At 62.8% G+C, this 57,124-nt stretch carries 55 protein-coding genes and 2 tRNA genes (1 of these 57 cut by a window edge); 43 read left to right on the top strand and 14 right to left on the bottom strand.

The genetic code is table 11. The annotated features are described in order from the left end of the window. Window positions 1–777, top strand: the 3' portion of a protein-coding gene (locus Y703_RS0114780) for a glycine--tRNA ligase (RefSeq protein WP_026553324.1). Its footprint begins 612 nt before the window's first position; the window shows 777 of its 1,389 coding nt (coding positions 613–1,389); the start codon falls outside the window, past its left edge; it ends in the stop codon at window positions 775–777. After that, the gene (locus Y703_RS0114775) at window positions 777–1,700 is read left to right on the top strand and encodes a GNAT family protein (protein WP_026553323.1); all 924 of its coding nucleotides are present in this window, start codon (window positions 777–779) and stop codon (window positions 1,698–1,700) included. The genes Y703_RS0114780 and Y703_RS0114775 overlap by 1 nt, the downstream gene beginning before the upstream one ends. Window positions 1,701–1,740: 40 nt before the next feature. Here the strand turns inward: Y703_RS0114775 and Y703_RS0114770 are convergent, their stop codons facing one another. From Y703_RS0114770 to Y703_RS20190, 3 genes are read right to left on the bottom strand one after another with little or no spacing between them, the layout of a single operon-like run. Then, window positions 1,741–2,580 (bottom strand): lysophospholipid acyltransferase family protein, encoded by an 840-nt coding sequence (locus Y703_RS0114770; RefSeq protein WP_026553322.1) that lies wholly within the window; start codon window positions 2,578–2,580, stop codon window positions 1,741–1,743. After that, window positions 2,577–3,404: a DUF1295 domain-containing protein gene (locus Y703_RS0114765; RefSeq protein WP_026553321.1), complete on the bottom strand. Its 828-nt coding sequence runs from the start codon at window positions 3,402–3,404 to the stop codon at window positions 2,577–2,579. The genes Y703_RS0114770 and Y703_RS0114765 overlap by 4 nt, the downstream gene beginning before the upstream one ends. A 34-nt stretch (window positions 3,405–3,438) precedes the next feature. Further along, on the bottom strand, window positions 3,439–4,191 hold the full coding sequence (locus Y703_RS20190) for an alpha/beta hydrolase (protein WP_035765388.1): 753 nt from the start codon (window positions 4,189–4,191) through the stop codon (window positions 3,439–3,441). A 144-nt stretch (window positions 4,192–4,335) separates the two neighbouring features. Between Y703_RS20190 and Y703_RS20185 the strand changes: the two genes are divergently transcribed. From Y703_RS20185 to Y703_RS0114730, 6 genes are all read left to right on the top strand, one after another. Beyond that, a complete protein-coding gene (locus Y703_RS20185; RefSeq protein WP_081743566.1) occupies window positions 4,336–5,793 on the top strand; it encodes a YibE/F family protein in 1,458 nt (485 codons plus the stop codon). 32 nt (window positions 5,794–5,825) lie between these two features. After that, window positions 5,826–7,001 (top strand): tRNA dihydrouridine synthase DusB, encoded by a 1,176-nt coding sequence (gene dusB / locus Y703_RS0114750; RefSeq protein WP_026553320.1) that lies wholly within the window; start codon window positions 5,826–5,828, stop codon window positions 6,999–7,001. A 7-nt stretch (window positions 7,002–7,008) separates the two neighbouring features. Beyond that, a complete protein-coding gene (locus Y703_RS0114745; RefSeq protein WP_026553319.1) occupies window positions 7,009–8,292 on the top strand; it encodes a deoxyguanosinetriphosphate triphosphohydrolase in 1,284 nt (427 codons plus the stop codon). A gap of 90 nt (window positions 8,293–8,382) precedes the next feature. Continuing rightward, on the top strand, window positions 8,383–10,314 hold the full coding sequence (gene dnaG / locus Y703_RS0114740; RefSeq protein WP_026553318.1) for a DNA primase: 1,932 nt from the start codon (window positions 8,383–8,385) through the stop codon (window positions 10,312–10,314). A gap of 55 nt (window positions 10,315–10,369) precedes the next feature. Then, window positions 10,370–10,445 (top strand) — tRNA-Asn (locus Y703_RS0114735). Window positions 10,446–10,532: 87 nt separating this feature from the next. Then, on the top strand, window positions 10,533–12,002 hold the full coding sequence (locus Y703_RS0114730) for an SDR family oxidoreductase (protein WP_026553317.1): 1,470 nt from the start codon (window positions 10,533–10,535) through the stop codon (window positions 12,000–12,002). 10 nt (window positions 12,003–12,012) lie between these two features. Here Y703_RS0114730 and Y703_RS0114725 read toward each other — a convergent pair whose 3' ends face one another. Next, window positions 12,013–13,233, bottom strand: a complete 1,221-nt coding sequence (locus tag Y703_RS0114725; RefSeq protein ID WP_026553316.1) for a multidrug effflux MFS transporter — start codon at window positions 13,231–13,233, stop codon at window positions 12,013–12,015. A gap of 299 nt (window positions 13,234–13,532) precedes the next feature. Between Y703_RS0114725 and Y703_RS0114720 the strand changes: the two genes are divergently transcribed. From Y703_RS0114720 to Y703_RS0114695, 6 genes are all read left to right on the top strand, one after another. After that, window positions 13,533–14,339 (top strand): phage holin family protein, encoded by an 807-nt coding sequence (locus tag Y703_RS0114720; RefSeq protein ID WP_026553315.1) that lies wholly within the window; start codon window positions 13,533–13,535, stop codon window positions 14,337–14,339. A 75-nt stretch (window positions 14,340–14,414) separates the two neighbouring features. Next, window positions 14,415–15,059: a CDP-alcohol phosphatidyltransferase family protein gene (locus Y703_RS0114715; protein ID WP_026553314.1), complete on the top strand. Its 645-nt coding sequence runs from the start codon at window positions 14,415–14,417 to the stop codon at window positions 15,057–15,059. Between the two features lie 33 nt (window positions 15,060–15,092). After that, a complete protein-coding gene (locus Y703_RS0114710; RefSeq protein WP_026553313.1) occupies window positions 15,093–15,986 on the top strand; it encodes a DMT family transporter in 894 nt (297 codons plus the stop codon). 57 nt (window positions 15,987–16,043) lie between these two features. Further along, on the top strand, window positions 16,044–17,240 hold the full coding sequence (locus Y703_RS0114705; RefSeq protein ID WP_026553312.1) for a glycosyltransferase: 1,197 nt from the start codon (window positions 16,044–16,046) through the stop codon (window positions 17,238–17,240). A 109-nt stretch (window positions 17,241–17,349) separates the two neighbouring features. After that, a tRNA-Ile gene (locus Y703_RS0114700) sits at window positions 17,350–17,423 on the top strand. A 137-nt stretch (window positions 17,424–17,560) separates the two neighbouring features. Then, on the top strand, window positions 17,561–18,751 hold the full coding sequence (locus Y703_RS0114695; RefSeq protein WP_026553311.1) for an acyl-CoA dehydrogenase family protein: 1,191 nt from the start codon (window positions 17,561–17,563) through the stop codon (window positions 18,749–18,751). Window positions 18,752–18,766: 15 nt separating this feature from the next. Here Y703_RS0114695 and Y703_RS0114690 read toward each other — a convergent pair whose 3' ends face one another. Next, a complete protein-coding gene (locus Y703_RS0114690) occupies window positions 18,767–19,336 on the bottom strand; it encodes a murein hydrolase activator EnvC family protein (RefSeq protein WP_081743565.1) in 570 nt (189 codons plus the stop codon). Between the two features lie 444 nt (window positions 19,337–19,780). On the opposite strand from Y703_RS0114690, the gene rpsB reads away from it, so the two are divergent. From rpsB to Y703_RS0114660, 6 genes are all read left to right on the top strand, one after another. Then, the gene (gene rpsB / locus Y703_RS0114685) at window positions 19,781–20,725 is read left to right on the top strand and encodes a 30S ribosomal protein S2 (RefSeq protein ID WP_026553309.1); all 945 of its coding nucleotides are present in this window, start codon (window positions 19,781–19,783) and stop codon (window positions 20,723–20,725) included. Between the two features lie 107 nt (window positions 20,726–20,832). Beyond that, window positions 20,833–21,669 (top strand): translation elongation factor Ts, encoded by an 837-nt coding sequence (gene tsf, locus Y703_RS0114680; protein WP_026553308.1) that lies wholly within the window; start codon window positions 20,833–20,835, stop codon window positions 21,667–21,669. 140 nt (window positions 21,670–21,809) lie between these two features. Next, window positions 21,810–22,550 carry a UMP kinase gene (pyrH, locus tag Y703_RS0114675; protein WP_026553307.1) on the top strand — a complete coding sequence of 247 codons (741 nt, stop codon included), beginning with the start codon at window positions 21,810–21,812 and terminating at the stop codon, window positions 22,548–22,550. Window positions 22,551–22,654: 104 nt separating this feature from the next. Continuing rightward, window positions 22,655–23,212 (top strand): ribosome recycling factor, encoded by a 558-nt coding sequence (frr, locus tag Y703_RS0114670; protein WP_026553306.1) that lies wholly within the window; start codon window positions 22,655–22,657, stop codon window positions 23,210–23,212. After that, window positions 23,212–24,279: a phosphatidate cytidylyltransferase gene (locus Y703_RS0114665; RefSeq protein WP_081743564.1), complete on the top strand. Its 1,068-nt coding sequence runs from the start codon at window positions 23,212–23,214 to the stop codon at window positions 24,277–24,279. Before frr ends, Y703_RS0114665 begins: the two co-directional genes overlap by 1 nt. Window positions 24,280–24,316: 37 nt before the next feature. Next, entirely contained in the window at window positions 24,317–24,895 is a 579-nt protein-coding gene (locus Y703_RS0114660; protein WP_026553304.1) for a DivIVA domain-containing protein, read from the top strand. Window positions 24,896–24,920: 25 nt separating this feature from the next. On the opposite strand, the gene Y703_RS0114655 is transcribed toward Y703_RS0114660, so the two are convergent. From Y703_RS0114655 to Y703_RS0114640, 4 genes are read right to left on the bottom strand one after another with little or no spacing between them, the layout of a single operon-like run. Further along, complete coding sequence (locus Y703_RS0114655) at window positions 24,921–26,396, bottom strand: sodium/solute symporter (protein ID WP_026553303.1); 1,476 nt, start codon at window positions 26,394–26,396, stop codon at window positions 24,921–24,923. An 8-nt stretch (window positions 26,397–26,404) separates the two neighbouring features. Continuing rightward, window positions 26,405–26,797 (bottom strand): DUF485 domain-containing protein, encoded by a 393-nt coding sequence (locus tag Y703_RS0114650; protein ID WP_026553302.1) that lies wholly within the window; start codon window positions 26,795–26,797, stop codon window positions 26,405–26,407. 10 nt (window positions 26,798–26,807) lie between these two features. Beyond that, window positions 26,808–27,542, bottom strand: coding sequence for a LytR/AlgR family response regulator transcription factor (locus Y703_RS0114645; RefSeq protein WP_026553301.1), 735 nt, complete (start codon window positions 27,540–27,542; stop codon window positions 26,808–26,810). A gap of 58 nt (window positions 27,543–27,600) precedes the next feature. Continuing rightward, on the bottom strand, window positions 27,601–28,788 hold the full coding sequence (locus Y703_RS0114640; protein WP_026553300.1) for a sensor histidine kinase: 1,188 nt from the start codon (window positions 28,786–28,788) through the stop codon (window positions 27,601–27,603). 237 nt (window positions 28,789–29,025) lie between these two features. Here Y703_RS0114640 and Y703_RS0114635 point away from each other — a divergent pair, with 237 nt between their 5' ends. Both Y703_RS0114635 and Y703_RS0114630 read left to right on the top strand, forming a co-directional pair. Beyond that, window positions 29,026–29,409 (top strand): DUF485 domain-containing protein, encoded by a 384-nt coding sequence (locus Y703_RS0114635; protein ID WP_026553299.1) that lies wholly within the window; start codon window positions 29,026–29,028, stop codon window positions 29,407–29,409. Continuing rightward, window positions 29,406–31,028, top strand: a complete 1,623-nt coding sequence (locus Y703_RS0114630; protein WP_026553298.1) for a solute symporter family protein — start codon at window positions 29,406–29,408, stop codon at window positions 31,026–31,028. The genes Y703_RS0114635 and Y703_RS0114630 overlap by 4 nt, the downstream gene beginning before the upstream one ends. 83 nt (window positions 31,029–31,111) lie before the next feature. Here Y703_RS0114630 and Y703_RS0114625 read toward each other — a convergent pair whose 3' ends face one another. Next, window positions 31,112–31,588, bottom strand: a complete 477-nt coding sequence (locus Y703_RS0114625; RefSeq protein ID WP_026553297.1) for an Lrp/AsnC family transcriptional regulator — start codon at window positions 31,586–31,588, stop codon at window positions 31,112–31,114. Between the two features lie 203 nt (window positions 31,589–31,791). Here Y703_RS0114625 and pdhA point away from each other — a divergent pair, with 203 nt between their 5' ends. Genes pdhA through Y703_RS0114610 form a run of 3 tightly spaced genes read left to right on the top strand, consistent with a single transcriptional unit; the run spans window position 31,792 to window position 35,368 of the window. After that, window positions 31,792–32,931, top strand: a complete 1,140-nt coding sequence (gene pdhA / locus Y703_RS0114620) for a pyruvate dehydrogenase (acetyl-transferring) E1 component subunit alpha (RefSeq protein ID WP_026553296.1) — start codon at window positions 31,792–31,794, stop codon at window positions 32,929–32,931. Beyond that, window positions 32,931–33,938 carry an alpha-ketoacid dehydrogenase subunit beta gene (locus tag Y703_RS0114615; RefSeq protein WP_026553295.1) on the top strand — a complete coding sequence of 336 codons (1,008 nt, stop codon included), beginning with the start codon at window positions 32,931–32,933 and terminating at the stop codon, window positions 33,936–33,938. The genes pdhA and Y703_RS0114615 overlap by 1 nt, the downstream gene beginning before the upstream one ends. An 8-nt stretch (window positions 33,939–33,946) precedes the next feature. After that, complete coding sequence (locus Y703_RS0114610; protein ID WP_026553294.1) at window positions 33,947–35,368, top strand: dihydrolipoamide acetyltransferase family protein; 1,422 nt, start codon at window positions 33,947–33,949, stop codon at window positions 35,366–35,368. Between the two features lie 48 nt (window positions 35,369–35,416). On the opposite strand, the gene Y703_RS0114605 is transcribed toward Y703_RS0114610, so the two are convergent. Together Y703_RS0114605 and Y703_RS0114600 are read right to left on the bottom strand one after the other, a co-directional pair. After that, window positions 35,417–35,884: a GNAT family N-acetyltransferase gene (locus Y703_RS0114605; RefSeq protein WP_026553293.1), complete on the bottom strand. Its 468-nt coding sequence runs from the start codon at window positions 35,882–35,884 to the stop codon at window positions 35,417–35,419. A 50-nt stretch (window positions 35,885–35,934) separates the two neighbouring features. After that, entirely contained in the window at window positions 35,935–36,543 is a 609-nt protein-coding gene (locus Y703_RS0114600) for a TetR/AcrR family transcriptional regulator (protein ID WP_026553292.1), read from the bottom strand. 160 nt (window positions 36,544–36,703) lie between these two features. Between Y703_RS0114600 and Y703_RS0114595 the strand changes: the two genes are divergently transcribed. Genes Y703_RS0114595 through Y703_RS0114565 form a run of 7 tightly spaced genes read left to right on the top strand, consistent with a single transcriptional unit; the run spans window position 36,704 to window position 44,357 of the window. Next, window positions 36,704–38,308: a carboxyl transferase domain-containing protein gene (locus Y703_RS0114595; protein WP_026553291.1), complete on the top strand. Its 1,605-nt coding sequence runs from the start codon at window positions 36,704–36,706 to the stop codon at window positions 38,306–38,308. A gap of 6 nt (window positions 38,309–38,314) precedes the next feature. Next, window positions 38,315–40,381, top strand: a complete 2,067-nt coding sequence (locus Y703_RS20180) for an acetyl/propionyl/methylcrotonyl-CoA carboxylase subunit alpha (protein WP_035765382.1) — start codon at window positions 38,315–38,317, stop codon at window positions 40,379–40,381. Between the two features lie 3 nt (window positions 40,382–40,384). Continuing rightward, window positions 40,385–41,545: an acyl-CoA dehydrogenase family protein gene (locus Y703_RS0114585; RefSeq protein ID WP_026553290.1), complete on the top strand. Its 1,161-nt coding sequence runs from the start codon at window positions 40,385–40,387 to the stop codon at window positions 41,543–41,545. A 34-nt stretch (window positions 41,546–41,579) separates the two neighbouring features. After that, complete coding sequence (locus Y703_RS0114580) at window positions 41,580–42,389, top strand: CoA transferase subunit A (protein ID WP_026553289.1); 810 nt, start codon at window positions 41,580–41,582, stop codon at window positions 42,387–42,389. Window positions 42,390–42,392: 3 nt separating this feature from the next. Further along, window positions 42,393–43,046, top strand: coding sequence for a CoA transferase subunit B (locus Y703_RS0114575; protein WP_026553288.1), 654 nt, complete (start codon window positions 42,393–42,395; stop codon window positions 43,044–43,046). Further along, the gene (locus Y703_RS0114570) at window positions 43,039–43,548 is read left to right on the top strand and encodes a MaoC family dehydratase (protein ID WP_026553287.1); all 510 of its coding nucleotides are present in this window, start codon (window positions 43,039–43,041) and stop codon (window positions 43,546–43,548) included. The genes Y703_RS0114575 and Y703_RS0114570 overlap by 8 nt, the downstream gene beginning before the upstream one ends. Next, window positions 43,545–44,357, top strand: coding sequence for an HpcH/HpaI aldolase/citrate lyase family protein (locus Y703_RS0114565; protein WP_026553286.1), 813 nt, complete (start codon window positions 43,545–43,547; stop codon window positions 44,355–44,357). The genes Y703_RS0114570 and Y703_RS0114565 overlap by 4 nt, the downstream gene beginning before the upstream one ends. 47 nt (window positions 44,358–44,404) lie before the next feature. On the opposite strand, the gene Y703_RS20175 is transcribed toward Y703_RS0114565, so the two are convergent. Beyond that, the gene (locus tag Y703_RS20175; protein WP_051427628.1) at window positions 44,405–45,835 is read right to left on the bottom strand and encodes an HNH endonuclease signature motif containing protein; all 1,431 of its coding nucleotides are present in this window, start codon (window positions 45,833–45,835) and stop codon (window positions 44,405–44,407) included. Between the two features lie 93 nt (window positions 45,836–45,928). On the opposite strand from Y703_RS20175, the gene Y703_RS0114555 reads away from it, so the two are divergent. The 11 genes from Y703_RS0114555 to Y703_RS0114505 all read left to right on the top strand — a co-directional run bounded on the left by Y703_RS0114555 (window position 45,929) and on the right by Y703_RS0114505 (window position 56,544). After that, complete coding sequence (locus Y703_RS0114555) at window positions 45,929–46,597, top strand: SDR family oxidoreductase (RefSeq protein ID WP_026553285.1); 669 nt, start codon at window positions 45,929–45,931, stop codon at window positions 46,595–46,597. A 137-nt stretch (window positions 46,598–46,734) separates the two neighbouring features. After that, a complete protein-coding gene (gene dxr / locus Y703_RS0114550; RefSeq protein ID WP_026553284.1) occupies window positions 46,735–47,952 on the top strand; it encodes a 1-deoxy-D-xylulose-5-phosphate reductoisomerase in 1,218 nt (405 codons plus the stop codon). A gap of 12 nt (window positions 47,953–47,964) precedes the next feature. Then, a complete protein-coding gene (locus Y703_RS0114545) occupies window positions 47,965–49,326 on the top strand; it encodes a M50 family metallopeptidase (RefSeq protein ID WP_035765378.1) in 1,362 nt (453 codons plus the stop codon). Window positions 49,327–49,402: 76 nt separating this feature from the next. Further along, window positions 49,403–50,029, top strand: coding sequence for a hypothetical protein (locus Y703_RS20170; protein ID WP_051427627.1), 627 nt, complete (start codon window positions 49,403–49,405; stop codon window positions 50,027–50,029). A gap of 56 nt (window positions 50,030–50,085) precedes the next feature. Next, entirely contained in the window at window positions 50,086–50,592 is a 507-nt protein-coding gene (locus Y703_RS0114535; protein ID WP_026553282.1) for a hypothetical protein, read from the top strand. A gap of 19 nt (window positions 50,593–50,611) precedes the next feature. Further along, window positions 50,612–50,902, top strand: a complete 291-nt coding sequence (locus Y703_RS0114530; RefSeq protein ID WP_026553281.1) for a YciI family protein — start codon at window positions 50,612–50,614, stop codon at window positions 50,900–50,902. 45 nt (window positions 50,903–50,947) lie between these two features. After that, complete coding sequence (ispG, locus tag Y703_RS0114525; protein WP_026553280.1) at window positions 50,948–52,114, top strand: flavodoxin-dependent (E)-4-hydroxy-3-methylbut-2-enyl-diphosphate synthase; 1,167 nt, start codon at window positions 50,948–50,950, stop codon at window positions 52,112–52,114. Between the two features lie 40 nt (window positions 52,115–52,154). After that, complete coding sequence (locus Y703_RS0114520; protein ID WP_051427626.1) at window positions 52,155–53,006, top strand: GNAT family N-acetyltransferase; 852 nt, start codon at window positions 52,155–52,157, stop codon at window positions 53,004–53,006. Between the two features lie 13 nt (window positions 53,007–53,019). Further along, window positions 53,020–53,829 (top strand): hypothetical protein, encoded by an 810-nt coding sequence (locus Y703_RS0114515; protein WP_026553278.1) that lies wholly within the window; start codon window positions 53,020–53,022, stop codon window positions 53,827–53,829. 102 nt (window positions 53,830–53,931) lie between these two features. Further along, entirely contained in the window at window positions 53,932–55,731 is a 1,800-nt protein-coding gene (locus Y703_RS0114510; RefSeq protein WP_026553277.1) for a proline--tRNA ligase, read from the top strand. A gap of 9 nt (window positions 55,732–55,740) precedes the next feature. Continuing rightward, window positions 55,741–56,544: a sulfite exporter TauE/SafE family protein gene (locus Y703_RS0114505; protein WP_026553276.1), complete on the top strand. Its 804-nt coding sequence runs from the start codon at window positions 55,741–55,743 to the stop codon at window positions 56,542–56,544. A 25-nt stretch (window positions 56,545–56,569) separates the two neighbouring features. Here Y703_RS0114505 and Y703_RS21725 read toward each other — a convergent pair. After that, window positions 56,570–57,124, bottom strand: a 555-nt coding sequence (locus Y703_RS21725) for an aminoglycoside phosphotransferase family protein (protein ID WP_035765374.1), incomplete at its 5' end; no start/stop codon positions are given.

Genomic DNA, 57,124 nt, shown 5'->3' with positions numbered 1-57,124 from the left:
ATTTTCCGCACCCGCGAGTTCGAGCAGATGGAGATGGAATTCTTCGTCGAGCCCGGCACCGATGATGAATGGCACGAGTACTGGATCAAGAACCGGCTCGACTGGTACACGGGCCTGGGCATCAGGGAAGAGAACCTGCGCCTGTTTGTCCACCCGCTGGAAAAGCTAAGCCACTACTCAAAGGGCACCACCGACATCGAATACCGTTTCGGTTTTCAGGGGTCGGAGTGGGGCGAGCTGGAAGGCATCGCCAACCGCACCGACTTCGACCTGGCCACCCACTCGAAGCACTCGGGAACCGACCTGAGCTACTTCAACCAGGGCACCAACGAGCGGTACACGCCGTACGTCATTGAGCCAGCGGCCGGTCTGACCAGGTCCTTTATGGCATTCCTGGTCGATTCCTACACCGAAGACGAGGCACCGAATTCCAAGGGCGGCGTCGACAAGCGCACTGTCCTGAAACTTGACCCCCGTCTGGCCCCCGTGAAGGCAGCGGTCCTGCCGCTGAGCCGCAACGAGGACCTGTCGCCCAAGGCCAAAGATCTTGCAGCGGCGCTGCGCCGGAACTGGAACATCGACTTCGACGACGCCGGAGCTATTGGACGCCGGTACCGCCGACAGGATGAGATCGGCACCCCGTTCTGCATCACAGTTGACTTCGACACCCTCGATGACCAGGCAGTGACCATCAGGGAACGGGACACGATGGCGCAGGAGCGCGTGTCCCTGGACAAGGTCGAGGGCTACCTGGCCGCGCGGTTGATCGGTTCCTGATGGCGTTGAACTATCGCGAGTGGCGCGACGGCGACGACCTCGAACTCATCCAGTTGTGGGGCGGACCCGAGAACGCCCAGGTGGAACAGGCCAGGGCACTATTCCGGCAGTCCTCAAATCATCCGTGGCTGCGCTGCATTGTGGCCGAAGATGTAGTGGGTACTGAGGCGGGAGTCCCCGTCGCGGCAGCGTATGTCTTCGAACCGAAGCTGCACAACCAACGGCTATGGGCCTACGTTGAGGTGGCCGCCGACCACCGGCGCACCGGCGTCGGGTCCACGCTGCTGGCGATGCTGCGGCATGAGGCGGGAGGTTCGCTGTCCGGTGCAACCCGGCTGCGGGCAAAAGTGAACCCGGGCAGCACCGGCGCGGGTTTCTCCGCAGCGTCAGGGTTTGGCCCGATCCAGCGGTCACGGATCGTACAGGTCGAACCCGACGCGCTGTCGCTGCCCGCCTTTGATGACAATGCGGGACCCCAGCTCGATGAGGCAGCGACCGGTTCGGTGGAACTAACCACCGCCGTCGCCGCCTGGTACAACTCTGTGCACGGCTGGGACCCGGCCGACATGACCCTCGGCCAGGCGCAGCAATACCTCCTCGCTGACTCCACCGGGGCCGGGGGAGCAGTGGTGCTCAGGGACAAACCGGCGGCGGACGGCGGAAAGATTGCTGCTTTTGCCGTCAGCTACACCCAGACCCGAACCGATGATCCAGCTGATGTCCTGGTGGGCTACGACCCTGGTCTGGCTCCGGCCGAGCAGGAAGCTGCCATTGCGTCACTGCTGGCGATGCTGGTGCACCAGTTCCCGGTCCTGCTGGAGGTCGACGACTCGATGACCGCATTGGTGAACGTGGTTGAGCCGCTGCTAGCGATGGGATCGGCCTCGGTCAGCAGTCCCGAAACCCTGGTCGTCAGCGACTAGCTGCTGGTGCCCGCTAAGGGCATCCTTTCAACCAGCCCGGCTACTGGCGCTCGTGCCGGCCGCTGGCCTTGTCGAAGGCGTCGGCTGCGATACGTTCGTCCTCGGTCATCGCGCCGCCACCCCGGTGGGCGGGCTGCCACCAGGCGCCCGGCTCGGGGTCGATGGGGAAGTTGGCGGTGCCGCGGTCGATACCGTCCTGGAGTTCGGCGCGCAGCTGTGCTGTTTCCCTGGTGACGTCGGCATCGGCATCATGCCAGATCGGCTTGCTCACGTGCACCCTGACCGGTGCGCGGAAGACAGTTCTGAGGGACAGTTTATGGCCCCGGCTCATCAGGCGGTGGGATCCCCAGACCGAAATGGGGATGATCGGCACGCCAGCCTCCACCGCCAGCCGCACCGCACCCGTTTTCAGCTCCCTGACGGTGTAGCTGCGGCTGACTCCGGCCTCGGGCAGAATTGCCACGTACTCGCCGGCCCGCAGCTTCTCCAGCGCCCCCTGATAGGCGGCGCTGCCAGCGCTTCGGTCAACTATGACATGGCCCGCAGCCCGAATGGCGGGGCCAGCAAACCAATGCGACCCCGCGCCCTTGGTGATGAGGAACCGCATTTGCGCGCGGGCGTGCTCCCACACCACCAGTTCAGCGAAGGCGAAGTCGAGATAACCGAAGTGCGTGATGGCGACTACGGCGCCCTGCCCGGGAATGGGCCGCCGGGACTTCCCGTTCAACTGACCGGGAGGCAGGAGGTTCTCCTGGCCGGTGGCTATGATCCGTATCTGGGACACAAACCGCAGTGCCTGCCCGGACCGCACGATCATCCGGTAGAAACGGTCGTTGGGCTGGGGTTGCCAGCGTGCAATTCTCTCGGTCAGTCGACTCATGACGATGCGCCTCGTCCAGGTTTGGGTGGGAGCGGGAAGAAGCCGCTGGTGTTTTCGATGTACTCCCGGTAACCGGGGCGACTGCTCAGACGCTTCTCGGTGAGGGGTTTGCCTGTCTTGTTGGCAAGGGTCCAGAACATCAGGGCCGGGGAGAGGATAGTGAGAATTCCCGGCCAGGAGTCAGCGGCCACCAGGAACAGGCCTACCCAGACAGCCGCGTCTCCGAAATAGTTGGGGTGGCGGGTGTAGCGCCAGAGGCCCTTGTCCATCACCGTTCCCTTGTTGGCCGAATTGTTGCGGAAGGCTGCCATCTGGTAGTCGCCGACCGACTCGAAGAAGAAGCCAATCAGCCAGATCGCCGCTCCCACCCACGCCAGCCACCCCAGCGGACCGGTTGAGTACATTGCAACCTGAATGGGTAGTGAGACGAACAGCATCACCAGCCCCTGCGTCAGATAGATCTTGCGCAGGGCAAACGCGTTCCGTGAGCCGGGCGCATCGCTGAGCATGTCCTCATACCGCGGGTCCTCGGCGCCGTCGCGGGCACGCCACCCAATGAAACCGGCCAGCCGCAGGCCCCACGCCGCGGTCAGGATCAGCATGAGCGAGCGGCGGACGTCGTCGCCTGATCCAGCGGACGTTTCGGCTGACGTGACGAAGGTGATCGCGGCGATCACCACAAATCCGAGCCCCCACGCTGTATCGATCACTGAATGGCGTTTCTGGACCTGCGCCATCGCGAAAGTTGCTGCCAGCAGCACGACGACGCCGAGCGCCGACCAGCCGAAGCCCTCAACAAAGCTGAGAAACGGGAATTCAGGCATCGCGCACCTTTACTGGGTTGGTTGGGACGAACAGTTAGACAGTAATTGACAGGGGCTGGTCGGTGATCAGCAGTTCGCGGGTGGGAAGGGTGCCGTCCGGGGGTACCGCAGCTCCCGTGTCCTCGGCAAACGACTGCAGCACGAACGAAGCGGTCAGCTCATGCCAGAGACGGGCCTTCCTCACCATGAAGTGGCCGGCGTTGCTGACAGTGACGTAGTGCATACTGGCTGCGAGTGCGCGTGCCCTGTGGGCGTACCGGAGCGATTGGCGGTGTGAGGTCCAGCGGTCGGAGTCGCCGTGCAGGATCAGGACGCGTTTACCGGTAACGGGATCGGCCGGGGTGGTCTCGCTGAGCCAGGGCGCCAGGGAGACCACCGCTCCGACCTGGGAATCATCGGCGACGCAGAGGGCAACGAGGCCGCCCATCGAATGCCCCACCAGATAGACGGGGATTCCAGGATGGCGTTTCTGGATCGCGGCCAGCGCCCAGCGGGCGTCCTGCAGCGGCGACATTTCCTGACCGTTCCAGCCCCGCACACTGTTGCGGAGGGACCACACCTCAAGACCGTGGCCCTTGCCCCTGCGATGAATCAGCTGGGCGAAGGGGACCATTCGAGCCGGGCTGAGGTGGCGGGCACGCACAGGTTCGAAGCTGTTCGCCCGACCGCCGTGGAGCACCAGGGCAACACCTTTGACCGGCACTGACGCCTTCCAGACGGTAATGATTGGTGCATGCGCGACGGTTCCGGCTGGAGCCTCATCCGATTCGCTAAACCGTTCTTTCATTTGCCTTTTCCGTCTGCGGTGGTGTGTCTTTTCAAACCCTGGTTATAGCTTATGTCCCGAGCTGGGGAGGTCTGGCACCCGCGTAGAATTCCGTAAAGCACCGAACCAGTGCACCGAACCGGATCAAGGACAGCTAGGAACCTCGTGGGCCACAGCCACACTCATGACACAGGCAATTCGGAGCCAAGCACAGCAACGATTGGCGCACGAAAGCGGGCAAACCTGTTACTCGCTATGATCCTGGTCCCGCTGGGAATTCTTACGGTGATCGGCATGATCATGCTGTGGCCCAGCGGCGACCGCAGCAGCGTCACTATCTCCAACCCCTACGCCACCGCTGATGGGGTGTCCATCGACGTGGGCGAGGTGGAGCGGGTCTCCCTCGAAGACTGTCCTTCCTCCCAGCCCACGGTCGACGCTGGCGGGGAGGCACTGCAGTGCCAGGTGGCCTACACGGTGCCGGCCTCCGGCGGAGCAGCGATTCCCGTGGAGATCACGCCGGAGTTGGCGCGGGCTGGCGCCGTCGAGGCCGGGGACAAGATCCGCTACCTGAACCTCGACGGGGTGATCCAGGGCGGCAGCGCACCCTATATCTTCATGGACTTTGTCAGGACCGTGCCCATGATGTGGCTTGCCGTCCTCTACGCGGTGGTAGTGGTCGCCGTCGCGCGTTGGCGGGGTCTGCGAGCGATGATTGGCCTGATTGGTGCTCTGGTGGTGCTGGCCCAATTCATCCTGCCGGGGCTGGTGGAAGGCAAGCCACCGCTGTTGCTGGCTCTGGTCGGGTCGGTGGTGATCATGTTCGGCGTTCTCTACTTCGCTCATGGCTTCTCTGCGAGGACCTCCACTGCCCTCCTCGGAACCCTCTTCGGCCTGTCGATCACTGCGCTGCTGGCCGCGTGGGCCACCGAGTCCATCTACCTGTTTGGGGTGGGTGACGAGAACGCCTACGCGCTGGTTAATTCCTCTGGGGACGTCTCAATAGCCGGCATCATCATGTGTGGTCTGATCATTTCCGGGCTGGGCGTCCTCAACGACGTGACCATCACCCAGTCCTCGGCCGTGTGGGAGCTGTACGAACTGGCCCCCAACACCTCGGCCCGCAGACTTTTTTCCGGCGCCATGCGGATCGGTCGGGACCACATCGCTTCCACCGTCTACACCATCGCCTTCGCCTACGCGGGGGCAGCCCTGCCGTTGTTGATCCTGGTCTCGCTGTACGATCGCACGGTGGTGGAAAATCTCACCAGTGGGGAACTCTCCGAGGAAGTGGTGCGCACCCTCGTGGGCTCCATTGGGCTGGTGCTCGCCATCCCAGCGACCACACTGATCGCCGTCCTGGTGGTCAAGGCTGTGGGCATCCGTCAGCATGCAGCGGCCGACGACGGCGGGCAGACCCCAGCTGTTCTGGCCGCCGCCAGCGCTGTTAACCAGGCACCCGGGGAGCTGGTCACAGTGGCCCAGGGGGCGGGCTCTGCCGGAACCACCGCTGCCGAGACCCGGCGATCCCGCCGGGACCGCGAGGTTAGCAGATTCGCTGACGACGCGCCGCAGCGCCGTGTACTTCCCGATTTGCTCCAGCTTGCGACAATAGGTAAGTGACTGTTGTATCAACCCTGCCCGCCACGACCGAGATGACTTCCGGAGCGGCCACCGACACCCGACTCGATCTGCCGCCACTTCAGCTCGGAGCGATCACAGTCAAAACCCCGGTGGTCCTTGCGCCGATGGCCGGTATCACCAACACGGCGTTCCGGCGCCTCTGTCGCGAGTACGGTGGCGGCCTCTACGTCTCGGAAATGGTGACCTCACGCGCCCTGGTGGAGCGAAACCCGGAGTCACTGAGAATTATCTCCCACGATGCCGATGAAGCGGTGCGCTCGGTCCAGCTGTACGGCGTCGACCCGGTGACCGTCGGCGCTGCCATCAGGATCCTCGTCGAAGAGGACCGGGCCGACCACATTGACCTCAACTTCGGCTGTCCGGTGCCCAAGGTTACCCGGAAGGGTGGCGGCGCGGCGCTGCCCTGGAAGCTGGACCTGTTCACCGGAATCGTGCAGACGGCAGTCAGGGAGGCGTCCAGGGGTGGTATTCCCCTGACCATCAAGATGCGCAAGGGGATCGACGAGAATCACCTGACCTTCCGCGAAGCTGGAAAGATCGCCCGCGACAGCGGCGTTGCAGCGGTGGCGCTGCACGGGCGCACCGCCTCGCAGTTCTACTCGGGGACGGCCGACTGGAACGCTATCGCCGAGCTTCGCGAAGCCCTGCCCGACATCCCGGTCCTGGGTAACGGCGACATCTGGTCCGCTGAGGACGCGATCCGGATGGTGCGACAGACCGGCGTCGACGGCGTCGTCATCGGTCGCGGCTGCCAGGGCCGGCCCTGGCTGTTCGGTGATCTGATGAACGCCTTCGAAGGCGACAGCACCAGGCACCAACCCGGCCTGGGCCAGGTGGCCGAGACCGTCTACCGCCATGCTGAACTGCTCGTCGACACGTTCGGCAACGAGATGATGGCGCTCAGGGACATCCGCAAGCACATGGCCTGGTACTTCAAGGGCTATGTGGTGGGCGGAGAGTTGCGCGCCAAGCTGGCTGCAGTCCCCACCCTCGAGGTGCTGCGCGAACTGCTGGCCGGGCTCGACGCCGAGTCACCCTATCCCGGTTCCGATGCCGAGGGCCCCCGCGGACGTGCGGGCAGTCCCAAAAAGACTTCGCTACCGCAGGACTGGCTGAACTCCCGGGCCCTCAACGATGCACAGCAGGCTGACATCTCAGCAGCAGAAGTGGACGTCTCCGGTGGCTGAGGCATCCATGAGCTTCCCGAACGCACCGGTTACCGCCGGGTACACCGAAGCTGATCTGCAGCGGTGGGTCGACGAACCAGCCAAGAGCACCCACCGGTCCCACTTCGAGCGCGACCGTGCCCGGGTCCTGCACTCCTCGGCGTTGCGGCGCCTCGGTGCCAAAACCCAGGTGGTAGCCCCCGACACCGACGACTTTGTGCGTACCCGCCTCACCCACAGCCTCGAGGTAGCCCAGGTGGGCCGCGAGCTGGGCCGGGCGCTGGGGTGTGACCCGGACATTGTCGACGCCGCCTGCCTGGCCCACGACCTGGGGCACCCACCGTTCGGGCACAACGGCGAGTCCACGCTGAACGACCTGGCGCACGCGGTCGGCGGGTTCGAGGGCAACGCCCAGACCCTGCGGCTGCTCACCCGCCTGGAACCGAAGGTGATCCGCGCTGACGGCACCCCGGCGGGTCTGAACCTCACCCGCGCCAGTCTCGACGCGGCCTCGAAGTATCCGTGGACAGCTGCCGACGCGCCGGTGCTCCACGGTCAGCGCACCTCCAAGTTCGGCGCCTACGAAGACGATCGTCCGGTGTTCGATTGGCTTCGCGACGGCGCCCCCGCCGGCCGATCATGCCTGGAAGCGCAGGTCATGGACCTGGCCGACGATATCTCCTACTCGGTGCACGACGTCGAAGACGCAATTGTTGCCGGCCATTTCCAGCTGCGGCAGATGGACAGCTCTGACACCCGCGCGCGGGTGGTCGGCTACACCCAGCAGTGGTACCTCCCCCACAGTGATGCAGCGGCAGTTGATGCAGCGCTGGCGCGCCTTGAGGCGACCGATGTGTGGGTGCGCGACGCGGACGGCAGCAGGCGGTCCATGGCGGCGCTGAAGAACATGACCAGCCAGCTGATCGGCCGGTTCTGCCTCAGCGCGCTCGCCGCCACCCGCGCCATCTACGGCCACGACCCACTCACCCGCTATCACGCCCAGATGGTGGTACCCGAGGAAACCGAGCTGGAGATCGCCGTCATGAAGGGGCTGGCGACCACCTTCGTCATGACCTCCGAGCGGCGGCAGCCCGTGTACGAACGCCAGCGGGAAGTGCTCAGTTCGCTGGTTGCCCAGATGGCGGCAGCGGGGGATCAGTTCCTTGAGCCCGCCTTCGCTGCCGACTGGAAGGACGCGCCCGACGACGACGCCCGGCTCCGGGTGGTCATCGACCAGGTGGCCTCGCTCACCGATGCGTCGGCGTTGGCTCTGCACCGGCGGGTCGTTGGGCCGGTCCCATCACTCTGGTAGCCGGTCTCGCCTGACACTGGCGCACCCACTTCTCCTGCACAGCTGATCCCCGCGGAACCCCACACCACCGGCGACGCATAGACTGTTTTCATGGCCGGACTCATCAAGCGCGAAGACATCGATGAGGTACGCCAACGCACCGATATCAAGGAGATCGTCGACGGGTACGTCACCCTGAAGTCGGCGGGGGTCGGCTCCTACAAGGGGCTCTGCCCTTTCCACGACGAACGGTCGCCGTCGTTCCATATCCGCCCGCAGCTTGGCTCCTACCACTGCTTTGGCTGCGGCGAGGGTGGAGACGTCATTTCGTTCGTCCAGAAAATGGACCACACCTCGTTCTCTGAGACAGTCGAAAAACTCGCCTCCCGGATCGGCTTCGAGCTCAGGTACGAGGACGGCGGCACTGGCCCTCGCCGGGAAGACATCGGCAGGCGCCAGCGCATGCTCGACGCCCACAAGATCGCCGCCGAGTTCTACCGCGAACAGCTTCTCTCCCAGGGTGCCGCAGCTGGCCGACGGTTCCTGCAGGAACGCGGGTTCGACCGCTCCGCCGCCGAACAATTCGGTGTGGGCTACGCGCCGCAGGGCTGGGACGGGCTGCTCACCCACCTCACCGGCAAAGGCTTCACCCAGGACGAGCTCAAGCTCACCGGCATGTTCAGTGTCTCTTCCAACAACGCGCAACGGATCTATGATCGGTTCCGGGGGAGACTGATCTGGCCGATCCGCGACATCACCGGTGACTCAGTCGGCTTCGGTGCCCGGAAACTCTACGAGGAGGATCAGGGCCCCAAGTACCTCAACACCCCTGAAACTTCCCTCTACCACAAGTCCCAGGTCCTGTACGGGATCGACCTGGCCAAGCGGGAAATCGCCAAAACCCGTCAGCTCGTCGTCGTCGAGGGCTACACCGATGTGATGGCCTGCCACCTGGCCGGGGTGGGGACCGCCGTTGCGACCTGCGGGACGGCTTTCGGAGCGGATCACATCAAGATAGCCCGCCGGCTCCTGTCCGACGACGGGTCCGGCGGTGAGGTGGTCTTCACCTTCGATGGGGACGCAGCTGGCCAGAAGGCCGCTCTGCGCGCCTTTGAGGAGGACCAGCGGTTCGTTGCGCAGACCTACGTGGCGGTGGAGCCCAGCGGCGCCGATCCGTGCGAGCTGCGCCAGGCCAAGGGCGACGACGCAGTCCGCGGTTTGATCTCGTCGCGCCGGCCACTCTTCGAGTTCGCCATCAAGGCGTCCTTCGGCAACTATGACCTGACCACCGGCGAGGGGCAGGTCAATGCCCTGCGGCATGCAGCGCCGATTGTCGCGCGTATCCGTGACGTGTCACTGCGGTCCATCTACACCCGCGAACTGTCCCGCTGGCTAGGCATGCAGTTCGTGGGCGAGGACCAGGTAGCCAGGGCTGTCTCGTCAGCTGCACGGAAGGGGACAGGGGCCAGCACCGGCATGGGTGCAGGAACCCGCGAGAGCAGCGCGCAGTCGTCTCCTGGGGGCGATTCGGATACCGCGGCCGGGTCAGACCAGGGCGATACCCAGCGGTTCCAGCGTCCGGATCCGAAGGATCCGATTGGCAGGATGGAACGCGAGGTCCTTGAGGTGGTCCTGCAGCACCCGAATCTATTGGAGGCGGGGCACTGGGAGCGGTTTGCTGAGTCGGGGTTTTCCGTTCCCGTCTACGCGGCGCTGAAGGACGCCGTGCAGGCTGCTGGTGCCGCAGTGGTGGAACCGGCTCAGTGGGTGGAACGGGTTCGGCAGGAGGTCCCAGAGGTGTTGCGGGGCCTGGTTACCGAGTTGGCTGTCACCCCGCTGCCGTCGAAAGCCGAGGACGCACTGGCGCTCTACTGCAGGGACATTATCAACCGGCTCTATGAGCTGCGCATCACCAGGCTCAAGGCCGAGCTGCAGGGTCGGTTGCAGCGGGTCGACGCCGCCGCCGACCCGGAGCAGTATGTCCAGCTGCAGCGGGATCTGCTGGAGCTGGAAATGCGCCGTCGCCAGCTGCGCTCCGATTAGAGGCCAGCCGATTTCACTTACCCGCACTTGGTATGTAGAGTTGTATCTGCTGCTTTCCTCCGTAGCTCAATTGGCAGAGCATTCGACTGTTAATCGAAGGGTTACTGGTTCAAGTCCAGTCGGAGGAGCCACCAGACCCCTTCCCATCAGCGTCGCGCTGGCGGGAAGGGGCTTTCTTTGTGTCACGAGCATCCCGGCGCGGAGCGTATTCTGAAGAAATGGAACAAGACAGCAAACTGATCCTTGTCACTGGCGCTACCGGGTATATCGGCGGCAGGCTGGTGTCCCGCCTGCTCGCCGAAGGCCACACAGTGCGGGTCCTGGTGCGCTCTCCGCAGAAGCTCAAGGACGTCCCCTGGTCCTCCTCGGTGGAAGTGATTGAAGGCGATCTCGAAGATGAAGAGTCGCTCAGGAAGGCCTGCGACGGCGTCGACACCCTGTACTATCTGGTCCACTCGATGGGCACGGGCAAGGGCTTCGAAACCAAGGAGTCGAAGATTGCCTCAATGGTGTCGAAGGCAGCCACCCAGGCCGGTGTGACCCGGATGGTGTACCTTGGTGGCCTCCACCCGGCAAACGTCGAACTCTCCACCCATATGCGCTCCCGCGAGGAGGTGGGTCGCATCCTCCTGGAATCCGGTACCCCGACCATTGCCTACCAGGCGGGTGTTGTCATTGGATCAGGGTCAGCGTCGTTCGAAATGATCAGGCACCTCTCCGACGTCCTCCCGGTGATGCCGGCGCCCAAGTGGGTGCTGAACCATATTGAGCCCATCGCTGTCCGGGACGTCCTCCACTACCTGATTGGTGCACTCACCCTTCCGGCTGAGCTGAACCGGACCTTCGACATCGGCTCACGGAATGTGCTCTCCTACGCCGAGATGATGAACCAGTACGCAGTGGAGTCCGGCCTGCCGCGCCGCAAGATCCTTGCCCTGCCGGTGCTGACCCCCCGCCTCGCCGGCCACTGGGTGAATCTGGTCACACCTATTCCCCGGGTGATGGCTATGCCACTGATCGAGTCGCTGCAGCACGATGCGATCACCGCCGAACATGACATCGATGACTACCTGCCAGTGCCCGACGGCGGCCTCACCGACTACCGCACGGCAGTTGACCTGGCATTGGGCAAAGAGCGCGGGGGAGCGGTCGAGACCAGTTGGGCGGGCGCGTCGCTGGTCGATACCGCCGCGGATCCACTACCCACCGATCCGGAATGGGCCGGCCACACTGTCTACACGGACGTCCAGGTCTACCGGTCCAAAGCCACCCCCGAGCGGCTCTGGCGTGTCATTGAAGGGATTGGTGGGGACAACGGCTGGTACTCGCTTCCCGTGGCCTGGGCCGCCCGAGGCTGGCTGGACAAGTTGGCTGGCGGAGTTGGCCTGCGCAGGGGCAGGCGCCACGCAGACCAACTGTTCACCGGCGATGCGCTGGACTTCTGGCGGGTCGAGGAGATTGTCAAAGGGGAACGGCTGCGGCTGCGTGCGGAAATGAGACTTCCCGGACGCGCCTGGCTCGAACTATCGGTGCGTCCCGACGACGCCGGCAGCGAGTACACCCAGCGCGCAGTGTTCTTCCCGAAGGGCCTCGCCGGCCGGCTGTACTGGCTTGGAGTCCTTCCGTTCCACGGGATCATCTTCAAGTCCATGGCACGCAACATCTCCAGCAAGGCTGAACGTAACTGAGTCGGGCCGGTTAGCGCAGTGGGGGTACCGTCCGCGGCCTGACCACTGTCCATAGAAAGACGATCCCTGCGCTAATGCACGCGGCCATCACGCCTCCCATGGTGGTGGCAGAGACACCAAGCAGGCCAACCGCAGGAGAGATTGCGCCGGCCAGGCCAAAGGTTACGGCTCCCAGCAGAGACGCCGCGGTGCCTGCCTGGGCGCCGTGGTTGGCCAGCGCCAGCACCTGCACGCAAGGGAAGGTGAACCCAGCTGACATGATGTAGCACCAGAGCGGTACGATGATGCCCCACAGTCCGAGCCCGAGCTGGGCGAACAGGACGATCAGCAGGGACATCAGAAGCATTGATGCAGTGGAGAAAACCATTACCCACTGCGGGCCAATCCGCCTCAATACCCTCGCACTGATTTGGACGCCGGCCACAATTCCGAGGGAATTCACTGCGAAGAGCAGCCCATATTGCAGCTCGCTGAAGTTGTAGGTGCCCTGGAAGAGAAAGGGTGACGCCGAAAGATAGGAGAATAGCCCTGAAAAATTCATCCCGCCCACCAGCAGGACGCCGATGAAGATCCGGTCAGTGAGCACCGCGCGGTAACGCTGCAGGGCTGTGGCGCCCGAGCTACCCCGTCGATCAGCAGGCAGGGTCTCGACGAGGAACACCGACGTTGCGATGATGACCAGCACCCCATAGGCGGCGAGGAACCAGAAGATTCCGGGCCAGGGCATTACCAGGAGCAGTGAGGACCCGATGACTGGAGCGAAGATGGGGGCCAGTCCGTTGACCAACGCCAGGTAGGAGAGCATCCTGACCAGGGGATATCCGCTGAAGAGGTCTCTGAGCATTGCCATTGCGACGACGCTGCCTCCCGCGGCCCCTACGCCCTGCAGGACGCGAAATACCATCAACATGGTGATGTCGGTGGCCATGGCGGCACCCAGCGACGCCAGGATATGGACGCTCGTCGCGAGAATCAGCGGAATCCGGCGACCCACTTTGTCGCTGAGCGGGCCGACCACCAACTGCCCGATGGCGAACCCGACGATTGTCCCGGTGAGCGTCAGCTGAACTGCGGCTTCGGTGACGCCAAGGTCTCGCTGCAGCGAGGGAAAGGCCGGCAGATAGAGATCGATGGTGAATGGGCCCAGCGCAGTCAAAGAGCCCAGGATCAGCACATAGATCAGTTTCTGACGCCGGGAAAGTGAATCGCCGGGGTGGGTTACTGTGCTCAACTGGCGCCTATCCGACACAGATCGTTCCTTGTGTCATGGGTTGGCCCTTCAGGCCAAGAGAGGGTCATGGTGCGCGAGCACGCTGAATCTCGTCCAGAAAGGGGAGCAACAACGCACCACGCTGTCGTTGAGTTCCATCCTAGGCGGCTTGATCGCCCGGCGGTCACTAAGGGTGCTTGCTATTGAAGTAGGCTTACACAGAATCGGCATTGGCCGCTCAATGGTAATTTTAGGAAAAGGTTTACGCAGCTTGCAGGTCTGCTCACGCGGTCTGTTAGACGAGGGATGGAGGCAGGGCTATGGATAGCTCCGCTAGCACACGTGGCACAGGGACTTCCAACAAGCCATCGGTCTTCGGGCTGATCAAGCTTCTGGCGAGGCTGACGCCGCGCCAGTTCGGAGACGAAGTCTCGATGGCGCTCGAGCAGATGAAGCAGAAGGGCGTCAAGGCGGGGATCGCTGCAGCGTTCCTTGTGGTGGCTGTAGTCTTTCTGGCCTTCCTCTCAGTTGCGCTGATCGTTGCGGCAATTCTCGGCCTGGCCACCATCATGGAGGGCTGGTTGGCTGCACTGCTGGTTGCCGCCCTGTTCCTGGTGGTCATCGCTATCACCGCGTTGATCGGTGTGACCCGGTTCAAGAAGGCGCTGCCGCTCCTGCCTGAGGAAGCCATCCGCGGCATCCGCTACGACATCGGGGTTCTTCGCGAGGGCCGTAGCTTCGACCCGGCGACCCTTGACGTCAAGAAGCCCAAGGAAGAGAAATCGGATGGCAAGCCAGGGGATTCCGAGCCCAAGGAGCCGACCCCGTCGTACGGCGAGCTGCGCCGCCGTTCCGGCACGCGCCGCGACCACTTGGCGGATGTCCGCGATGATCTGGGTCGTGGCCTCGACTTCAAGGCACGGTGGAACCGGACCACGGCCTCGGCGAAAGCCGGAACCGACCGTCTAGCCACCAACGCTCGGTCTGTTGTGCCGCAACGCACTCCGGCCGGCCCGCGTGAACACCCGCACAATGTGTCACTCGCCGATCGCTGGAAGCCACTATCGATAGTCGCTGGCTCAGTTGCCGCAATAGTCGTCATGGTGAAGAAACTCCTCTCCCGTTAGAAAACTCCCCGCCCGTCCCCTGCGCAGGGTCCGGGCGGGCCCGCTCTCCCTGCATAATGGTTGGGGGAGGGGAATATGATCAGATTAATTGGGGCAGGCGCGAGGCCTGGGCACGAGAACAACGAACTGGCGACCTTCTGGACGCTGCCCAATATCGTCACGGTCATCCGGTTCCTTGCCGTTCCGTTGTTCGTGTACCTCATCGTGCAGAATGAGGACGCTCTCGCGGTCATCACCCTCGTCATGCTCGGGTCAACCGACTGGGTCGATGGCTACATTGCCCGCAGATTCGACCAGGTTTCAACTGTCGGCAAGTGGCTTGACCCGATTGCGGACCGGACGGCGCTGATCGTCATCGCAGTGGTATTCGTTGTGGACGGCATCGCTCCGGCCTGGTTGGTCTGGACTATCGTGATCCCCGACGCCATCCTGATTCTCAACGCCCTCATTCTTTTCCGTGGACCTCTGCACCTTCCGGTCACCAACGTTGGAAAGATTCGCACAGCGCTCCTGTTGATTGGCTCGCCGATGCTCCTCTTGCACCGTGTGCCCGGATTTGACGTGCCATGGCTGTTCGTCGCCGCGAACATCCTGCTCATTTTGGGATGTATCGGACACCTCATCGCTTTCTACGGGTACTTCACCGCTGCCCATCGGAAGTATCGCTCGGACCGCAGCTCTGATGACCCAGGCCAGCCCGAGGCAGTTGATGGCGGCTAATACCTTTTGCACCAGGTACACGAAGGGTTGCGCATGGTCTGGCTAGCCATTGTGCTGGCCTTGGTCGGTGCCTGCTTTCTCGCCGTCGGAGCTCAGCGCCAGGGCAGTGCCGTGCGGTCCAGCACGGGCGGCCTCTCACTGAATTCGAAAGGCTTCGTCCGGCTGCTGCGCAATCCGCGGTGGGTGCTGGGGCTGATTCTGCTGGTCGTGGGCATGGCGCTCAACGTCGTCGCCCTCAGCCTGGCGAGTCTTACTGTGGTGCAACCCATCGGTGCGATCGCCCTGGTGATTACCACAGTGGTCAATTCCAAGGACCAGGGCATCCGGATCAATCGTGCCACTGTCCTCGCGATCGCTGCCTGCGTCAGCGGGAGCGCAGTGTTCGTGTTGCTGGCCGTCAACGTCACCCGGGAAAACCACGGGGTGCGCCCGGAGCAGGAACTTCTCGCCGTGCTCCTGTTGGGTCTCGCCGTCGCCCTGTTTGGATCTCTTGCAGCACTGTTCCGTCGCCGGCTCGGCGCCTTCGCCTACATTTTGGGAGCCGGTGTGCTGTTCGGCTTCGTCGCCGTCCTCACGAAAATCATCGCCACCCACCTGTTGGACCCCAACGGCCGGTTCCTCATGAATGTGCCGCCCTATACCCTGATTGCTATTGCCGTGGCCGCTGCGCTGGGCTCCTGGTTTGTGCAGAGCGCCTACGCGACCGGCCCACCGGACCTCGTCATTGCGGGACTGACGGTGGTTGACCCCATCGTGGGAATTGCTGTCGGCATAGTGATCCTCGGCGAGCTGGAACCCGATGTGCAGTCTGTCATCGCAATTGCCATGGGGATGGCTGCATTGGTTGCTATTGTGGGGGTCATTGCGTTGTCCCGCCATCATCCAGATGTGCTGCAACGCCAGAAGGACGTACGACGTCGACGCTAGCTGAGGCTGATCCAGTCCGGTCGCCGCATCCGCCAGTAACCCGCAGAGGAACCCACAGTGAGCCACCCGGCCGACAAATTACCGTTGACCATCCTGATTGCAGCGGAAACCTATCCGCCCAACATCAACGGGGCGGCGCAGTTCGGATACCGGCTGGCAAAGGGGATGCACTCGCGTGGGCACGACGTGCACGTCCTAGCACCGAGTACCCAGAATGGAAAGAGCTTCACCGAGGCCGACGGCGAGTGGCCCGTGCACCGGTTGAAGTCCCATGCGGTACCCACTCACGATTACTGGCGCATCTGCCTTCCCTGGGAGATCAAACGCGATATCAGCATGCTCTTTGATCGGGTGCAGCCGGATGTGGTGCACATTCAATGCCACTACATGGTGGGGGATTACACCCTGAACGAGGCGGTTAAGCGCGGCATCCGGGTGGTTGCCACCAATCACTTCATGCCAGAAAATCTGAACCCCTTCCTGCCGTTCCCGGAGTGGTTCAAGAAGATCGTTGCGAAGAACTCCTGGCGTGACATGGGCAAGGTCATGGGCAAGGCGGCCGTGGTTACCACTCCCACCCCGCTGGCGGCCAAGGCGATGCATGAGCACGCGTTCCTGCCGAAGGTGCTGCCGATCTCCAACGGCATCGACTCATCCGCTTACGAGCTGCAGCCTGGCGAGACGATTGGCCCGAGGGACTATCCCACAGTGCTCTTCGTTGGACGGCTGGCCGAAGAGAAACACGTTGATGTCTTGATCGACGCGGTCGCCAAGACTCCACCGGAACTCAATGTCCACCTTGAGATTGTTGGTGGCGGTGAGGTGAAAGCCACGCTCCAGGCGCAGGTCGCCCGGTTGGGTCTGGGGGGCAGGGTTGCCTTCCGCGGCCTCATTAGCGACGAGGAGCTGCGGCTGGCCTACCTGCGTGCGGCACTGTTTTGCCAGCCGGGCACAGCTGAGCTGCAGTCCCTGGTGACACTTGAGGCAATGTCAGCCTCCACCCCTGTCCTGCTGGCCAACGCGATGGCGTTGCCGCACCTTGTGGAGCACGGGGTCAACGGTTACCTGTTCACGCCGCAGGACAGTATCGAGCTCGCGGGGCGGATCACCGAGCTCCTGGATCTTCCCGCCGATGATCTGGATCGGATGGGCAAGGCCAGCCGATCAATGGTGGATGCCCACTCACTCACTGCCACCCTCGCGACCTTCGAGGGCCTCTACTACGGCGATTCGCTGGACGCGGACGCCCTTTAGCACCGTCACCTGCGATGATCCCAGGAATGCGGGTTAGCCAACCGCCGCGGGGTCGTTAGACTGATTCGGTGTCGTTAGAATAGACAGCGCGCTTCGGCGTGCGCGGCGCGGGGCTGTAGCTCAGCTGGTTAGAGCAGCGGACTCATAATCCGTTTGTCCTGGGTTCAAGCCCCAGCAGCCCTACCCTTGCAAAGTCCCCGGAACACTCCAGTTCCGGGGACTTTGTGGTTTCGGGTCACTTGTCGGTGGTGATTGGCAACGAAGTTACTCGTGGGTAACATAAGACGTGAGAACCGTTGGACGACCCAGAGGACAACCGCATGAGCAAGCCGGTCATCGATGTAAACAACCTGCCGTATGCAGACGGCGATTTCTACTCCTTCGAGGCGCTTCTGAGCCAGAAGGAGCGGGACCGGCTTGGCGAGGTTCGCCAGTTCCTGAATGCCGAGGTGAAGCCTTATGCCACCGGCTGGTGGAATGAAGCAACCTTCCCGAAGGAGCTCATCCCCAAGCTTGCCGGACTGGATGTGATGAGCCCGGTGCGGCGCCAGGGCTACTCCAATCTGTTCGCCGGATTGATGCACGCCGAGTTCACTCGTGCTGACACCTCAATTGCCACCTTCATGGGCGTCCACGACGGCCTGTTCACCGGGTCAATTGAGGAACTTGCCTCAAAGGAACAGCAGGAAGCATGGCTGCCGGATATCTATTCGATGAAGAAGATCGGCGCCTTCGGCCTCACCGAGCCTCTCGGCGGATCCGACGTGGCTGGCGGCACCCGCACCACAGCACGCCGCGAAGGCGACAGCTGGATCATCAACGGCGCAAAACGGTGGATCGGCAACGCCACCTTCTCCGACTGGGTAGTCATCTATGCTCGTGATCTCGCAGACAACCAGGTCAAAGGGTTCCTGGTGGACACCACGCTTGAGGGGTACCACGCCACGAAGATTGACAACAAGATTGCGCTGCGGATTGTCGAGAACGCGGATATCACCCTCGACAACGTAGTTGTTCACGACGATTTCCACCTCAAGGGCGCCAACAGCTTCAAGGATACGAACAAGGTCCTTAAGGTGACCCGTCTTTCGGTGGGGTGGCAAGCGGTCGGACAGCAACTGGCGGCCTTTGATGTGGCGCGACGATACACGGTGGAGCGGCACCAGTTTGGGCGCCCACTTGCCTCCTTTCAGCTGGTGCAGCAGCAACTCGTTGAAATGCTGGGCAATACGGTCAGCTCAATGGGCATCATGGTCCGCCTCGCCCAACTGGAGGACGAGGGGCAGGCCAAGGATGAACAGTCGGCAATGGCCAAGGCTTTCACCACCGCACGGATGCGCGAGACTGTCGCGATGGGCCGCAGCCTGCTGGGCGGAAACGGTATCGTCACCGACTATGAAATGGCCAAGATCTTCTCCGACGCGGAGGCGGTGTATTCCTATGAAGGCACCCATGAAATCAATACCCTCGTGACGGGTCGGGCCATCACCGGCATCGCCGCGTTCGTCTAGCCGGGCCGGCCGATGTCAGGGCCCGTGGAGCGGCAATAGGACTGATGGACGGCGGTCCAGGACATAGGTGAGCGGGTCCACGTACTCGCCGTCCAGGCGCACTCCCCAGTGAAGGCACGTGGCCGGGCAATGTGATCGCGACTGTTGCATGGTTGGATGAGCCAAACTTGATGCGAGTGTACCGAGCGTCTGACCCTGCCGGACTGCCTCTCCGCGGTCCAGCACGGCAGAGACCGGTTCGAAGCTGCTGAGCACCCCGCCGCCGTGGTCGACAGTGACTACTGGCCGGTCCACTACCCAACCGGCGAAGACCACCCGGCCTGGCGCGGGGCTGCTCACCTCGGCGGCGTCGTTGGCTGCCAGATCCACGCCACGGTGTCCGGGTAGCCACCGTTCTGCCGGTGGATCAAAGTTTCTTAGCACAACCGGCACAGGGGAGAGCGGCCAGCTCCACGCTGGTTCATGAGTCGTTGGTGGTGCTGCACTGGTCAGGCCAAGCCCTGACACTGAGATGCCCACCACCAGTATGGTGGCGCGAAGCACCGCGGGGAGGGCCGCTATGGGGTGGGTTGACCGCTGTGACATGTTTCAAGTCTGCGGCTGCCATGTCAGCTGGGTCGCCCCAGCGACAGCTATGTGGACAAACCGAGCGTGGACAAACCCAGCGTTGGACGGCCGATCCCCGCAGGGCCGACGGGGGTGCGGGCAGTGGGTGGGCGTGTACCGCTCCGTTCCGGCCTCCGCCCACCCTGTAGTACACTCAATACAGCAGTTTGCTGCGATGCTCCGTGCCCGCCGGAAGTTTTCGAATGGGTATTGGCTCGCCTCAACTGACTACGCGTATCTCTTTCCCTTCCGAACCCGCACGGGTTGCGAAGGGCATGGATCCAACGGTCCGGAAAGACTTCCGGTGAAGGACCCCATGGGTGAAAGCCAACAGGTACCAGGAGTGAAGTTCAACCGAACTGAACTAGCAACCGTCAACAGGCAGAAACGGCGCCACGCGCCCTGCCGATAGAAAGGAACGACATGCCAGTCGTTACCATGCGCCAGCTGCTCGACAGCGGCGTACATTTTGGCCACCAGACCCGTCGCTGGAACCCGAAGATGAAGCGCTTCATCTTCACCGAGCGCAACGGCATCTACATCATCGACCTGCAGCAGTCGCTGTCCTACATTGACCGCGCCTACGAGTTCATCAAGGCGACCGTCGCCCACGGCGGCACTGTCTTGTTCGTCGGAACGAAGAAGCAGGCACAGGAAGCAATCGCCGAGCAGGCGACCCGCGTGGGCCAGCCCTACGTCAACCAGCGCTGGCTCGGCGGCATGCTCACCAACTTCCAGACCGTCTCCAAGCGCATCCAGCGGATGAAGGAACTCGAGGAAATCGACTTCGACGATGTGGCCGGCTCCGGACACACCAAGAAGGAGCTCCTCCTCCTGCGCCGCGAACTCACCAAGCTGGAAACCAACCTCGGTGGTATCCGCAACCTGACCAAGGCTCCTTCAGTGGTGTGGATCGTTGACACGAAGAAGGAACACCTTGCCATCGACGAAGCCAAGAAGCTCGGCATCCCGGTAGTCGCAATCCTCGACACCAACTGCGATCCGGACGAGGTTGACTTCCCGATCCCGGGCAACGACGACGCTATCCGCGCCGTTCACCTGCTGACCCGCGTGGTTGCAGATGCAGTTGCCGAAGGCCTGATCGCCCGTCACAACCGCTCCGGTGGAAACGACGCCGAAGCAGCAGCCGAGCCAATGGCAGAGTGGGAGCGCGAACTGCTTGGCGACAACGCCGCACCAGCAGCTGACGCCGCACCAGCCGATGCTCCCGCTGAAGCAGCTCCAGCTGAAGCAGCCCCAGCCGAAGAAGCTCCTGCAGCCGATGCTCCTGCTGAAGCAGCTGCAGCTAGCACCACTGAGGAAGCCCCAGTAGCTGAAGAAGCTCCAGCAGCCGACGACAGCAAGTAACTGGATACGGGGGTGCGGGTGGAAATCCGTGCCCCCTTCTCCATCTGCCCAGGTGTCACCGCCTGCAGGCATAGCTCTTCTTAGACACAACACACTTAGGAGTTCACATGGCGAACTACACCGCCGCTGACATTAAGGCCCTTCGCGAGCGCACAGGCGCTGGCATGATGGACGTGAAGAAAGCCCTCGATGAGGCCGACGGCGACGCCGGTAAGGCTATGGAGCTCATCCGCATCAAGGGCCTGAAGGGTGCAACAAAGCGCGAGGGCCGTTCAACCGCCGAGGGCCTCGTCGCAGCCAAGGTCGACGGGAACGTCGGTGTCATGGTTGAGGTTAACTGCGAAACTGACTTCGTTGCCAAGGCAGGCCCATTTGTTGAGTTCTCCAACAAGGTGCTCGCCGCAGCTATCGAGTCCGGAGCCAACGACGTCGACACCCTCCTTGCCTACACGGTTGACGGCAAGCCCGTCTCCGAGCACGTCATCGAGGCCGGCGCCCTGTTGGGCGAAAAGGTGGCCATCCGCCGTCTTGCTCGCATCGAGGGCGGAATCGTTGACGCTTACCTCCACAAGACGTCCAAGGATCTTCCAGCCCAGGTTGGCGTGCTGTTCGCCGTGGAAGGCGAAGGAGATTCAGCCAAGGAAGCAGCTCACGACATCGCAGTTCACATTGCTGCCTACTCGCCGACCTACCTGGTCCGCGAGGATGTGCCGGCCGAACTCGTTGAAACCGAACGACGGATCGCCGACGAAACCGCGCGGGCCGAAGGCAAGCCAGAGGCTGCACTGACCAAGATTGTCGAAGGCCGGCTGACGGGCTTCTTCAAGGAGGGCGTGCTCGTCGACCAGGCATTTGCCAAGGATGCCAAAAAGTCAGTCGCCCAGGTGCTGACCGAAGCCAATACCAAGCCGAGCGCATTCGCGCGGTTCCGGGTTGGTTCCTAGGTCAGACAGACCGGGTAAGTAGGTTCAGAAGGGGTGGTCGCCACGGTGACCACCCCTTTTTTCCTGCCCGGTGGGCTTTTGAGTCAGCACCGCAACGTATTCTTTTAGCAACGATCCCCACAACTGCCCCGGGAGGCACAATGGATAACTCTGATTTGGGCACGCATGGTCGGGAAACGAACCGTCGTCGGGTACTCCTGAAGCTTTCAGGTGAGGTATTTGGCGGCGGCAAGCTCGGCGTCGATCCGGCGACCGTCCGCTCGGTTGCGAAACAGATCGCAGCGACAGTCGGTCAGGTCGAGGTCGCCATAGTTGTTGGCGGGGGCAACTTCTTCCGTGGCGCCGAGCTTTCGCAGAGCGGCATGGACCGGTCGCGGGCTGACTACATGGGGATGCTCGGGACGGTCATGAACTGTCTCGCGCTGCAGGATTTCCTCGAGCAGGCGGGGGTCGAAACCCGGGTACAGAGTGCCATCACCATGGGGCAGGTTGCCGAGGCCTACATCCCACGCCGCGCCATTCGCCACCTCGAAAAGGGCAGGGTTGTCATCTTCGGTGCCGGTGCAGGTCTCCCTTACTTCTCTACCGACACGGTAGCGGCACAGCGTGCCCTCGAGGTACACGCCGACCTCGTGCTGATGGCCAAGAGCGGGGTCGACGGCGTGTACACGGCTGACCCGCACAAAGACCCCACAGCGAGGAAATTGGAGACACTCTCCTATGATGACGCCCTGCGCCAGGACATCCGGGTAATGGACCAGACAGCCATGACCATGTGCAAGGACAACGATCTCTCGATGGTCGTCTTCGGGATGGAGGGTGAAGGAAACGTCAGCCGGGCGATCCTCGGAGAGAAGATCGGAACGATGGTCACCACCTAGGCGCGCCTACCGGCTGCCCCGGACAGGCGGCCCAGGTGAACTAGGATTGAAAACTGAACCGGACGACGCGCCCGCGGCAGTTGGCGCACAGCTTAGGAGTAACAGTGATCGACGAGACATTGCTAGAGGCCACCCAGAAAATGGATAAGGCTGTGGAAGCCGCGAAAGAGGATTTCGCTACGATCCGCACCGGGCGCGCCAACGCTTCGATGTTTTCCAAGGTCATGGTCAACTACTACGGTGCACCAACACCGCTGCAGCAGCTGGCGTCCTTCCAAAACCCTGAGGCGCGCACCCTCCTGATCACGCCGTTCGACCGGGCGGCGCTGAATGACATCGAAAGAGCGCTGCGTGACTCCGACCTCGGGGCAAACCCGTCCAATGATGGCAACATCATCCGGGTGGTTCTTCCCGAGCTGACCGAGGAACGCCGGAAGGAATACGTCAAGCTGGTCAAGACCAAAGCGGAAGATGCCAAGATTGCCATCCGCAATATCCGCCGCAAGGCGAAGGACGGTATCGACAAGTCGGTCAAGGACGGCGACGCTGGTGAGGACGAGGGTGCGCGCGGCGAAAAGGAACTGGACCTGCGCACCAAGTCCCACACCGATACCATCGATGATCTTCTCAAGCGCAAGGAAACCGAGCTGCTTGAGGTCTAATGAGCGACACCCACCACTCCGCTAACACCGGGGGCCTGCCCGTTTCACAGACCGGGGCAGGCTCCGTGTCAGATGAGGCCGCCCCGGGACGTGGGGAGACTGCTGAACCCGATCCAGCGAAGTCAGTGGTGTCCGGCCAGCCCGTAGCCAGCGTTGACGCCGTGAGCAGCGGCCGACGCGCCCAGCGCGCCCCTGGCACCCGACAGATTCGCCGACGCACTGGGCGTGGAAACGCCTCAGCGCCGAAGGCCCCTTCCCGGGCCGGCCGGAATCTGCCAGCCGCAACAGCTGTCGGAGTAGCCCTGCTCGGCTCGGTGCTGGGCGGAATCCTGTATCTGCCCATCGCTTTCGTGGCGATCACTACCGGTTTTGCGCTGCTCGGTGTCTGGGAAGTCTCGCGGGCTCTTGAGGTACGGCAGATCCGGTTGCCCCTGGTCCCCACGATCGCCGCGACCGTTGCGCTCCCGTTTGCCGCGTACCTCGGCGGACCCGAGACCCTGGCCTATGCGGTGGTCCTCTCCACCACCGCCCTGGCACTCTGGCGCAGTTTCGATCCTGCCCCCGATGCGGCGAGATCAATCATGGCCGGCATCTTTGTGGTGCTCTGGGTGCCGCTCCTGCTCAGCTTCGCGATGCTGCTGCTCCAGGAACCCGCTGGTGAACTCCTGGTGGCAACACTGCTCCTCCTGGTGGTTGCCAATGACACCTTCGGCTATCTCGTCGGTGCGTTTTTCGGGAAACATGCGATGGCGCCGAAGATCAGTCCGAAGAAGTCCTGGGAAGGGTTTGCTGGCTCGGTCGGTGGCGCGGTCCTGGTCGGAACTATCGCCGCCGTGTTCCTGCTGGACCGGCCCTGGTGGTTCGGCCTCGTTCTGGCCGTGGCAACCGTGTCAGCCGCGACGGCCGGCGACCTCGCCGAATCAATGATCAAGCGCGAACTCGGAGTGAAGGACATGGGCAATATTCTGCCCGGCCACGGCGGCATGATGGACCGGCTCGACTCCATTGTCTTCGCCTCCCCAGTTGCGTTCCTGCTGTCGGTTACATTGGTACCAGGAATTCTCTAGCTCTCCGGCCGCACTTATCAAAAGGATTCAGAACACCATGGACGAAGCTCGTCAGAGCAGCTCTCCCTTTGCGCGCGTAGGTCGCCGGGAGTACGGCTACAACCTTCGGCAGGTGGACAGCTTTCTCACCCAGGCGCGGGAGTATTACAACACCGAGGATCAGGCTGGCGGCCCCGTCACCAGCGCCGACGTCCGATCGATGGCGTTCGACCCGGCGAAGGGTGGCTACGAACCACAGGCTGTCGATGCGGCACTGGACCGGCTGGAAGATGTTTTCGCTCAGCGGGAACGCGATCGCCTGATCGAAGCCAATGGAGAGGACGCCTGGTTGATGCAGATCGGCCGCTCCTCTGCCGGGCTGCGCAGCAGGCTGCACCGTGAGCCGGGCGAGAGATTCAGGCGTCCCACCAAGCGGAAAGCTGTCAGCTACAACGTCGACGACGTCGACACCCTCTGCAACGAACTGCTGGGCTATTTCGAGTCTGATATGCCACTGAGTGTCGACGTCGTCCGACGTTCGATCTTCCGCGAAGCCACCGGTGCCGAGGGCTACGAAGAGACCCAGGTGGATGCGTTCATGGACCGGGTGGTCGAGCTGATGGCAGCCATCGACTGACCAGTGCAAACCCTGCTGGACTGGGTCACTGAGGCCGTTGCGCGGGCTCCGGTGTGTGCAGTCGGGCCAGCACCCGCGACACGCTACCCGGGGTCCTGGTGGCTGTCACCCGCGAAACTACTATGGTCACCGCAAACGCCGCTGGGACTGTCCACAGGGCGGGCTGTTCAAGCCACTCATAGCGCGCTGACTCTGGGCCGAGCGCGGCGGCGGCGAGGATCGATCCGCCGCACAGGACCGCACCTGACAACATGCCAGTCACTGCGCCCACGTCGGTGAGGCCACGCCACCAGATTCCCAGGAGCAGCAGCGGGCAGATGGTTGAGGCGGTAAACGCGAACACCATGCTGACGCTGCCCGCCAATGCCAGAGTGTTCGTCGCCAGAGCCAACAGCAGCGGGATCACCGCCGCAATCACTGCGGCTCCCCTGAACCCCTTCACGCTGCCCTGGAAGAACTCCTGGCTGACTACCCCGGCGAGGGACACAACCAGCCCACTGGTCGTCGAGAGGAACGCGGCGAACGCGCCGGCTGTGACCAGGGCGGACAGGAGATCTCCGGCCGTCCCGTCGAAGATGCGGCTGGGAAGTAGCAGCACTGTGGCGTCGGCCGTGCCGTCCGCCGCGAGGTCGGGGGTGTAGATCCTGCCGAGGATTCCGTACATGGTGGGGAACAGGTAGAACACCGAGAGCAGCCCCAGCACAATGAGAGTGGTCCGGCGGGCTGAGGCACCATCCGGGTTGGTGTAGAAGCGCACCAGGACGTGGGGTAGGCCGAGGGTTCCGAACAGCAGGGCAATCACCAGCGAGATGTTGCGGTAGAGCGAAGCATCCCCACCGGTGTTCAGATCGGCGGCGAACACCGCCCCGGCGTCAGTGAGTGGGCTGCCGTCGGCAGTGAGCCGCAGGAGGATAAACACGATTGGCACTGCCAGGGCTGTGAGCTTGAGCCAGTACTGGAACGCCTGGACGAAGGTGATAGACCGCATTCCGCCGGTGACCACGCTGAGGCACACCACAACTATCACTGCCACTGCCCCCACCCAGGCCGGGAGGCCGGTGGTGATCTGGACGGTGAGGGCGGCACCGTGGAGCTGAGGCACAATGTAGAGCCAGCCGACGACGACGACGAGCAGGCTGGTGACGCGACGAACCATCAGCGATTCCAGGCGCGCTTCGGCGAAGTCGGGGATGGTGTAGGCGCCCGACCGGCGCAGGGGAGCAGCAACGAACAGGAGCAGCATCAGGTACCCGGCGGTGTACCCGATCGGGAACCACAGGGCGTCGACTCCGGAGATCAGGATCAGCCCTGCCACGCCGAGGAAACTCGCAGCCGACAGGTACTCGCCGCCGATGGCTGACGCGTTCCACCAGGGACGAACGGTGCGGGAGGCAACGTAGAAGTCGCCGGTGGTCCGTGAGATGCGGAGGCCATAAATACCGATCAGTACTGTACTCAGGGAGACCAGCGTGAGGGCCACATATCCAACTACCGGGTTCAACTCGGCGTTCACGGCGACCCGTCCTCATCGACCAGATCCCTGAACCGCATCTCGTTGCGGGAGGCGCCGCGCACGTAGAGCGCCGCGCAGCTGATTACCAGCGGGTAGACGCCTAAACCCAGCAGCAGCCAGGGCATTGGAACGGTGAACACTGACAGTTCCCCAATCTGGGGGAATACCGCGAGGAGTACAGGAATACCGATGAGGATCAGCAGGAAGCCCACTGCGACCACCACCGCAAGCCGGAGTTGGGACCGGATCAGGGATCTGACGAACAGCTCACCCACTTCCGACTGCTCGGCCAGCTCCCGGATGACTGGGTAGGACCCGGGAGCCGGCCGGGCGGTAGTTCGTGGTGCGGTGACCCGAACCCGCCGGGGAGGTCCGTCGGCCGGATTCACTGCTGACCCCTCACTGTTGCCGCGGCCGGAGCCGGGTTGCTTCAAGCTTGTCCCGAACCGCCGGCAGATGTCTGCGGCTGACCGGAAGCTCGGCGTCGCCCACCATGAGGGATGCCCTCCCTGCTCCGATCTTGACCTGCTGCACCTGATTCATCGCCACCAGATAGGAGCGGTGGGTGCGCAGGAAGCCGGCGTCGGCCCATTGGCGTTCAAGATCGTTGAGTGGAATGCGGATCAGGTAGCTCGACTCGGCGGTATGCAGTCGGGCATAGTCGCCCTGCGCCTGCACGTAGCGGATTTCATCACGCCTGATTATTCGGCTGATGCCGCCCTGGTCAACTGTGACGACCTCCGGGTCAGCAGTGGTGCCGTCCTGGCCAGCTTCCATCAGTTCGCAGATCCGGCGCACCGACTCTGACAGGCGTTCCATCCGGACGGGCTTGAGGAGGTAGTCGACTGCCCGCAGGTCGAATGCTTCGAGGGCACGGTCCTCGTCGGCGGTGACAAAGACGACTGCCGGAGGCCGGCTGAACCGGGAAATGACTCTGGCGATATCCAGGCCCGAGAGAGCCGGCATGTGAATGTCGAGGAACAACGCGTCGACGTCGTGGGTTTCCAGGGCGCGCAGAGCTTCGGCTCCACTCGACGCACGGTGGATGGTTCCGATTCGGGAATCCTTGGCCAGCAGGAACGCTAGTTCCTCGACTGCGGGAAGCTCATCGTCGGCGATGACAACATTGACCATGTGCTCCAGATTACGCTTACCAGCGCGCTGCCGTGTGCCCCCTCCGGTGCGCCGGGCGCTAGGCCTGGTGATCCGGCTGGGACTTCGGGATCCGCAGAGTGATCATGGTGCCAGCGCCGACCGCAGTGTCGATCATGAGGCCATGATCCTCGCCGTACACCTGGCGGAGCCGCTGGTCGACGTTACGCAGCCCCACATGCACTCCCTCAGTGTGGCCAGCCAGGACCAGGCGCAGATGGTCGGGATCGATCCCCACTCCGTCGTCCTCGATGGTTACCTCAGCGAATGCTCCGGCGTCATGGGCGGTTATCGTGATGTGCCCTACCCCGTCGGTGGACTCCAGGCCGTGGCGCACAGCGTTCTCAACCAGGGGCTGAAGGCTCAGGAACGGGATCACAGTGCTCAGGACCTCGGGGCCAATTTCCAGGCTGACCTTCAGCCGTTCCCCGAAACGTGCCCGCTCCAGCAGCAGGTAACGATCAATTGACTGGAGCTCTTCGGCCACGGTGGTGAAGTCGCCGTGCCGACGGAAGGAGTACCTGGTGAAATCGGCGAACTCCACCACCAGTTCACGGGCCCGGGCCGGGTCTGTATTGATGAAGGAAGCGATGGCGTTGAGGGAATTGTAGATAAAGTGTGGGCTGATCTGCGCCCGCAGGGCACGCACCTCAGCTTCCATCAGGAGGGTCCGGGAGGAATCCAGTTCGGCCAGCTCCACCTGGGTGGACACCCAGCCAGCCACCTCATTGGCTGCGCGCACCAGCCCGGCGTTGACGTGCGGCGCGAAGGCGCCCACTGTGCCGACCACCCGCTTGTCGACACGGATGGGGGAGATCACCACCTGCCCGCCACCGGGCAGCGCCGCCGGTCCCAGCTGCGCCTCCCTGAAGATCTGCGTCCGTCCGCTGGCCAGCACCTGCTGCACCAGGTCCATCACCTGTTCGGGCGTCTCACGTCCTCCATCCCAGGCGAGGACAGCGCTCTGGTCAGTGATCAGGAGGGTGTCGCATCTCAGCAGGCTTCGCAGGTGCTTGCTGGCCTTCGACGCGCCGGCCGGAGTGAGCCCGGCACGGAGGTGCTCCGAGGCGAGTGCGGCGGTGTGCAGGGTGGCATAGGTGGCGCGGTCGGCGTCGGACCCGAGATCGCGGGAAGAACGCGAGAGCGTGAATCCCAGGGCGGCAACCACAGCAAGCGTGATGACGACAATGGCACCCACCAGGGCGGTGTCGACGGCGGTGCTGAACATGGCTCTACAGTAACTGTCGGTGACAACCTGCAGCGGCGGCGGGGAGTCCCGTTCGCCGCAGGAGGGGTCCACTTACCGCAGCGCAGCGTCCACTGGGCGATCCACTGCGCTGCGGTACTTCAGAACTGCAGTCGCAAGCCGCAAGGTGATGGGAGTCACACCTTCACTCGCCTGTCGCTGCTCTTAGACCCTTCGGAGTTGGCACGGCGAGGAAGACGTTCTCAACGAGGAGGAATTATGGCTACCGAGTCATCGCCGCCGGAAGCTGGCACAGCAGCGCCCGTCGACTTCATCGCTTACCAGCAGAACCCCCAATTCAAGGAACTACGCAAGCGGCACCGGAGCTTCGTTTTCCCCATGGCAGTCTTTTTTCTGCTCTGGTATTTTCTGTACGTTCTCCTGGCGTCCTACGCAACAGATTTCATGTCCACACCGGTCTGGGGAAACATCAACCTCGGGCTCATCTTGGGGCTGGCGCAGTTCGTCACCACCTTCGCCATCACAATGGGGTACGTGACCTACGCCAACCGGAAGCTTGACCCGATCGCTGCGGACATCCGCCACGAGCTTGAGGTCACCGCTCCAGAAATCTTCACCGAACAGCCAGGAGCGAAAAAATGATGCCGCTATCCCTGCCGATGCAGACGGTCGAAAGCACCCAGGTCGGTGAACCGTGGCTGAACATGACCATTTTCGGGTTGTTCGTCGCTGTCACGCTGGTGATCGTTCTCAGGGCAAGCCGCAACACCAAGACTGCAGCAGACTACTACGCGGCAGGCCGGTCCTTCAGCGGACCACAGAACGGCACTGCTATTGCCGGTGACTACCTCTCGGCGGCTTCGTTCCTCGGCATTGTCGGTGCCATTGCCATCAACGGCTACGACGGATTTCTATACTCAATCGGTTTCCTCGTCGCGTGGCTGGTAGCACTGCTGCTCGTGGCTGAACTGCTCCGAAACACCGGCAAGTTCACCATGGCCGATGTCCTTTCCTTCCGGTTGCGCCAGCGTCCGGTCCGCATCGCCGCCGCCATCACCACCCTGGCTGTCTGCTTTTTCTACTTGCTCGCGCAGATGGCTGGCGCTGGCGGTCTGGTCTCCCTCCTGCTCGGCATCAACGACCGCCTCGGCCAATCGCTGGTCATCACGGTCGTCGGCGGGTTGATGATCCTTTATGTACTGATCGGCGGGATGAAGGGCACCACCTGGGTGCAGATCATCAAGGCAGTCATGCTGATCGCCGGAGCGTTCGTGATGACCATCTGGGTCCTCGCAATCCACGGCTTCAACCTGTCCACCCTGCTCGGTGCCGCAATGGAAACAGCGGGGAACCCCGAGATCATCAACCCGGGTCTGCAATACGGGATCAGCAGCACCTCGCAGTTGGACTTCGTATCGCTCGCCCTTGCACTGGTGCTCGGCACGGCAGCCCTGCCACACGTCTTGATGCGCTTCTACACTGTCCCGACCGCCAAGGAAGCCCGCCGCTCAGTGGTCTGGGCCATCTGGTTGATCGGTGCGTTCTACCTGTTCACGCTGGTGCTCGGCTACGGTGCGGGTGCCCTGATCGGTGCCGATCGCATCACCGCCGCTCCGGGTGGAGTCAACGCGGCAGCGCCTCTGCTGGCCTTTGAGCTGGGTGGGCCAATCCTGCTGGGTATCATTTCAGCCGTTGCGTTCGCCACGATCCTTGCCGTGGTCGCAGGTCTGACCATCACCGCAGCCGCGTCGTTCGCTCACGATATCTACGCGAACGTCATCCGTAAGGGCAACCTTGACCCCGACGGCGAAGTGAAGGTTGCCCGGCGCACAGTCGTCGTGATCGGCATCCTCTCCATCATCGGTGGCATCGGGGCTCAGGGGCAGAACATTGCCTTCCTGGTGGCTCTGGCCTTCGCTGTTGCGGCCAGCGCCAACCTGCCAACCATCCTCTACTCGCTCTTCTGGAAGCGCTTCAACACCCAGGGTGCAATCTGGAGTATGTACGGCGGGCTCGGTTCAGCATTGCTGCTCATCGCCTTCTCGCCTGTTGTCTCGGGCAAGGAAACCTCAATGATCCAGGGCGCCGATTTCGCGCTGTTCCCGCTGAACAACCCGGGTATCGTCTCCATCCCGCTCGCGTTCTTCCTCGGCTGGCTGGGTAGCGTCCTCGCCAAGACCACCGAGGATCCGCAGAAGCAGGCGGAAATGGAAGTCCGGTCCCTGACCGGGGTCGGTGCGGAAAAGGCTACTGAGCACTAAGCCGCCGGATTCGATACCCGACACCACTGCAACAGGCCGGCCCGATCGTTTTCGGGCCGGCCTGTTGCAGTGCGGTGTGGCTCCTATCCAGCAGCGCGGGGGCCGCGTTCCAGCAGGGGCTCAACCCGGAACGGGACAAGCTCGCCCATCGCGAGGGAGGTGTCGCATCGTTCCACCCCGTCGCAGCCAAGGATTTTCCCGTTGATCCTGAAGAGGTCCTCAGCGTCGGCGCAGACCACCCGAACCAGAATGTCGGCCTGGCCGGTGAGCCCAAACGCCTCGAGGACTTCGGGAATGTCGGCGAGCTGCCCGGTGATGGTAGCGAGTTTCTGCTGCTGCACATGGACGTGGATGAATGCCATCAGCGGATAGCCAAGAGCCACGGGATTGATCCGCCGCTCGAAGGACAGGAAGACCGACTTTTTCTCCAGCTGCGCCATTCGGGCCTGAACTGTATTTCGCGAGAGTCCGAGTTTTTGGGCGAGTGCCACCACGGTGCGCCTGGGGTCTTTTGCCAGCGCGATCAGCAGGCGGGTGTCAGTGGAATCCAAGGGGTGCATATTGCGCAATGCTAGCACGGAGCCAACGGCAAATATTGCGCAATATGCCCAATCAAATGACCATCGGTTGTGCTCCCTGAGGCCTGTGAGTAGGGTCACAGTATCTTTGGGTAAAGACGCCCAAGGGTCAAGGTCCGGGCCGCCTGACCGGATCGTGAGGATCCGCTAGCGGGTCGGAGCCAATCGATGAAGGTTGTGTAATTGTGCCCCTGAATGTCACCGCTTCCGCCGGAGAAGACACCCTGATCCAGCTGCTCACACCCTCAGGGGTCCGGCGTACAAGCGGAGATTATGACCGGTGGGTCGCCGACGTCGACGGCCCGGCGCTGCAGGCACTGTACGAGGATATGGTGGTGGTCCGCAGGATCGACGCCGAGGCAACCGCGCTGCAGCGGCAGGGTGAACTTGCCCTCTGGCCGCCCCTGCTGGGTCAGGAGGCGGCTCAGATCGGCTCGGGCCGCGCACTGCGCGAAGATGACTTTGTCTTTTCCAGTTATCGGGAGAACGCTGTTGCCTACTGCCGGGGGGTGGACTTCACCGACATTCTGCGGGTCTGGCGTGGCAACGCCTCGTCGGGCTGGGATCCCTTCGCTATCAACATGGCCACCCCGCAGGTCATCATCGGCGCACAGACCCTGCACGCCACCGGCTATGCGATGGGTATCCAGAATGATGGCGCAGACTCGGTTGCCGTGACCTATTTCGGGGATGGTGCAACCAGTCAGGGCGATGTCAACGAGGCATTGGTTTTCGCTGCGAGCTACCAGGCGCCGGTCATCTTTTTCTGCCAGAACAACCACTGGGCCATCTCCGAGCCAGTGGGTCTGCAGGCCCACGTTCCCATCGCCAACCGGGCGCCAGGCTTCGGGATCCCCTCGGTACGCGTGGACGGTAATGATGTGCTGGCCTGCCTGGCAGTGACTCGTGCGGCGCTCGACCGTGCACGGACCGGCGGGGGGCCAAGCTTCATCGAAGCTGTGACCTACCGGATGGGCCCGCACACCACCGCTGATGACCCCACCAAGTACCGTGACGCCAACGAGCTTGAGGACTGGGCCGCAAAGGACCCCATCTCCAGGCTGTCGGTGTTGCTCGACTCGCTTGGCCTGCTCACCACCGAATTCACTGAATCCGTGGCGGCCACGGCGAATGACGTCGCTGCCAAGCTCCGTGCCGGCTGCATAGAGATGCGCGAGCCGGAGCCGATGGACGTCTTCAAGCACGTCTACAGCAGTCCCAATTCCTGGCTGGACCGTCAGCAGGAGAACTACGGCCGGTACCTCGCATCCTTCGACTCCCAGTCGCAGGATGCCAGCGGGTCTGCCACGGAAGGAAGCCACTAATGTCCACCATGACATTTGGCCGGGCCATCAATGCCGGCATGCGTCGGGCCATGGAGAATGACCCGAAAGTGATCCTCATGGGTGAGGACATCGGCAAGCTGGGTGGCGTTTTCCGCATCACCGAGGGACTGCAGAAGGATTTCGGTGAACACCGTGTCCTCGACACCCCGCTGGCGGAATCGGCCATCATGGGCACCGCTGTTGGCATGGCCTACCGCGGTTACCGCCCGGTGGTCGAGATCCAGTTCGACGGGTTTATCTATCCGGCCTTCGACCAGATCGTCTGCCAGGTTGCCAAGCTGCATTACCGCACCCAGGGTGCGGTGAAGATGCCAATCACTATCCGGGTGCCTTTCGGCGGCGGCATCGGCTCGCCGGAGCACCACTCGGAGTCGCCCGAAGCCTATTTCACCCACACCTCCGGGCTGCGGGTGGTCAGCGTCTCCAACCCGCAAGACGCCTACACCATGATCCAGCAGGCCATCGCCAGCGATGACCCGGTGCTGTATTTCGAACCGAAGCGGCGTTACCACGTCAAGGGTGAGGTGGACGAGTCGATCGAGCTCTCAGCATCGTCAATGGAAGACGCCCATGTAGTCACCGAAGGAAACGAAGTGACGTTGGTGACCTACGGGCCGCTGGTTCCTACCGCCCGTGATGCGGCAATTGCAGCGTCCGACGACGGTATCTCCGTCGAGGTCATTGACCTGCGGTCGCTGGCCCCCATCGATTTCGCCACCATCGAAGCCTCGGTGCGCAAAACCGGACGCCTGGTTATCACCCATGAGGCAGCACAATCGGGTGGGTTGGGTGCTGAAATTGCCGCCAGCATCACCGAACGCTGCTTCAACTACCTGGAGCATGCACCGGTTCGGGTCACCGGCTTCGACATCCCCTACCCGTACTCCAAACTCGAATTCCATCACCTGCCCGATCTGGATCGTATCCTCGACGGCGTTGACCGCGTCATGGGACGAACCAATTCGCTAAGCGGGCTCGAAAGGTAGTGGCAACTGTGATCAAGGAATTCAGGCTCCCGGATCTTGGCGAAGGTTTGACCGAATCGGAGATTGTCAGCTGGCATGTCGCCGAGGGCGACATCGTCGAACTCAACCAGATCATCGCCGATGTGGAGACAGCAAAAGCGGTGGTCGAGCTTCCATCGCCCTATGCAGGGGTTGTCGCTCGACTGCACGAGCAGCCGGGCACAGTAGTTGAGGTGGGGGCACCAATCATCTCGTTTGACGTGCCAGCTGTCGACGGGGCAGGGGGAACCGGTGTCGGAGGGCCCGACGCCGGAAGTCCTGAAAGTGCCGCAACTGGCCCCGGGGCGCCCGACGACAGCGTCCCCGCCAAGCGCGAACCCAACCTGGTGGGGTACGGCGCGGCGGTTGAGAAGAGCGGCCGTCCGACCCGGCGTAGCCGAGGCGGTTCGGCGGCTGTCGCTACTGACCCGGTGCCGGTACCGGTGTCGCAACCGGTGCCCGAGCTGGCGCCCGAAAAGAGCAGCACAGCCGACCGGCCCCGGTCCACTCCACCGGTGCGGAAGCTAGCCCGTGACCTGGGGATCGAGTTGGCCTCGGTCAATGGGACCGGCCCCAACGGGCTGATTACCCGTGACGATGTCCTCACCGCTCACGAGCCTCACCCCGCCGACTTGTCGGACGGCACCCCATCGGACGGCGCCCCATCGGTAGGCGCTGCAGCACAGTTGCCTGCCGGGCAGCCAGCAACGCAACGCGAAACCCGGACTCCAATCAAGGGAATGCGCAAGCACACCGCTGCGGCAATGGTGGCTAGCGCCTTCACAGCACCGCACGTCACCGAGTTTCTGACCATCGACGTCACTGAGACGATGGAGCTGGTCGCACGGCTCAAGGCCAGCAGGGCCTTCGCCGATGTGAGGATCACCCCGCTCACCGTGGTGGCCAAGGCCCTGTGTATTGCGGTGGACCGTAATCCGACTGTCAATACCCGGTGGGAGGATGCCAGCGCCGAAATTGTGCAACACCACTACGTGAATCTTGGGATCGCAGCTGCCACTCCGCGGGGGCTGATGGTGCCAAATATCAAGGACGCCGACCAGTTAGGCCTGAAGGAGCTCGCCCAGGCGTTGACCGGCCTTACGGAGACGGCCCGTGCAGGTAAGACCAGTCCTGCTGACCTCTCCGGGGGGACCATTTCCATCACCAATGTAGGGGTATTTGGGATTGACGCCGGGACGCCCATCCTCAACCCTGGGGAAGCGGCCATCCTGGCGATGGGCGCGGTGCGCCGGACCCCGTGGGAGCACCACGGTGAGATTGCACTGCGCTCGGTGATGACGCTCAGCCTCTCCTTTGACCACCGGCTGGTGGACGGGGAGCAGGGTTCGCGGTTCCTCGCTGATATCGGCACTATCCTGTCCGATCCAGGCATGGTCCTCACGATGATCTGAGCTGACCTGGGCGCGCCGCGGCGTGCCCAGGTCAATTGGTGCTGGCTCCTAGCGAAGCTCCAGCACCAGTTCCTTGACGACGGCGCCGCGGGCATTGGCGAATCCCTGGACTTCACCGATGTGCTCGAACCCCCAGCGCTCAAGGATCTTGATGGAGTTGACGTTATCGGCCACGGCGCGAGCCCTGATCGGCCGGTCGGTGAACTCTTCGAGAAAGAGCCCAACAGCCGCCGTCGTAATTCCCTGGCCCCAGCGGGCCCTATCGATCCAGTAGCTGATCTCCGGCGTCTCGTCATTGCGGTAAGCGAGGATGCTGCCCACCACTACGCCCTCATTCATGATGGTGCGCACGGTAATTTGGGGATCGTTGAGGATGTTCTGCCAATGATGGTTGAACACACCGCGGTCTGCAGGGTTCTTGGCGGTGAACGCAGCCATGTGGTTGGCGCTGGGATCGAGCTGGTGGGTGAAAAACTCGTCCAGGTCGGAGGGTTCAACGGCGCGTAGTGAAGTCACATCGAACTTTCAGTTAGGTGGCGGGTAAAAACAGGCTACTAGGCAATTGGCTAGGCATTAAGCGCCGACCATGCCATTTTCTCCAACAGCGACCGTAGGTCGGCGATGTCGCTGCCGCCTTTCCGGCGGGGAGCCGTGTGCGGAGTGGAGTTGATCAGTCCGAAGGCTGCGTGCGCCTTTCGCCGAAGCTGGGCTGGGTCGTCGTCGGGCTGGAGCCCCGCCATGACCTTCACCCACACTTCCACATATTGGCGTTGCAGGAACCGTACCGTGTGCGCGTCCTCGGCGGTCAGGCTGCCCAGATCCCGGTCCTGCACCCTGATCACATTGGCGTTGCGCAGCGCGAAGTCCACCTGAAACTCGATGAGAGATCGCAGCGCCGACGCCGGATCCGGTGCGTTCGCGACAACCGCGTTACTGCCACGGAGCAGATCGTCGCTGACCCCTGCCAACAACGCGGCGAGGACGGCCGGTTTGCCGCTGAAATGACGGTACACAGCGGGGCCGCTGACGCCTGCCGCAGCGCCGAGGTCCTCGATGGAGACACCGTTGTAGCCCCGGTCGGCGAAGAGTTGGGCAGCCGCGTCCAAGAGGGCAGCGCGACGGGAGGCCTTCGCCACGCTGCGACCGGTAATCCGGCTCGACGCAGAAGGTTCCATTGCTGCCCCCATCCTGTGCGGTCCCGAGGACCGGTCATCCTATTTTGGTGGACAAGTCGGTTATTAGCTACTAACCTAAACTCAGTTAGTACATACTAACTGAAAACACTTCCACCAGAGGGCTTGCTCGTCGACGAGCAACCGGTCAGGGAAAGACCCAATGCAGACGCTGACGTCCCAGCTCGATCCCACCAGTCCCGGCTTTCGCCAGAATGAGACTGCGCAGCGCCAATTGGTCAGCGAACTGCGTGAGCGGCTCGCTGAAGCCGCCCTCGGCGGGCCAGCCCGCTCGCGCGAACGGCATTTAGCCCGGGGCAAGCTGCTCCCGCGGGAACGCATCGATCAGCTGCTCGATGACGGCAGCCCGTTCCTGGAAATCGCGCCGCTGGCGGCCAACGGACTCTACGATGACGAGTGCCCAGGGGCTGGCGTTATTGCTGGTGTCGGGCTGATCCATGGCCGCCACGTCCTGGTCATCTCCAACGACGCGACCGTCAAGGGCGGTACCTACTACCCCCTTACCGTGAAGAAGCACCTGCGCGCCCAGGAAATTGCGTTAGAGAACAACCTGCCCTGCGTCTACCTGGTGGACTCAGGTGGAGCGTTCCTGCCACGCCAGGATGAGGTGTTCCCGGACAAGGAACACTTCGGCCGAATCTTTTTCAACCAGGCCACCATGTCCGCGCGTAAGATCCCGCAGATTGCAGCAGTCATGGGCTCCTGCACCGCTGGTGGTGCCTATGTTCCGGCCATGAGTGACGAGACGGTCATCGTCCGCAACCAGGGCACCATCTTCCTCGGCGGCCCACCCCTGGTGAAGGCGGCAATCGGCGAGATTGTCACAGCTGAGGAGCTGGGCGGAGGCGACGTCCATTCGAAAATCTCGGGGGTCACTGACCATCTGGCGGAGAATGACACTCACGCCCTGGAGATTGTGCGTGACATTGTCTCGACTCTGCCGCGTAACGCACCGGCCTGGGAGATTGCCCCGAGCACCGCGCCGGCGCTCGAAGGGCAGGAGGTCTACGGGGCGGTCCCAACCGACGTTAATGCACCCTATGATGCCCGTGAGGTCATCGGCCGGATTGTCGACGGCAGCCAGTTCCACGAATTCAAGAAGGAGTATGGAGCCACTTTGGTCACCGGCTTCGCAACCCTGCACGGCCACCAGGTGGGCATTGTCGCCAACAACGGTGTGCTGTTCAGCGAATCGGCGCTCAAAGGCGCCCACTTTATCGAGCTATGCGATCAGCGGGGCATCCCCCTGATCTTCCTGCAGAACCTTTCGGGCTTTATGGTGGGCCGCGATTACGAGGCCGGCGGGATTGCCAAGAACGGTGCCAAGATGGTCACCGCCGTGGCAACGTGCCGGGTCCCCAAGCTGACGGTCGTGGTGGGCGGTTCCTTCGGTGCGGGCAACTACTCGATGTGCGGGCGAGCCTACTCGCCGCGATTCCTGTGGATGTGGCCGTCCAGCCGGATTTCTGTAATGGGCGGCAACCAGGCCTCGTCAGTGCTGGGCACTATCAAACGCGACCAGCTCGAGGGCCGCGGCGATCAGTGGAGCGCCGACGACGAGGAAGCGTTCAAGGCGCCGATCCGAGAGCAGTACGAGGTACAGGGAAGTCCCTATTACTCGACGGCTAGGCTCTGGGACGACGGCATTATTGACCCCGCTGATACCCGCACGGTGCTCGGCCTCGCCTTGGACATTTGTGCCAATGCGCCGGTTCGGGACACCTCCTTCGGCCTCTTCCGGATGTGAGCTGAGATGATCCCTATCAAACCCGTTAGCCAACCTGCCCTCTTCGACACAGTCCTGGTTGCCAACCGCGGCGAGATTGCATGCCGCGTGATCAGGGCGTTGCGCCTGCTCGGCATCCGATCGGTGGCGGTCTACAGCGACGCCGACGCCGGTGCCCTCCATGTGCAGGAGGCCGACGTTGCGGTGCGGATCGGTCCGGCGTCACCAGCGCTGAGCTACCTTTCGATTGACGCCATCCTCGACGCGTGCCTGCGCACTGGCGCCCAGGCAGTGCATCCGGGCTACGGTTTCCTCAGTGAGAACCAGGCGTTTGCGCAGTCGCTGAGCGACTCAGGCATCGCTTTCATCGGCCCATCGGTGCATGCCCTGAATATCATGGGCGACAAGATCCGATCCAAAAACCACGTGATGGACCACGGCGTGCCGGTAGTACCCGGCATCGCCCAACCGGGGTTGACAGATGAGCAGTTACTGGAGGCCGCGGCCAGTGTCGGGTTCCCGTTGCTGATCAAGCCCTCGGCGGGTGGCGGTGGTAAAGGAATGCACGTCGTTGAACGGCAGGAGGACCTCGCTGGAACCCTGCCGACAGCGCGCCGGGTGGCAGCTTCGGCTTTCGGCGACGACACCCTGTTCCTGGAGCGGCTCATCCTCAGCCCGCGCCATATCGAAGTGCAGGTCCTCGCGGATAATCACGGGAACGTCATCCATCTGGGGGAGCGGGAATGTTCGCTGCAGCGCCGGCACCAGAAGGTGATCGAGGAAGCTCCCTCCCCGCTGCTGGACGAGGCTACCCGGTCACGCATCGGCGAAGCTGCCTGTAGCGCGGCCCGCAGCGTCGACTACAGCGGTGCGGGAACCGTTGAGTTCCTGGTGTCAGCTGATGCTCCTGACGAGTTCTTCTTCATGGAAATGAACACCCGGCTTCAGGTTGAACACCCGGTCACGGAAATGGTCACGGGTATTGATCTGGTGCAATGGCAGGTGCGCATTGCAGCCGGCGAGAAACTCACCATGGCCCAGGACGACGTCGTGCTCACCGGTCATGCGGTTGAGGCAAGGGTCTACGCGGAGGATCCCGAAGCCGAATTCCTGCCCTCAACCGGCACAGTGATTGAGTTGATGGAGCCGGACGGAGACGGAATCAGAGTGGACAGTTCGCTGCGTAGCGGGCTGGAGGTGTCCGCCAGCTACGACCCGATGCTGGCGAAGGTCATCGCCTGGGGCCGGGATCGGACCGAGGCCCTGGACCGATTGGATCGCGCGCTCGCTGGCACTGTTGTGCTCGGGGTGAGGACCAACCTCGAGTACCTCAAACTGTTGATCGAGGACGACGACGTCCGGGCAGGCCGCCTCGACACCACCATGATCGAGCGCAAGTTACCGGGGCTGGCGTTCCGCCGCATCACCGACGAGGAGGTGTCAATTCTCGCCGCGGTCGAGGCAGGGGAGTCGGCAGGAATCACTGACGCCTCACCCTGGGCACGCCGGGACGGCTGGCGGGTCGGAACGCATCGGCCCCGCCGCCTGCACCTCGCCGTTACGCCCGACGACGTGCGAGAGGTCTTTCTCCAGCCCGCCGGTGCGGGGTACGAGGTCCGGATCGGTGAGCGTCCCGGGCTGTTCGTAACCCAGGACGCAGAGCAGGGAACAGTGACTGTGGACGGCATCCGGCGGCGTGCTGCGATCAAACGCAACGGAAGTGCGCTCTGGTATGCCGACAATGGCTGGTCCACGTGCGTGCTAAGCCTCAGCAGGACTGAGCTCCTCGAGGGACAGCTCTCCCAGATTGCCCAGGCCGAGGGGACAGTCGACCCGGAGGTGCGCTCAACCATGCCGGGAACTGTCACCTCGGTGTCAGTAGCTGACGGCGGGACAGTCGAAGTAGGTCAGACACTCCTCAGCGTCGAGGCCATGAAAATGGAGCATCAGCTGACAGCGCCGGTCGCGGGCACGGTGTCGATTCATCTCAAAGCCGGTGACCTGGTCAAAGCCAACCAGATTGTTGCACGAATTCACGCGACTCACGCCGTGCCCGACGCCGCGGAACACACCCCAACGAAAGAAGAGACGTAAGTTATGAACTTTGAACTCAGCGAGGAATACCAGGATCTGGTAGACACAGTCAGGGAATTCGCCGACGAGGTGGTCGCGCCAGTGTCAGCCAAGCATGATGAGGAGCACAGCTTCCCCTACGCCGTGGTGGACCAGATGGCTGAGATGGGACTGTTCGGGCTGCCCTTCCCCGAGGAATACGGCGGAATGGGCGGCGACTACTTTGCCCTGTGCCTCGCCATTGAACAGTTGGCGCGGGTCGACCAGTCAGTGGCGATCACCCTTGAAGCAGGGGTTTCGCTGGGTGCGATGCCGGTCTACCGGTTCGGCACCGAGGAACAGAAGCGTCAGTGGCTTCCCCTGCTGGCCAGCGGCAAGGCACTCGGCGGCTTCGGGCTGACCGAGTCGGAGGCCGGTTCGGATGCCTCAGGCACCAAGACGACCGCAAAACTCGTGAACGGCGAATGGGTTATCAACGGCACCAAGGAGTTCATCACCAACTCTGGCACCGACATCACCCGTCTGGTCACCGTCACCGCAGTCACCGACACCACCACCCGCGATGACGGGTCGGTGAAGAAGGAAATTTCAACTGTCCTCGTCCCGACCAACACACCAGGGTTCAAGGCGGAGAAAGCCTACAACAAGGTGGGCTGGAACGCTTCCGACACCCACCCACTCACCCTGACTGACGTCCGCGTCCCCGAAGACCACCTCCTTGGTGCCCGGGGCCGTGGGTACGCAAACTTCCTGCAGATCCTCGACGAGGGCCGCATCGCCATCGCTGCCCTGGCCACGGGTGCTGCCCAGGGGTGTGTCGAAGAGTCGATCAAGTACGCCAAGGAGCGCCAGGCCTTCGGCACCAATATCGGGTCCTTCCAGGCGATCCAGTTCAAGATCGCGCGAATGCAGGCGCGCGCCCACACCGCGCGGCTGGCCTATTACGACGCTGCCGCCCGCATGCTCGCCGGGAAACCGTTCAAGACTCAGGCTTCGATCGCTAAGCTGGTTGCTGGTGAAGCTGCAATGGATAACGCCCGCGACGCCACCCAGATCTTCGGTGGCTACGGGTTTATCAACGAGTTCGCAGTGTCCCGCCACTACCGTGACTCGAAGATTCTCGAAGTGGGTGAGGGTACTACCGAGGTTCAGCTGATGCTGATCGCCCGCGAGCTCGGTCTCTAGCAGCACACCCAACGCCAGTACCTAAGGAGTTACAGTGATCGACAAAGTTGTTGCGACGGCTGCCGAGGCAGTGGCCGATATCCCCGATGGTGCCTCACTGGCCGTGGGTGGATTTGGACTCTGCGGAATCCCGGTTGCCCTGATTGGTGCGCTGCACCAGCAGGGCACCACCGACCTCGAAACCATCAGCAACAACTGCGGTGTGGACGACTGGGGGCTCGGCGTCCTCCTCCTTGACGGTCGGATCCGCCGCACGATTAGCTCCTACGTCGGGGAGAACAAGGAGTTCGCGCGTCAGTACCTCTCCGGCGAACTCGAGGTTGAACTGACGCCGCAGGGTACCCTCGCTGAGCGGCTGCGCGCCGGGGGCGCCGGGATCCCTGCCTTCTACACCCCAGCGGGAGTCGGAACACAGGTGAGCGAGGGCGGTTTGCCGCAAAAGTACGACGACGCCGGCAATGTCACCGTTGCGTCAGCACCCAAAGAGGTCCGCTCCTTTGGCGGGCAGGACTATGTCCTTGAGGAATCGGTTAACCCCGACTTCGCATTGGTCCATGCCTGGAAGGGTGACCGGCACGGGAATCTTGTCTTTCATGCCACAGCGATGAACTTCAACCCGCTCTGCGCCCAGGCCGGGAAGATCACCATCGCCGAAGTCGAGGAACTGGTCGAACCGGGCGAACTCGATCCCGGGCACGTCCACATTCCCGGGATCTTTGTTCAGCGGGTGGTGCTGGCTGCCGGTCCGGAGAAGAGAATAGAGAAACGGACCGTTTCGCTGTCGTCTGATCAGGCGCCGTCTTCAGAAGTTCCTGACAACACCAACTCTGCGAAGGCGGTCTGAGACATGGCACTGACACGCAACGAACTCGCTGCCCGCGTCGCCCAGGAACTGGAGAATGGGCAGTACGTCAATCTCGGCATCGGCATGCCCACCTTGATTCCCAACTACATCCCCGCTGGCGTCGAAGTGGTGCTCCACTCCGAGAACGGCATTCTTGGCGTCGGGCCCTATCCCACCGAAGCGCAGCTCGACCCGGATCTGATCAACGCAGGCAAGGAAACTGTGACAGTCAACGCCGGGGCAGCCTTCTTCGACTCGGCCGCGTCCTTCGGCATGATCCGTGGCGGGCACGTCGATGTGGCAGTGCTCGGCGCAATGGAAGTTGCCACGAACGGCGACCTCGCCAACTGGATGATTCCCGGCAAGATGGTCAAGGGCATGGGCGGCGCCATGGACCTGGTGTTTGGTGCAAAGCGGGTCATCGTGATGATGGAACACGTCGACCGCAGTGGCAAGCCCAAGATCGTCAGCTCCTGCTCGCTCCCCTTGACCGGCAAAGCGTGCGTCAACCGGATCATCACCGACCTTGCGGTGATCGACGTCGACGCTGACCGTAACGGTGGCACGCTGGTGCTGCGTGAGACGGCGCCGGGAGTAAGTGTCGACGAGGTTATTGCCGCCACCGGAGCCCCCCTGGAGATCAACCTTCATGGCTGAGGCAACGGTGCCGGATCCGCAGCGGGACGTCGTCGAACAGCGAGGCCTCTACTTCGAGGAACTGGACACCGAGGTTGTCTATTCGCACAAGCCGGGGCGCACCCTGACTGAAACTGACAATGTCCTGTTCACAACGATGACGATGAACACTCAGGCCCTGCACCTCGACGCGGCGTGGAGTGAGTCCCAGCCCTTTGGGCAGCGGCTGATGAACTCGATGCTGACGTTGGCCACAGTCGTCGGGCAATCGGTTCCGCAGCTGACCCAGGGGACTATTGTGGCGCAGCTGGGGATGACCGACGTGGGATTTCCGCACCCGCTGTTCCACGGTGACACGCTGTACACCGAGACCATCGTGACGCAGAAGCGGTTATCTGGGTCACGACCAGGGCAGGGCATTGTGACAATGGAACACACCGGCCGCAACCAGGACGGAACAGTCGTCGCAACAGTTACCCGGAGCGTGTTGATGTGGACAAAAAAAGGACATCTAGGTTCATGAGCACCTTCACCATGGGTCCGGCGTTGCTGTTCTGTCCGGCCGACCGGCCGGAGCGGTTTGGCAAGGCAGCCGAGCGGGCGGACGCGGTGATCCTTGATCTCGAGGATGCAGTCTCTCCGGCCGATAAGGCTGCGGCACGTGATGCTGTAGCTGTTAGCCGGCTCGACCCGTCCAGCACAATCGTGAGGATCAATCCTGCCTCCACACCTGACTTTGTGCTCGATGTCGAGATGCTCAAACACACCGACTACCGCACGGTCATGCTGGCCAAGACGGAGTCTGCTGACAACGTGTGGGGGTTGAACGCCTTCGCGGTTGTTGCCCTGTGTGAAACCGCTTCAGGGATTCTCAATGCGCAGGCGATTGCTGCCGAACCCAACGTGGTGGCATTGATGTGGGGCGCCGAGGACCTGGTGGCGTCGTTGGGTGGGTCGTCGAGCAGGGCAGACGACGGGTCCTACCGGCACGTCGCCCTGCACTCACGGTCCCATGTGCTGCTCTCGGCCGCTGCCGCTGGCAAGTCGGCGATGGATTCGGTTTTCATCAATATCGCCGATCTGGGCGGGCTGGCCGCGGAATCCCGCGACGCAGTCGCCTCAGGGTTCGGCTCGAAGGCATGTATTCATCCGAGTCAGGTGACGGTGATTCGTGAGGCGTACCGGCCAGGGCCGGACGAGATCGACTACGCCCGCGCCATTCTTGCTGAGGCCCAGCGAAGCGGCGGAGTGTTCCAGTTTCGGGGACGGATGATCGACGGTCCGATTCTTCGTCACGCCGAGCAGACGTTGGCGAGAACTGGGGAAAGTTAGTCCCGGCCCACCCCGGCCCGGTCGTCCCCGCGTTGCCCCTGTACGCCTCAGAACGGGGGCGGATCATTTCGTGGCAACTGCTGCGGCGACGAACGCGCTGGCGCCAGATCGATAGCGGGCGAGGTGGAATACTTCAGGCCCGATGGCGAGGTCCACCTCAACCAACCGGGACGCTCCTGCACCACATTCCACCGGGCGAGCGTTTTGAAACGGTGATGCTTCCTACACAGATGGGCAAGATTAGTGTGATGAGTATCCTGAACCTTGGCCCAAGGCACTACATGATCAATCTCGCAATTCGCTGCCGAACGACTACACCCGGGGAAGCGGCAGGTTTCGTCACGAACCCGAAGCCAGCGACGGACTATCGGAGTGGGGAGCCTTCTCTTCCGCCCAATAGCCAGTAGATCGCCCTGCCCATTGATCAGAAGCGGCGTGAATGACCCAGCCAACGCAGCAATATCGCGGGCGACATCAAAGCCAAGTGGCCCATACCCTTCAAGATTCCCGGCATGATCGGTCAGCCCGGCGAGGGTAGTCGCATCAATAGTCACCAGCACGTCCGGACCCGTGAATCGCCGTTGAGGCTGGGACTCGCCCGACGATTCAGGTCCCGGCCCAGCAGAATATCCAGGCAGCTCGCACCGGCCCGTCAACAGGTCGCTGAATACGTCGGCACGAAGCTGGGGGAGTGTGCGCGATTCGTCGGGCCCCTGACACTGCCGGGCAAGCATGGTGAGACGGTTGTGGATGCCGATACCTGTCTGTGCCGGCAGATAGGCGGACAGCCAGCACATGCCATCGTCGGCTGGCGTTACCTGGACTGACCGGTCGTTGACCACAATTGCCCGGCGGTCTTGAATCGTTTCGGGATGGAGCCGCTCACATTCGCGACGGGCAACCCGACAGAGCTTGGCCCGTGTCATGCCGGGAGCTTTGCCCAACAACTCAGCCTCGAACGCCCGGCGCGCCGCAGCAGGCAGGAGCGATGCTTCCTCGACGATGGTCAACGCCGGCGGGTAGTTGATCTTGCCCCAGGTAAGGGCCTCAAGTGTGGCCGGGAAATCCTGGCACAGAGCGATGCTGTTCCGAAGCAGGGCCTTCGCAGTGCGTTCCGGAATCCTCAATGCGCAGCCCACCTCAGTTGCTGCAAGACCCTCGGCCATCAGCATTCTTAAGTGACTCACCGACTCAGGATTGCAATGACCATCGAGAATCTCAGGCTTCTGCGCCTCGTCATGAAACTGCTGGTCGATCACGGCGACCACCCTCGCCCGCTGCGCCTGAGCCCAGCCGATGAGTGATTCGAGAATCGTGAGTGTCTCAACCGCCCGCTCCGGCGATAGCTCCTTCTCACGGAACATACAGATGCCTCCGCTCACCCCGGGCTTCACCGGAATTGTGGTGGGCGTTCCGCCGCTGCCGGGCGGCGTCGTGTCCGGTCCCGGGTGCGTCCGCTCAGCTGATTCAACTGCCATACCTGATTATATTCGAACACGTATTCGATAGCTAGATTCTTACTCAATTTAGTCAGCGGGAATTTGTGGGAGTCAGCTGGCCGTTAACCCAGTATGAGAACAGTGATAGCAGGAGCCCACGGAAAAATTGCCCGCGAACTCACCCGCCAACTGGTTCAACAGGGTCACGAAGTTGTAGGACTGATCCGCAACCCGGAGCACAACAAGGACATTGAGAACGACGGCGGAACGCCAGCAGTGGTCGATCTTGAGTCGAGCACCGCCGACGAGGTCGCTCAGGTGCTCGCCGAAGCCGACGCTGTCGTCTTCGCCGCCGGGTCCGGCCCGGGTAGCACCGCAGAGCGAAAAGACACAGTCGACCGAGGCGGTTCTGTACTGCTGGCCGACGCGGCCGAGATTGCCGGAGTCAAGCGCTTTGTCCAGGTTTCATCGATGGGTGCGGATTCGGTCCGCGATGGCCAGCGCCCAGACGGTCTCGACGACATCTTCTACGCCTACCTCCAGGCGAAGCTGGCCGCAGAGGATGACCTGGCAGCACGGTCCTTCAGCTGGACGGTCGTCCGGCCCGGCGGGCTCACCGATGACTCAGCGACCGGTCGGGTGCGTCTCGCATCGAAGACCGGCGAGGGCTCGGTTCCCCGGAAGGATGTTGCAGCAGTGCTCGCAGCGCTGCTCGAATCCAAGCTGGGGGATCGGCAGATCATCGAGCTGATCTCCGGCGAGGAAGCGATCGCCGACGCGCTCGCCTCGATCAGCCGGTAACTCGATCCTCCCGTAACTAAGCACCCGGATTCCCACAAACGGCCTGGGGGCTCAGAAACTGCCGGTCACACCGGCGGAACTGAGCCTGTGGGCCGTTTTTGCGCCACGGTAGCGGACCTGTGCGCGATACTTGAACCATGGAATTTACCGCCCCTGACACTGGACGCCGCCGGGTTGTCATTCTCGGATCCACCGGTTCAATCGGAACGCAGGCCATCGATGTCATCCGCCAGTCACCCGAGCGGTTCATCGTCACCGCCATCGCCGCCGGGGGCAGGGATCTGGCGCTGCTGGCCGAACAGGCTGTAGCAGTCAACGCGCAGGCAGTAGCATCGGCAACTGGCTCTGAAGCAGAACTCAGTGATGCCATCCGCAAGGCCGCTGCCGAGGCGACGTCCGCAAAGAACTACTCCCCGACGCTGTTCACTGGACCGGACGCTGCGACCCACCTTGCCGCCTGGCCCGACGCCGACGTCGTCCTCAACGGCATCACCGGATCCATCGGGCTCGCCCCGACCCTCGCTGCGCTCAAGGCCGGACATCTGCTCGCCCTCGCCAACAAGGAATCCCTCATCGTCGGTGGCCGGTTGGTCCAGGATGCGGCGGCTGATGGCCAGGTAGTGCCGGTGGATTCGGAGCACTCGGCGATCGCCCAATGCCTCCGCTCCGGCGCCGCTGCTGAGGTGGAGCGGCTGATCCTGACAGCTTCCGGCGGCCCGTTCCGAGGCAAGGTCCGCGGGGAACTCCAGGACGTGACGGCGCAGCAGGCCCTGGCCCACCCCACCTGGGACATGGGAAAAATGGTCACCACCAACTCCGCCACCATGGTGAACAAAGCCCTCGAGGTCATCGAGGCGCATATGCTCTTCGGCGTCCCGCTGGAGCGGATCGACGTCGTCGTCCATCCGCAGTCGATCATCCACTCAATGGTGCAGTTCACTGACGGGTCCACTATCGCCCAGGCCTCACCACCCGATATGCGCCTGCCCATTGCCCTCGGCATTGGCTGGCCACACCGGGTCCCAGGCGCGGCAACCCCCTGCGACTGGACGACGGCGGCCACCTGGACGTTCGAGCCCCTCGACGAGGAAGCCTTCCCCGCCGTGCGGCTCGCCAAAGCTGCCGCAGCGCGCGGAGGGACGGCGATGGCGGTCTACAACGCCGCCAATGAGGAGGCCGTCGAGGCTTTTCACAGCGGAGCAATAGGTTTCACTGACATTGTGGATACGGTGGAGGCCGTCACCGCCGAGCACGATGGCGGCGGGGAACTCACCCTCAGCAGCGTGCTCGACGCCGAGAAGCGGGCACGCACACTGGCCCGGATCCGTTGTGGTGTGCAGGATCAGTACAGCTAAACCAAAGGAAACGTGTTGTCCATTCTGCTCTTCGTTCTGGGAGTGCTCTTCGTTGCAATAGGCATTGCTGCGTCCATCGCTCTGCACGAAGTGGGGCACCTTGTCCCCGCCAAGCTCTTCAAAGTTCGAGTCACCCAGTACATGATCGGATTCGGGCCAACGCTGTTCTCCCGGCGCCGCGGCGAAACTGAGTATGGGTTCAAGGCCATCCCCCTGGGCGGTTACGTCTCAATGGTGGGGATGTTCCCGCCCGCCAAAGTCGACGACGTTGCCGCCAACGGAACAACTGTTCGCCGATCCAGCACGGGAATGTTCCAGCAGCTCACCACCGATGCGCGGCAGGCTGCCGCCGAGCAGCTCCAACCCGGCGACGAAAGCAGGGTCTTCTACAAACTGCCGATCTGGAAGCGCATCATCATCATGCTCGGTGGGCCAACTATGAACCTGATCATCGGTGTCATCATGTTCGCCATCCTCATCATGGGCTTCGGCTCACCCCAGGCGACCACTACAGTCTCCGAGGTCTACGAGTGCGTGGTTCCGGCCAGTCAGCAGGAAACAACCGGGCAGACGGCGTGCACCGACGAGGATCCCGCCGCTCCGGCGTTCGACGCCGGGCTGCAACCCGGCGACCGCGTGGTGAGCTACGACGGTCAGGACGTCGCCGACTGGACCCAGTTGTCCGCGTGGATCCGGGACACCGCAGGCGAAGAAACTGCCATTACCTATGTGCGCGACGGCGAAACGATTAACTCCACCATTACGCCCCTGTTGACTGAACGCCCTGTGCCCGACATCGACGGCCGTCCCATGCTCAACGATGACGGCACCCAGGTTCTGGAAGCCGTCGGATTCATCGGGGTCGGATCGCAGCAGGAACTGGTTCCGGGTTCGCCCAGCGAGGTACTGCCAGCGGTGGGAGAAAATGTTGTCGCAGTGACCGGTGTTGTGATCAATCTGCCGCAGCGCGTCGTCGAGGTGGGCCAGGCAGCGTTCTCTGATGCGCCGCGCGATCCGGAAGGTCCCATCAGCGTGGTGGGCGTCGGTCGAATTGCTGGCGAGGTCTCGGCGATGGATGAGATTCCCATCGAATCCCGCGTGGCAACCCTGGTTGGCCTGGTGGGAGGCGTCAATATTGCGCTGTTCGTCTTCAACCTCATTCCCCTCCTGCCACTTGACGGCGGACACATCGCGGGGGCCCTGTGGGAGGGAGCCCGAAGGGCGTTCGCGAAGCTCGTTCACCGCCCCGACCCTGGCCCTTTCGATATGGCTAAACTCCTTCCACTCACCTATGTGGTTGCAGTGCTTCTGATGGGGATGGGCGCGCTCTTGATTTACGCGGACATCGTGAAGCCGGTCAACCTGTTTGGCTAGCGCGACAGAATGGTTGTAATTCGATTTGAGCACTAAATAGGTTGTAATTCGATTTGCAACCGTATATGGTTGTTCCATGTTTGTGATGACGATCGACCAGAAGGGCAGTTCCCACGCCGACGACGGCGTCCCCGGCTTGCTGGACCTGCTGCGAACAGTGCCCGCCGTCGTACCCTTCGAACGTTCGGTCGGTGATGAGGTGCAGGGCGTCCTTGATTCTCCCGAGGCAGTGGTTGACGTCGCCCTCCGGTGTCTGCGGGAGCGCGGCTGGTACGTCGGAATCGGGGTAGGCGACGTCGAACTGCCCCTCCCGTCCAGCCCCAGGGAAGGCAGGGGAGCTGCGTTTGTTGCCGCTCGCTCAGCCGTCGAACGCGCCAAAAAAGCCGGTGACCGCGCAAGCGTAGCGGTGGACGGCTGTCCGGGGACCGCCGAAGCCGAGGGGGTGCTGATGCTGATCGGGTTGCACGTCACGAAACGGTCAGCGGCCGAATGGCGCATCCTGGATCTGCTGGAACCGGGAAAGTGGGGCAGTCAGACGGTGGCTGCTAAACAGCTGGGCGTTACCTCCCAGGCAGTCAGCAAGGCAGTGGCCCGCTCAGCGTGGGTCGAGGAATGGGCTGCCCGGCCCGCTGCGGCGGTCCTGCTGCGCCGGGCTGACTCACCTAGGGCCGACGTGGCAGCGCACTCCATCATTCGAGACTAAAACGTCAGACCTGCGCTGTAGAGTCCCGGTGTAATGACAGGAAGGCAAGGACCGAGATGGACGTACTGTGGGTAATCCTGACGCTGCTGGTGGCGGCAGGTGTTGGCTGGCCGGTGACCATTGGTGTGCTGAAGCTCGCACGCTCGGTTGATGAGCACGAAACAGTTGATGAGCACGAAACAGCCGACGAGCATGAAACAGCCGACGGGCATGAAACAGCCGACGGGCACGCAGCGCCGCGCTCGTCGGCTACCCGCGCCCCGGAAATTGTGATTCCTGCCCCACCGGCGCGCGAACCCACAACGCCGTCCCAGCCGGCACCCCGGCCTGGAGTGCTTCGCGGCGGGCTGGTCATCGGCATTCTCGAACGTCTAGGGGTGGCCGGTGCCATCCTCGCCAATGAACCGGTAGCGATCGCCTACGTGGTAGCGATCAAAGGTCTTGGCAGATACGCAGAACTGAAGGAAACCCCTGCGGTTGCCGAGCGGTTCATCATTGGAACCCTGACCTCCCTGCTGTGGGCTGCTGCCGTGGCGGCCTCCGCGGCGGTGTACCTGCTGTAATCCCGTATAAGGTGGTTCCATGAGTGTTTTCGCAGTGGAATATGTGTATGGCCCTGATACCTCCGGTCTTCGCGACGAGCACCGGCCGGCTCACCGCGAGTGGCTCAACAGCCTGGTCACCGGAGGGCGGGTGCTCTCTGCCGGCGCATTCGCCGATGGGGCGGGCGCCCTCCTGATCTTCACAGCCGATGACGAGCAATCGCTCAATAATCTTCTCCGCCAGGATCCGTTCGCGCTTGAAGGTGCTATCGCTGCAGTCAAGGCTACCGAGTGGAAGCCCGGCATTGGCCAGTTCGCACACTACGTCTGAGCCGACTAAATTTGTTGAACCGATGAACTACACATGGAGGATCCTTTGACCTCGGTCAGTTTAGGAATGCCAGAAGCCCCGCCGCTCGTCCTTGCACCGCGTCGCAAAACCCGGCAGATCAAGGTGGGCTCAGTGGGCGTCGGATCGGACTCGCCCATCAGCATCCAGTCCATGACCACTACACCCACCACCGACATCAATGCCACCCTTCAGCAGATCGCTGAACTGACCGCCACCGGCTGTGACATTGTGCGCGTTGCGTGCCCGTCAGCCGACGACGCCGAAGCCCTGCCGATCATTGCCCGGAAATCGCAGATCCCGGTCATCGCCGACATCCACTTCCAGCCGAAGTACGTGTTCGCCGCGATCGATGCGGGCTGCGCAGCTGTCCGGGTCAATCCCGGCAACATCCGTAAGTTTGACGACCAGATCAAGGAAATCGCCGCCGCGGCAAAGGACGCCGGAACGTCGATCCGAATTGGGGTCAACGCCGGGTCACTCGATCCGCGTCTGATGGAAAAGTACGGGAAAGCTACCCCTGAGGCGCTTGTCGAATCGGCTGTCTGGGAAGCCTCCCTCTTCGAGGAACACGATTTCCACGATTTCAAAATCTCTGTCAAGCACAATGACCCGGTGATCATGGTTCGCGCGTACGAGCTGCTGGCTGAGCGCGGTGACTGGCCCCTGCACCTTGGCGTAACCGAAGCGGGCCCCGCTTTCCAGGGGACCATCAAATCTGCTACTGCCTTTGGCGCCCTGCTCTCCAAGGGCATTGGTGACACCATCCGTGTGTCGCTCTCAGCACCGCCCGTTGAAGAGGTCAAGGTTGGCACCCAGATCCTGCAGTCGCTGAACCTGCGGCCACGCAAACTGGAAATTGTGTCCTGCCCCTCCTGTGGCCGCGCCCAGGTGGACGTCTACACGCTGGCCGAGCAGGTGACCGCCGGCCTCGAAGGCATGGAGATCCCACTGCGCGTCGCAGTCATGGGTTGCGTTGTGAATGGTCCAGGCGAGGCCCGCGAGGCCGATCTTGGCGTTGCCTCAGGTAACGGAAAGGGCCAGATCTTCGTCAAGGGACAGGTAATTAAGACTGTTCCGGAAGACCAGATTGTTGAGACACTTATTGAAGAAGCGATGAGAATAGCCGAGGAGATGGGGGAAGCTGATGGCGAGACTGCTGGCCAGGGTGGCCCCATGGTTACCGTCAGTTAGGTCACACGCCGAGCAACTCACCACAGCGGGTCGGTCGGGGATGGCGAGTCCAGCCGAGCCCGACGGGTTCGTCACGCTCGACAAGGAACACAACGAGGCGCTTGCGCGCCTGGTTGAGCGTGATCCTACGGCCAACGTCTTCATCACCTCGCACCTCGAAGCATCCCGCGGCCTGTCACCTTCCTACGAGGGTGGAGAAGTGATCGGCATTTTCGCCGGGGGAGAACTGGTGTCCGCATGCTGGGCCGGCGTCAACCTGGTGCCGATTGGGGTGTCAGCGGCTGACGGTGCAGCCCTCGGCACGCATTTAGGGCAATCCGGACGTAAATTCTCCTCCATCTTTGGGCCTGCTGAAGCAGTGCTTGCCATCTGGTCCACCCTGCAGCAGTTCAGCCCTGAGCCGTTTGACGTGCGGCCCACCCAGCCGCTGCTGGCCATCACCGGTCACCCCCTAGTGGAACCAGCTGCTGGCCTCCGTTTCACCAGGGAGGACGAGCTGGACGTGATAGTGCCAGCGTGTGCCGCCATGTTCGAGGAAGAGGTGGGATACTCACCCTTCGTTGGCGGCGGCGAACACTACCGGCGTCGGGTGGCATCATTGGTCCGGCGTCAGGCGTCCCTGGCCGATTTCGACGACGACGGCCAGGTAATTTTCAAAGCCGAGCTGGGCACCGTCTCGAGGACGACGGTCCAGATCCAAGGCGTGTGGATGAACCCTGCCTATCGTGGTCAGGGGCTCAGCGCGAGCTACCTTGCCGCTGTCGTCCTGGCCGCCCAGCGGCGCGCCCCGGTAGTGAGCCTGTACGTCAATTCGTTCAACACCAGGGCTCTGGCCGCCTACAACACGGTGGGGTTCCGTGAAGTAGGGACTTTCGCTACGGTCCTGCTATGAGAACGGCTTCGGCATGAGCAACCTGAGGGTGCGCTGGGCGACCGCCGTGTCCGGCGCAACACTCCTGGTCATCGCCGGGTGCAGCGCAAACCAGGGCACCGATGAGCTGCCGGCCCCCGCAACACTGTCGGCCGAACCGACTGACAGCGTTGAACCGACTGACAGCGTTGAACCGACTGACGTGACCGGAAACGATCCTGGGACGGGCAGCGAGTCCGGCGCCGAGTACACCCCCGCCGAACTGGAAACTGCACTGACACTGGTGAACGAAGGGGAGTCCCTCGCCGGCGCCATCCTCACCGACGAGGACATCCGTGAGCTCGTCGCCGCTTCAGGGGGCGAAGCACCCAGTGATCTCACAGTCTCTCCTGAAGAATGCAATGTCTTTGCGGATACGGACATTGCCCAACCGGGTCTCAACTCCAGCCTTGCGGTAATGACGTTCGCCGGGGCGTCATCGCTGCAACCGGATTCGCTCAGCCTGACAAGTCAGACATCTGATGGACTCATCCAGCAGCAGATTGAGGCCAACCGGACCCAGCTTCAGGAGTGCTCCGAGTTCGAGTTGACCATTGCGGGAGAGGTAGTTTCGGCGGCTGTCACCGAGCTGTCGGCCACCACCGACGCCGACAGAACCTTCGCAGTCCGCACCGTGGTGCAGGTGCCAGGGACTATTGAAGAGACGGTTTCCTTGACCGCACTCCTCGGTACCACCACCATCAACGCCACTGTCGGCAGTTCCGGGGACAGCAGCCGGGATCTGGCCAGGGGCGAAGACCTTGTCGACGCGGCAGTCGCGGCTTTACTCAGCCTGCAGAGCTGATCGGCAACGCCCCGTGTCATCCGCCGCTGTCTGAAACAGCTAGATTGGTATCTGATTGAAAACTGCCTTGGCAGTCAGTGCTGAAGAAACGGATTTTAACGCGTGGTCCTTCGACTCTCCACCCTCTTCCTGCGTACCTTGCGCGAGGACCCCTCCGACGCTGAGGTGGCCAGCCACCGGCTCCTGGTGCGGGCCGGCTACATCCGCAGGGCGGCGCCCGGGATTTATAGCTGGCTGCCGCTGGGCCTGCGGGTACTTGGCAAGGTGGAGACCATCATCCGCGAGGAGATGGCCGCCATCGGCGCGCAGGAGGTGCACTTCCCTGCGTTGCTCCCCAAAGAGCCCTATGAGGCCACAAACCGGTGGACCGAGTACGGCGACGGAATTTTCCGCCTGCAGGACCGCAAGGGTGCCGACTACCTTTTGGCGCCGACCCACGAGGAGATGTTCACCCTCCTGGTCAAGGACCTGTATAACTCGTACAAGGACCTTCCGCTGAGCCTGTTCCAGATCCAGTCCAAGTACCGTGACGAGGCCCGGCCCCGCGCTGGCCTGCTGCGGGGCAGGGAATTCATCATGAAGGATTCCTATTCCTTCGACATCGACGACGCCGGTCTGGAACGTAGCTACCAGCTCCACCGTGCCGCGTACCTGCGGATCTTCGAGCGTCTTGGCCTGACAGTGGTCCCCGTCGCCGCCACGGCCGGCGCCATGGGTGGGTCAAAGAGCGAAGAGTTCCTGCACCCTTCCGAGATCGGCGAAGACACCTTCGTCGCCTCCGAGGGCGGCTATACAGCTAACGTTGAAGCGGTCACCACTGTCGTGCCGCAGGAGATCGACTTCACCGGTGCCGCCCCTGCGGAAATCAAGGACACCCCCAATACCCCGACCATCGACACACTGGTCAGCCACGCCAACGAGGTCAATGCCCGCGAGAGCGGTCAGTGGACCGCAGCTGACACCCTCAAGAACGTAGTCCTGGTTGCGGTCCTGTCAACAGGCGAGCGTCGCCTGGTGATCATCGGCCTGCCAGGTGACCGCACCGTGGACCTGAAGCGCATCGAAGCCAACCTTGCGCCGCACCTTGAGGTCGGTGGCGAAGTGATGGTGGAGCCGGCCTCGGACGAAGACCTGAGGAAGCATCCAGGATTGGTCAAGGGCTACATTGGCCCGGGGCTAAGCCTTGATGCGCCAGTCCTTGGCGCCGAAGCATCAACTGGGATTCCCTACCTGGTGGACCCGCGGGTGGTCTCCGGGACGTCCTGGATCACCGGGGCCAACGTCTCCGGAAAACACGTCTTCGGTCTCGTGGCAGCCCGTGATTTCTCCTGGGATGGGGTGATCGAGTGTGTCGAGGTGCGTGACGGCGACGAAGCACCTGATGGTTCCGGTCCGCTGAAGGCGGCGCGTGGCATCGAAATGGGACACATCTTCCAGCTGGGCCGTAAATACGCCGAAGCGTTGAACCTGAAGGTCCTCGACCAGAATGGCAAACTCGCTACAGTGACCATGGGCTCGTATGGGGTTGGGGTAACCCGCGCGATTGCTGCATTGGCCGAGTCGAACCGGGACGATAAAGGCATCATCTGGCCACGGAATGTTGCCCCCGCCGATATTCACCTGGTCGCCACGGGCAAGGGCGAGGAAATATTTGCCGCTGCCAACAAGCTCGCCGAAGATCTTGCCGCGGCCGGGCTGGACGTGATGTATGACGACCGCCTCAAGGTATCTCCCGGGGTGAAGTTCGGCGACGCCGAGTTGATTGGTGTGCCGACCATCGTCGTCGTCGGGCGCGGTCTGGCCGATGGCGTAGTGGAGGTCAAGGACCGCCGCAGTGGAGAGGCGCAGAACGTTGCAGTGGCAGAGGTAGTTGAGTACCTTAGCCGTCTAGTCACCGCGTAGCGGGACAGGGTGTATTCCGGGCTGGAGGAGATTCAGCTCGCCACCCTGGTGCTGGTGCTTGCCGCGGGGTTTGCTGCGGGTTGGGTGGATGCGGTAGTCGGCGGGGGCGGCCTGCTCCAGCTGCCCGCCCTCCTGCTGGTACCCGGGATCACCCCGGTGCAGGCACTGGCCACCAACAAGATGGGCTCGATCTTCGGGACCACGACGAGTGCCATCACCTACTATCGGCGTGCCAAACCGGATCTCAAAACAGCATTGCCGATGGCCGGGATCGCCCTTGTCGGTGGCTTCGGAGGTGCGATCATTGCGACGTCGTTGCCCTCGTCGGTCTTCAAACCGATCATTGTGATGGCCCTTATCTCGGTGGCCGTGTTCACCGCCTTCCGCCCCACAGTGGGCACGTTGACGCACCTGCGTCATTCCGGCCGGAGACACTACGGGACGGCCGCTGCGATAGGGCTGGTGATCGGGTTCTATGACGGGCTGATCGGTCCGGGCACCGGGTCCTTCCTGATCATCGCCATGGTGACACTCCTGGGCTACAGCTTCCTGGATGCGAGCGCCAAATCAAAGATCGTCAACCTCGCTACCAACTTTGGTGCCCTGATGTTCTTCCTGCCGAACGGTTCCCTGCTCTGGGGGTTGGGCCTTGTGCTTGGCCTCGCCAATATGGCTGGCGGTTACGTGGGCTCCCGAATGGCCATCACCCAGGGCAGCAGGTTCATCAGGATCGTCTTCCTGGTGGTTGTCGCTGCTCTGGTTGCCAAACTCGGCTATGACATATGGATCGAGAATATCCAACCGATGATCTAGCTCACGCCCAACCCTGAATTCAGGCTCAGGGCAGCACCAGGTTCGCTGGTGGCGGCAGCTCGGGCAGAGTCCGACGCAGGAGTGTGCTCGCCACCCACAGGGAACGCTGGGCAGCGTCCCGATTTCCGGCCTCCACGGCCGTGAGCGCGTTCTGGACCTCCCGGACCACCGACCAGTCCCTGGCCAGGAGCGGATCGAGGCCTGCAGCCGCGGCAAGGTCAGAGCATCTCTGCCTCAAGTGGCCTGCCGGATCACCGGGAAACAGGTCACGGATCCTGTTCCACAGCATGGGGGCGACGGCGAACTCGGCGTCGCCGATGACCGGTTTCGGGTCGATCGCCAGATAGCTGGCAGCGGTGGGCTCGGCGATGGCTCCCGTGGAGGCCATCCGGGGGAGGATGTTCAGGTAGTGCAGGTCGGAGTGCACCAGCACGTCGCACTCGGATCTTCGACCCACTGCTCCGCGCACCTGGCACACCTCCAGGGCGCACTCGAGCAGCCACCGGTCGAACGGTTGGCCGAGCCGGTCCCAATCTGCCGGTAGCGTGTCGGTCCACATCTCGGCTTGCGCCGCGACCGA

Origin of the sequence: Arthrobacter sp. H20, from assembly GCF_000520515.1 — a bacterium.
Taxonomy (GTDB): domain Bacteria; phylum Actinomycetota; class Actinomycetes; order Actinomycetales; family Micrococcaceae; genus Arthrobacter_D.
This window is presented reverse-complemented; position numbering and strand designations above follow the sequence as displayed.

What these genes read in the sequence shown, in the direction of transcription:
- Y703_RS20175 (WP_051427628.1), bottom strand. Translation starts at nt 45,835, where the DNA reads ATGGCAGTTGAATCAGCTGAGCGGACGCACCCGGGACCGGACACGACG.
- Y703_RS0114645 (WP_026553301.1), bottom strand. Translation starts at nt 27,542, where the DNA reads ATGGTCAATGTTGTCATCGCCGACGATGAGCTTCCCGCAGTCGAGGAA.
- Y703_RS0114625 (WP_026553297.1), bottom strand. Translation starts at nt 31,588, where the DNA reads ATGCACCCCTTGGATTCCACTGACACCCGCCTGCTGATCGCGCTGGCA.
- rpsB (WP_026553309.1), top strand. Translation starts at nt 19,781, where the DNA reads ATGCCAGTCGTTACCATGCGCCAGCTGCTCGACAGCGGCGTACATTTT.
- Y703_RS0114520 (WP_051427626.1), top strand. Translation starts at nt 52,155, where the DNA reads ATGGCGAGTCCAGCCGAGCCCGACGGGTTCGTCACGCTCGACAAGGAA.
- Y703_RS0114775 (WP_026553323.1), top strand. Translation starts at nt 777, where the DNA reads ATGGCGTTGAACTATCGCGAGTGGCGCGACGGCGACGACCTCGAACTC.
- Y703_RS0114565 (WP_026553286.1), top strand. Translation starts at nt 43,545, where the DNA reads ATGAGCACCTTCACCATGGGTCCGGCGTTGCTGTTCTGTCCGGCCGAC.
- Y703_RS20190 (WP_035765388.1), bottom strand. Translation starts at nt 4,191, where the DNA reads ATGAAAGAACGGTTTAGCGAATCGGATGAGGCTCCAGCCGGAACCGTC.
- Y703_RS0114665 (WP_081743564.1), top strand. Translation starts at nt 23,212, where the DNA reads ATGAGCGACACCCACCACTCCGCTAACACCGGGGGCCTGCCCGTTTCA.
- Y703_RS0114690 (WP_081743565.1), bottom strand. Translation starts at nt 19,336, where the DNA reads ATGTCACAGCGGTCAACCCACCCCATAGCGGCCCTCCCCGCGGTGCTT.
- dxr (WP_026553284.1), top strand. Translation starts at nt 46,735, where the DNA reads ATGGAATTTACCGCCCCTGACACTGGACGCCGCCGGGTTGTCATTCTC.
- Y703_RS0114595 (WP_026553291.1), top strand. Translation starts at nt 36,704, where the DNA reads ATGCAGACGCTGACGTCCCAGCTCGATCCCACCAGTCCCGGCTTTCGC.
- Y703_RS0114715 (WP_026553314.1), top strand. Translation starts at nt 14,415, where the DNA reads ATGATCAGATTAATTGGGGCAGGCGCGAGGCCTGGGCACGAGAACAAC.
- Y703_RS0114745 (WP_026553319.1), top strand. Translation starts at nt 7,009, where the DNA reads ATGAGCTTCCCGAACGCACCGGTTACCGCCGGGTACACCGAAGCTGAT.
- Y703_RS20180 (WP_035765382.1), top strand. Translation starts at nt 38,315, where the DNA reads ATGATCCCTATCAAACCCGTTAGCCAACCTGCCCTCTTCGACACAGTC.
- Y703_RS0114730 (WP_026553317.1), top strand. Translation starts at nt 10,533, where the DNA reads ATGGAACAAGACAGCAAACTGATCCTTGTCACTGGCGCTACCGGGTAT.
- Y703_RS0114600 (WP_026553292.1), bottom strand. Translation starts at nt 36,543, where the DNA reads ATGGAACCTTCTGCGTCGAGCCGGATTACCGGTCGCAGCGTGGCGAAG.
- Y703_RS0114630 (WP_026553298.1), top strand. Translation starts at nt 29,406, where the DNA reads ATGATGCCGCTATCCCTGCCGATGCAGACGGTCGAAAGCACCCAGGTC.
- pyrH (WP_026553307.1), top strand. Translation starts at nt 21,810, where the DNA reads ATGGATAACTCTGATTTGGGCACGCATGGTCGGGAAACGAACCGTCGT.
- Y703_RS0114720 (WP_026553315.1), top strand. Translation starts at nt 13,533, where the DNA reads ATGGATAGCTCCGCTAGCACACGTGGCACAGGGACTTCCAACAAGCCA.
- dnaG (WP_026553318.1), top strand. Translation starts at nt 8,383, where the DNA reads ATGGCCGGACTCATCAAGCGCGAAGACATCGATGAGGTACGCCAACGC.
- Y703_RS0114515 (WP_026553278.1), top strand. Translation starts at nt 53,020, where the DNA reads ATGAGCAACCTGAGGGTGCGCTGGGCGACCGCCGTGTCCGGCGCAACA.
- Y703_RS0114530 (WP_026553281.1), top strand. Translation starts at nt 50,612, where the DNA reads ATGAGTGTTTTCGCAGTGGAATATGTGTATGGCCCTGATACCTCCGGT.
- Y703_RS0114570 (WP_026553287.1), top strand. Translation starts at nt 43,039, where the DNA reads ATGGCTGAGGCAACGGTGCCGGATCCGCAGCGGGACGTCGTCGAACAG.
- tsf (WP_026553308.1), top strand. Translation starts at nt 20,833, where the DNA reads ATGGCGAACTACACCGCCGCTGACATTAAGGCCCTTCGCGAGCGCACA.
- Y703_RS0114575 (WP_026553288.1), top strand. Translation starts at nt 42,393, where the DNA reads ATGGCACTGACACGCAACGAACTCGCTGCCCGCGTCGCCCAGGAACTG.
- Y703_RS0114640 (WP_026553300.1), bottom strand. Translation starts at nt 28,788, where the DNA reads ATGTTCAGCACCGCCGTCGACACCGCCCTGGTGGGTGCCATTGTCGTC.
- Y703_RS0114770 (WP_026553322.1), bottom strand. Translation starts at nt 2,580, where the DNA reads ATGAGTCGACTGACCGAGAGAATTGCACGCTGGCAACCCCAGCCCAAC.
- Y703_RS0114765 (WP_026553321.1), bottom strand. Translation starts at nt 3,404, where the DNA reads ATGCCTGAATTCCCGTTTCTCAGCTTTGTTGAGGGCTTCGGCTGGTCG.
- Y703_RS0114615 (WP_026553295.1), top strand. Translation starts at nt 32,931, where the DNA reads ATGTCCACCATGACATTTGGCCGGGCCATCAATGCCGGCATGCGTCGG.
- Y703_RS0114555 (WP_026553285.1), top strand. Translation starts at nt 45,929, where the DNA reads ATGAGAACAGTGATAGCAGGAGCCCACGGAAAAATTGCCCGCGAACTC.
- Y703_RS0114635 (WP_026553299.1), top strand. Translation starts at nt 29,026, where the DNA reads ATGGCTACCGAGTCATCGCCGCCGGAAGCTGGCACAGCAGCGCCCGTC.
- Y703_RS0114660 (WP_026553304.1), top strand. Translation starts at nt 24,317, where the DNA reads ATGGACGAAGCTCGTCAGAGCAGCTCTCCCTTTGCGCGCGTAGGTCGC.
- Y703_RS20170 (WP_051427627.1), top strand. Translation starts at nt 49,403, where the DNA reads ATGTTTGTGATGACGATCGACCAGAAGGGCAGTTCCCACGCCGACGAC.
- Y703_RS0114585 (WP_026553290.1), top strand. Translation starts at nt 40,385, where the DNA reads ATGAACTTTGAACTCAGCGAGGAATACCAGGATCTGGTAGACACAGTC.
- Y703_RS0114710 (WP_026553313.1), top strand. Translation starts at nt 15,093, where the DNA reads ATGGTCTGGCTAGCCATTGTGCTGGCCTTGGTCGGTGCCTGCTTTCTC.
- Y703_RS0114535 (WP_026553282.1), top strand. Translation starts at nt 50,086, where the DNA reads ATGGACGTACTGTGGGTAATCCTGACGCTGCTGGTGGCGGCAGGTGTT.
- Y703_RS0114695 (WP_026553311.1), top strand. Translation starts at nt 17,561, where the DNA reads ATGAGCAAGCCGGTCATCGATGTAAACAACCTGCCGTATGCAGACGGC.
- dusB (WP_026553320.1), top strand. Translation starts at nt 5,826, where the DNA reads ATGACTTCCGGAGCGGCCACCGACACCCGACTCGATCTGCCGCCACTT.